Origin of the sequence: Streptomyces sp. NBC_00271 (assembly GCF_036178845.1) — a bacterium.
Lineage (GTDB): Bacteria > Actinomycetota > Actinomycetes > Streptomycetales > Streptomycetaceae > Streptomyces.
The window spans coordinates 11,235,057-11,291,409 of sequence record NZ_CP108070.1 but is presented as its reverse complement, the minus strand read 5'-3'; the positions used below and the strand labels follow the sequence as shown (position 1 = coordinate 11,291,409).

Annotated in this window: 54 protein-coding genes and 3 pseudogenes; 32 read left to right on the top strand and 25 right to left on the bottom strand. The window is 68.7% G+C overall.

Annotated features, from left to right (window positions below):
* Positions 1 to 200: 200 nt before the first annotated feature.
* Positions 201 to 1,220 (top strand): GlxA family transcriptional regulator, encoded by a 1,020-nt coding sequence (locus OG798_RS51560; protein ID WP_095850219.1) that lies wholly within the window; start codon positions 201 to 203, stop codon positions 1,218 to 1,220.
* A 247-nt stretch (positions 1,221 to 1,467) separates the two neighbouring features.
* A complete protein-coding gene (locus OG798_RS51555; protein WP_328759734.1) occupies positions 1,468 to 2,085 on the top strand; it encodes a TOPRIM nucleotidyl transferase/hydrolase domain-containing protein in 618 nt (205 codons plus the stop codon).
* A 113-nt stretch (positions 2,086 to 2,198) separates the two neighbouring features.
* Here the strand turns inward: OG798_RS51555 and OG798_RS51550 are convergent, their stop codons facing one another.
* Positions 2,199 to 3,137 carry an AraC family transcriptional regulator gene (locus OG798_RS51550; RefSeq protein ID WP_328759733.1) on the bottom strand — a complete coding sequence of 313 codons (939 nt, stop codon included), beginning with the start codon at positions 3,135 to 3,137 and terminating at the stop codon, positions 2,199 to 2,201.
* Between the two features lie 112 nt (positions 3,138 to 3,249).
* On the opposite strand from OG798_RS51550, the gene OG798_RS51545 reads away from it, so the two are divergent.
* Together OG798_RS51545 and OG798_RS51540 are read left to right on the top strand one after the other, a co-directional pair.
* Positions 3,250 to 4,104 carry an NmrA family NAD(P)-binding protein gene (locus OG798_RS51545; RefSeq protein ID WP_328759731.1) on the top strand — a complete coding sequence of 285 codons (855 nt, stop codon included), beginning with the start codon at positions 3,250 to 3,252 and terminating at the stop codon, positions 4,102 to 4,104.
* Positions 4,101 to 4,571, top strand: a complete 471-nt coding sequence (locus OG798_RS51540) for a nuclear transport factor 2 family protein (protein ID WP_328759729.1) — start codon at positions 4,101 to 4,103, stop codon at positions 4,569 to 4,571. Before OG798_RS51545 ends, OG798_RS51540 begins: the two co-directional genes overlap by 4 nt.
* A 178-nt stretch (positions 4,572 to 4,749) precedes the next feature.
* Here the strand turns inward: OG798_RS51540 and OG798_RS51535 are convergent, their stop codons facing one another.
* Positions 4,750 to 5,355: a TetR/AcrR family transcriptional regulator gene (locus OG798_RS51535; RefSeq protein ID WP_328759727.1), complete on the bottom strand. Its 606-nt coding sequence runs from the start codon at positions 5,353 to 5,355 to the stop codon at positions 4,750 to 4,752.
* A 104-nt stretch (positions 5,356 to 5,459) separates the two neighbouring features.
* Between OG798_RS51535 and OG798_RS51530 the strand changes: the two genes are divergently transcribed.
* Positions 5,460 to 5,954 carry a DUF4345 domain-containing protein gene (locus OG798_RS51530; protein ID WP_095850225.1) on the top strand — a complete coding sequence of 165 codons (495 nt, stop codon included), beginning with the start codon at positions 5,460 to 5,462 and terminating at the stop codon, positions 5,952 to 5,954.
* Between the two features lie 99 nt (positions 5,955 to 6,053).
* Here the strand turns inward: OG798_RS51530 and OG798_RS51525 are convergent, their stop codons facing one another.
* Complete coding sequence (locus tag OG798_RS51525) at positions 6,054 to 6,425, bottom strand: VOC family protein (protein ID WP_095850226.1); 372 nt, start codon at positions 6,423 to 6,425, stop codon at positions 6,054 to 6,056.
* An 832-nt stretch (positions 6,426 to 7,257) separates the two neighbouring features.
* Between OG798_RS51525 and OG798_RS51520 the strand changes: the two genes are divergently transcribed.
* Complete coding sequence (locus tag OG798_RS51520) at positions 7,258 to 8,175, top strand: NADP-dependent oxidoreductase (protein WP_328759724.1); 918 nt, start codon at positions 7,258 to 7,260, stop codon at positions 8,173 to 8,175.
* A gap of 147 nt (positions 8,176 to 8,322) precedes the next feature.
* Here OG798_RS51520 and OG798_RS56895 read toward each other — a convergent pair whose 3' ends face one another.
* Positions 8,323 to 8,529, bottom strand: coding sequence for a hypothetical protein (locus OG798_RS56895; protein ID WP_413253624.1), 207 nt, complete (start codon positions 8,527 to 8,529; stop codon positions 8,323 to 8,325).
* Positions 8,530 to 8,803: 274 nt separating this feature from the next.
* Here OG798_RS56895 and OG798_RS51510 point away from each other — a divergent pair, with 274 nt between their 5' ends.
* Positions 8,804 to 9,661 (top strand): alpha/beta fold hydrolase, encoded by an 858-nt coding sequence (locus OG798_RS51510; RefSeq protein ID WP_121413425.1) that lies wholly within the window; start codon positions 8,804 to 8,806, stop codon positions 9,659 to 9,661.
* Positions 9,662 to 9,691: 30 nt separating this feature from the next.
* Here the strand turns inward: OG798_RS51510 and OG798_RS51505 are convergent, their stop codons facing one another.
* On the bottom strand, positions 9,692 to 10,339 hold the full coding sequence (locus OG798_RS51505) for a YbhB/YbcL family Raf kinase inhibitor-like protein (protein ID WP_435864124.1): 648 nt from the start codon (positions 10,337 to 10,339) through the stop codon (positions 9,692 to 9,694).
* Between the two features lie 172 nt (positions 10,340 to 10,511).
* Between OG798_RS51505 and OG798_RS51500 the strand changes: the two genes are divergently transcribed.
* The gene (locus OG798_RS51500) at positions 10,512 to 11,207 is read left to right on the top strand and encodes a type 1 glutamine amidotransferase domain-containing protein (protein WP_095850230.1); all 696 of its coding nucleotides are present in this window, start codon (positions 10,512 to 10,514) and stop codon (positions 11,205 to 11,207) included.
* Between the two features lie 168 nt (positions 11,208 to 11,375).
* On the opposite strand, the gene OG798_RS51495 is transcribed toward OG798_RS51500, so the two are convergent.
* Positions 11,376 to 12,560, bottom strand: coding sequence for an NAD(P)-dependent alcohol dehydrogenase (locus OG798_RS51495; protein ID WP_328759722.1), 1,185 nt, complete (start codon positions 12,558 to 12,560; stop codon positions 11,376 to 11,378).
* A gap of 216 nt (positions 12,561 to 12,776) precedes the next feature.
* Here OG798_RS51495 and OG798_RS51490 point away from each other — a divergent pair, with 216 nt between their 5' ends.
* The 5 genes and pseudogenes from OG798_RS51490 (at position 12,777) to OG798_RS51470 (ending at position 17,306) form a co-directional block, all read left to right on the top strand.
* Positions 12,777 to 14,159, top strand: coding sequence for an NADP-dependent succinic semialdehyde dehydrogenase (locus tag OG798_RS51490; RefSeq protein WP_328759721.1), 1,383 nt, complete (start codon positions 12,777 to 12,779; stop codon positions 14,157 to 14,159).
* Between the two features lie 88 nt (positions 14,160 to 14,247).
* On the top strand, positions 14,248 to 14,901 hold the full coding sequence (locus OG798_RS51485) for an NAD(P)-dependent oxidoreductase (RefSeq protein WP_328759719.1): 654 nt from the start codon (positions 14,248 to 14,250) through the stop codon (positions 14,899 to 14,901).
* The gene (locus OG798_RS51480; RefSeq protein WP_095850233.1) at positions 14,882 to 15,157 is read left to right on the top strand and encodes an NAD-binding protein; all 276 of its coding nucleotides are present in this window, start codon (positions 14,882 to 14,884) and stop codon (positions 15,155 to 15,157) included. The genes OG798_RS51485 and OG798_RS51480 overlap by 20 nt, the downstream gene beginning before the upstream one ends.
* 36 nt (positions 15,158 to 15,193) lie before the next feature.
* Positions 15,194 to 15,991 (top strand): maleylpyruvate isomerase family mycothiol-dependent enzyme, encoded by a 798-nt coding sequence (locus tag OG798_RS51475; RefSeq protein ID WP_328759717.1) that lies wholly within the window; start codon positions 15,194 to 15,196, stop codon positions 15,989 to 15,991.
* A 347-nt stretch (positions 15,992 to 16,338) separates the two neighbouring features.
* Positions 16,339 to 17,306, top strand: a pseudogene (locus OG798_RS51470) (alpha/beta hydrolase).
* Positions 17,307 to 17,381: 75 nt separating this feature from the next.
* Here OG798_RS51470 and OG798_RS51465 read toward each other — a convergent pair.
* Positions 17,382 to 17,579: pseudogene (locus tag OG798_RS51465) on the bottom strand (hypothetical protein); the annotation flags it as partial.
* A 774-nt stretch (positions 17,580 to 18,353) separates the two neighbouring features.
* Between OG798_RS51465 and OG798_RS51460 the strand changes: the two are divergent.
* Both OG798_RS51460 and OG798_RS51455 read left to right on the top strand, forming a co-directional pair.
* The gene (locus OG798_RS51460; protein WP_120988128.1) at positions 18,354 to 19,190 is read left to right on the top strand and encodes an alpha/beta fold hydrolase; all 837 of its coding nucleotides are present in this window, start codon (positions 18,354 to 18,356) and stop codon (positions 19,188 to 19,190) included.
* 22 nt (positions 19,191 to 19,212) lie between these two features.
* Complete coding sequence (locus tag OG798_RS51455; protein WP_328760204.1) at positions 19,213 to 19,746, top strand: TetR/AcrR family transcriptional regulator; 534 nt, start codon at positions 19,213 to 19,215, stop codon at positions 19,744 to 19,746.
* Between the two features lie 379 nt (positions 19,747 to 20,125).
* Here OG798_RS51455 and OG798_RS51450 read toward each other — a convergent pair whose 3' ends face one another.
* Together OG798_RS51450 and OG798_RS51445 are read right to left on the bottom strand one after the other, a co-directional pair.
* Complete coding sequence (locus OG798_RS51450) at positions 20,126 to 20,527, bottom strand: tautomerase family protein (protein ID WP_328759714.1); 402 nt, start codon at positions 20,525 to 20,527, stop codon at positions 20,126 to 20,128.
* A 137-nt stretch (positions 20,528 to 20,664) separates the two neighbouring features.
* On the bottom strand, positions 20,665 to 21,462 hold the full coding sequence (locus tag OG798_RS51445) for an acetoacetate decarboxylase family protein (protein ID WP_121413432.1): 798 nt from the start codon (positions 21,460 to 21,462) through the stop codon (positions 20,665 to 20,667).
* Between the two features lie 81 nt (positions 21,463 to 21,543).
* On the opposite strand from OG798_RS51445, the gene OG798_RS51440 reads away from it, so the two are divergent.
* From OG798_RS51440 to OG798_RS51430, 3 genes are all read left to right on the top strand, one after another.
* Entirely contained in the window at positions 21,544 to 22,170 is a 627-nt protein-coding gene (locus tag OG798_RS51440; RefSeq protein ID WP_328759712.1) for a TetR/AcrR family transcriptional regulator, read from the top strand.
* Between the two features lie 245 nt (positions 22,171 to 22,415).
* Positions 22,416 to 22,673, top strand: a complete 258-nt coding sequence (locus OG798_RS51435; RefSeq protein WP_095850242.1) for a hypothetical protein — start codon at positions 22,416 to 22,418, stop codon at positions 22,671 to 22,673.
* 474 nt (positions 22,674 to 23,147) lie between these two features.
* The gene (locus OG798_RS51430; protein WP_328759710.1) at positions 23,148 to 24,092 is read left to right on the top strand and encodes an alpha/beta fold hydrolase; all 945 of its coding nucleotides are present in this window, start codon (positions 23,148 to 23,150) and stop codon (positions 24,090 to 24,092) included.
* Positions 24,093 to 24,384: 292 nt separating this feature from the next.
* Here the strand turns inward: OG798_RS51430 and OG798_RS51425 are convergent, their stop codons facing one another.
* A complete protein-coding gene (locus tag OG798_RS51425) occupies positions 24,385 to 24,873 on the bottom strand; it encodes a GNAT family N-acetyltransferase (protein WP_095850244.1) in 489 nt (162 codons plus the stop codon).
* A 419-nt stretch (positions 24,874 to 25,292) separates the two neighbouring features.
* Here OG798_RS51425 and OG798_RS51420 point away from each other — a divergent pair, with 419 nt between their 5' ends.
* On the top strand, positions 25,293 to 25,649 hold the full coding sequence (locus OG798_RS51420) for a hypothetical protein (protein WP_328759708.1): 357 nt from the start codon (positions 25,293 to 25,295) through the stop codon (positions 25,647 to 25,649).
* Positions 25,650 to 25,855: 206 nt separating this feature from the next.
* Here OG798_RS51420 and OG798_RS51415 read toward each other — a convergent pair whose 3' ends face one another.
* Positions 25,856 to 26,032, bottom strand: coding sequence for a hypothetical protein (locus OG798_RS51415; RefSeq protein WP_179436266.1), 177 nt, complete (start codon positions 26,030 to 26,032; stop codon positions 25,856 to 25,858).
* Positions 26,033 to 26,643: 611 nt separating this feature from the next.
* On the opposite strand from OG798_RS51415, the gene OG798_RS51410 reads away from it, so the two are divergent.
* On the top strand, positions 26,644 to 27,183 hold the full coding sequence (locus OG798_RS51410; RefSeq protein WP_097228554.1) for an FUSC family protein: 540 nt from the start codon (positions 26,644 to 26,646) through the stop codon (positions 27,181 to 27,183).
* Positions 27,184 to 27,635: 452 nt separating this feature from the next.
* Positions 27,636 to 28,820: an MFS transporter gene (locus OG798_RS51405; protein WP_328760203.1), complete on the top strand. Its 1,185-nt coding sequence runs from the start codon at positions 27,636 to 27,638 to the stop codon at positions 28,818 to 28,820.
* 770 nt (positions 28,821 to 29,590) lie between these two features.
* Here the strand turns inward: OG798_RS51405 and OG798_RS51400 are convergent.
* Positions 29,591 to 31,870, bottom strand: a complete 2,280-nt coding sequence (locus OG798_RS51400; RefSeq protein WP_328759704.1) for a hypothetical protein — start codon at positions 31,868 to 31,870, stop codon at positions 29,591 to 29,593.
* 208 nt (positions 31,871 to 32,078) lie between these two features.
* Between OG798_RS51400 and OG798_RS51395 the strand changes: the two genes are divergently transcribed.
* Positions 32,079 to 32,789 (top strand): DUF6333 family protein, encoded by a 711-nt coding sequence (locus OG798_RS51395; protein ID WP_328759702.1) that lies wholly within the window; start codon positions 32,079 to 32,081, stop codon positions 32,787 to 32,789.
* Here OG798_RS51395 and OG798_RS51390 read toward each other — a convergent pair.
* From OG798_RS51390 to OG798_RS51365, 6 genes are all read right to left on the bottom strand, one after another.
* Positions 32,699 to 33,982, bottom strand: coding sequence for an ATP-binding protein (locus OG798_RS51390; protein ID WP_328759700.1), 1,284 nt, complete (start codon positions 33,980 to 33,982; stop codon positions 32,699 to 32,701). The two genes, OG798_RS51395 and OG798_RS51390, sit on opposite strands and share 91 nt — an antisense overlap.
* Before the next feature lie 390 nt (positions 33,983 to 34,372).
* On the bottom strand, positions 34,373 to 35,149 hold the full coding sequence (locus OG798_RS51385; protein WP_328759698.1) for a phosphotriesterase family protein: 777 nt from the start codon (positions 35,147 to 35,149) through the stop codon (positions 34,373 to 34,375).
* 313 nt (positions 35,150 to 35,462) lie between these two features.
* Positions 35,463 to 35,804 (bottom strand): alpha/beta fold hydrolase, encoded by a 342-nt coding sequence (locus tag OG798_RS51380; protein ID WP_328760202.1) that lies wholly within the window; start codon positions 35,802 to 35,804, stop codon positions 35,463 to 35,465.
* Positions 35,805 to 35,844: 40 nt separating this feature from the next.
* A complete protein-coding gene (locus tag OG798_RS51375) occupies positions 35,845 to 36,105 on the bottom strand; it encodes an alpha/beta fold hydrolase (protein ID WP_306458680.1) in 261 nt (86 codons plus the stop codon).
* A gap of 114 nt (positions 36,106 to 36,219) precedes the next feature.
* Positions 36,220 to 36,915, bottom strand: a complete 696-nt coding sequence (locus OG798_RS51370; protein WP_328759695.1) for an alpha/beta fold hydrolase — start codon at positions 36,913 to 36,915, stop codon at positions 36,220 to 36,222.
* 297 nt (positions 36,916 to 37,212) lie between these two features.
* Complete coding sequence (locus OG798_RS51365) at positions 37,213 to 37,797, bottom strand: helix-turn-helix domain-containing protein (protein WP_095850265.1); 585 nt, start codon at positions 37,795 to 37,797, stop codon at positions 37,213 to 37,215.
* A gap of 118 nt (positions 37,798 to 37,915) precedes the next feature.
* Here OG798_RS51365 and OG798_RS51360 point away from each other — a divergent pair, with 118 nt between their 5' ends.
* The 4 genes from OG798_RS51360 (at position 37,916) to OG798_RS51345 (ending at position 42,159) form a co-directional block, all read left to right on the top strand.
* On the top strand, positions 37,916 to 38,752 hold the full coding sequence (locus tag OG798_RS51360) for an EamA family transporter (protein WP_121413443.1): 837 nt from the start codon (positions 37,916 to 37,918) through the stop codon (positions 38,750 to 38,752).
* Positions 38,753 to 38,809: 57 nt separating this feature from the next.
* On the top strand, positions 38,810 to 39,457 hold the full coding sequence (locus tag OG798_RS51355) for an FMN-binding negative transcriptional regulator (protein ID WP_121413444.1): 648 nt from the start codon (positions 38,810 to 38,812) through the stop codon (positions 39,455 to 39,457).
* A gap of 83 nt (positions 39,458 to 39,540) precedes the next feature.
* Positions 39,541 to 40,248 carry a B3/B4 domain-containing protein gene (locus OG798_RS51350; protein ID WP_095850268.1) on the top strand — a complete coding sequence of 236 codons (708 nt, stop codon included), beginning with the start codon at positions 39,541 to 39,543 and terminating at the stop codon, positions 40,246 to 40,248.
* A gap of 843 nt (positions 40,249 to 41,091) precedes the next feature.
* The gene (locus OG798_RS51345; RefSeq protein WP_328759692.1) at positions 41,092 to 42,159 is read left to right on the top strand and encodes a ScbA/BarX family gamma-butyrolactone biosynthesis protein; all 1,068 of its coding nucleotides are present in this window, start codon (positions 41,092 to 41,094) and stop codon (positions 42,157 to 42,159) included.
* 62 nt (positions 42,160 to 42,221) lie between these two features.
* Here OG798_RS51345 and OG798_RS51340 read toward each other — a convergent pair.
* A pseudogene (locus OG798_RS51340) lies at positions 42,222 to 42,529 on the bottom strand (transposase); the annotation flags it as partial.
* Positions 42,530 to 42,847: 318 nt separating this feature from the next.
* Between OG798_RS51340 and OG798_RS51335 the strand changes: the two are divergent.
* Positions 42,848 to 44,068, top strand: a complete 1,221-nt coding sequence (locus OG798_RS51335; RefSeq protein WP_328759690.1) for a GNAT family N-acetyltransferase — start codon at positions 42,848 to 42,850, stop codon at positions 44,066 to 44,068.
* A 386-nt stretch (positions 44,069 to 44,454) separates the two neighbouring features.
* On the opposite strand, the gene OG798_RS51330 is transcribed toward OG798_RS51335, so the two are convergent.
* A complete protein-coding gene (locus OG798_RS51330; RefSeq protein ID WP_121413446.1) occupies positions 44,455 to 45,558 on the bottom strand; it encodes a sensor histidine kinase in 1,104 nt (367 codons plus the stop codon).
* Complete coding sequence (locus OG798_RS51325; RefSeq protein ID WP_183126884.1) at positions 45,555 to 46,220, bottom strand: response regulator; 666 nt, start codon at positions 46,218 to 46,220, stop codon at positions 45,555 to 45,557. The genes OG798_RS51330 and OG798_RS51325 overlap by 4 nt, the downstream gene beginning before the upstream one ends.
* A gap of 176 nt (positions 46,221 to 46,396) precedes the next feature.
* Here OG798_RS51325 and OG798_RS51320 point away from each other — a divergent pair, with 176 nt between their 5' ends.
* The 4 genes from OG798_RS51320 (at position 46,397) to OG798_RS51305 (ending at position 50,168) form a co-directional block, all read left to right on the top strand.
* Positions 46,397 to 47,632, top strand: a complete 1,236-nt coding sequence (locus OG798_RS51320) for a DUF418 domain-containing protein (protein WP_413253623.1) — start codon at positions 46,397 to 46,399, stop codon at positions 47,630 to 47,632.
* Between the two features lie 118 nt (positions 47,633 to 47,750).
* A complete protein-coding gene (locus OG798_RS51315) occupies positions 47,751 to 48,431 on the top strand; it encodes a histidine phosphatase family protein (RefSeq protein ID WP_121413449.1) in 681 nt (226 codons plus the stop codon).
* A 15-nt stretch (positions 48,432 to 48,446) separates the two neighbouring features.
* Positions 48,447 to 49,010, top strand: a complete 564-nt coding sequence (locus OG798_RS51310) for an FAD-dependent monooxygenase (protein WP_413253622.1) — start codon at positions 48,447 to 48,449, stop codon at positions 49,008 to 49,010.
* 60 nt (positions 49,011 to 49,070) lie between these two features.
* On the top strand, positions 49,071 to 50,168 hold the full coding sequence (locus OG798_RS51305; protein WP_328759685.1) for a DUF4037 domain-containing protein: 1,098 nt from the start codon (positions 49,071 to 49,073) through the stop codon (positions 50,166 to 50,168).
* A gap of 638 nt (positions 50,169 to 50,806) precedes the next feature.
* On the opposite strand, the gene OG798_RS51300 is transcribed toward OG798_RS51305, so the two are convergent.
* The 3 genes from OG798_RS51300 to OG798_RS51290 all read right to left on the bottom strand — a co-directional run bounded on the left by OG798_RS51300 (position 50,807) and on the right by OG798_RS51290 (position 53,225).
* Positions 50,807 to 51,181, bottom strand: a complete 375-nt coding sequence (locus OG798_RS51300) for a zf-HC2 domain-containing protein (protein WP_121413452.1) — start codon at positions 51,179 to 51,181, stop codon at positions 50,807 to 50,809.
* 147 nt (positions 51,182 to 51,328) lie between these two features.
* The gene (locus OG798_RS51295) at positions 51,329 to 52,024 is read right to left on the bottom strand and encodes a response regulator transcription factor (RefSeq protein ID WP_121418078.1); all 696 of its coding nucleotides are present in this window, start codon (positions 52,022 to 52,024) and stop codon (positions 51,329 to 51,331) included.
* Positions 51,996 to 53,225: a sensor histidine kinase gene (locus OG798_RS51290; RefSeq protein WP_095850278.1), complete on the bottom strand. Its 1,230-nt coding sequence runs from the start codon at positions 53,223 to 53,225 to the stop codon at positions 51,996 to 51,998. The genes OG798_RS51295 and OG798_RS51290 overlap by 29 nt, the downstream gene beginning before the upstream one ends.
* Positions 53,226 to 53,851: 626 nt before the next feature.
* On the opposite strand from OG798_RS51290, the gene OG798_RS51285 reads away from it, so the two are divergent.
* On the top strand, positions 53,852 to 54,631 hold the full coding sequence (locus OG798_RS51285; protein ID WP_328759682.1) for a DUF1963 domain-containing protein: 780 nt from the start codon (positions 53,852 to 53,854) through the stop codon (positions 54,629 to 54,631).
* A 199-nt stretch (positions 54,632 to 54,830) separates the two neighbouring features.
* On the opposite strand, the gene OG798_RS51280 is transcribed toward OG798_RS51285, so the two are convergent.
* Positions 54,831 to 55,994: a serine hydrolase domain-containing protein gene (locus OG798_RS51280; protein WP_328759680.1), complete on the bottom strand. Its 1,164-nt coding sequence runs from the start codon at positions 55,992 to 55,994 to the stop codon at positions 54,831 to 54,833.
* Positions 55,995 to 56,353: the final 359 nt, after the last annotated feature.

Genomic DNA, 56,353 nt, shown 5'->3' with positions numbered 1-56,353 from the left:
CAGGACACGCCCTGCCGCATTCCCCAGGGCACGCAATGATGCGCACCTGGCAAGCGGGGTCGACTACGTCGGCGCCTGGGCCGTCTGCCAAGCTCTCGCCCCGATCCCGAGGCAATGCGGCGGCGGCATGCCAGCAGGCACGCCATCACCAACACCCTGTCGATCCAGTGTCCGCACCGCGCACAGCCCGGAGGCATCCGATGAACCACAAGCGCCCGGCAATGGATCCGCTCATCGTGACCGTGCTGGTCTTTCCGGGTGTGCGGCTGCTCGATGTGACCGGCCCCATCGAGGTGTTCACGACGGCGAACGAGTTCGGCGGGCGTTATCGGGTGCAGATCGCGTCCGAGGACGGGGCGGAGGTCATCACCTCCGCCGGGATCCGCCTCAGCGCCGACCTGTCCGCAGACGACGTACAAGAACCGTGCGACGTATTGGTGATCCCGGGCGGCCCGGAATGGGAGACGCTGATCAAGGACGACACTCTTCTGGATTCGGTCCGGCAACTGAACGACAAGAGCCGCTGCACGGCATCGGTGTGCACAGGGGCGTTCCTGCTGGCCGCAGCCGGACTTCTCAACGGCCGCCGCGCCGCGACGCACTGGCGACACTCACGGCAACTGGCCTCTCGCTTCCCGGCCGTGCGGGTCCAGCCGGACGCCATCTTCGTACGGGACGGGCAGATGATGACTTCGGCGGGTGTCAGCGCCGGTATCGACCTGTCCCTGGCGCTGGTCGAAGACCACTTCGGTGCGGAGGTCGCCCGGTCGGTCGCCAAGGACATGGTCGTCTTCATGCAACGGCCGGGCGGCCAGTCCCAGTTCAGCGTCCGCTCCCGAGCGCCGCACACCCGCCAGGAGATGCTCCGCCGGGTCCTGGACACCGTCGCCGAGAACCCCGGGGCCAACCACACACTCACAGCCATGGCCCGCAGAGCAGGCGTCAGCGTCCGGCACGTGACCCGGCTCTTCGACGAAGAGGTGGGAACCACTCCAGGCCGCTACGTCGAGCAGGTCAGACTGGAAGCCGCCCAGGCGCTGCTGGAGACAGGTGACGACTCCCTGCCGGTAGTGGCACGGCGCACCGGGTTCGGCTCACCCGAGTCGCTCCGCAGAGCGTTTGTACGACACCTGGGCGTGACACCTGGCGCATTCCGGACCAGCTTCCGCACGACCGGCGTGGGCACGAAGGATCCAGCACCCGCAGCGGTGTCCCCGTAGCCAAGCCACAACAGGGCACAACCAGCCGACGACGGCGAACTGCCGGCTCCCTGAAGCCGGATCAGCCGACGTAGCCCACCGAACCGACGTCGGCACCCCGAGCCTCCGCCGGCTCAGTGCCGCCTGCTCAGTGCCGCAAGCGATGGGGTGGATCACCAGGCCGAGGTCACCAGAATGCCGGGCATGTCGAGCGGGGCCGTCAAATATTCCCGTGCCGTGCCGGTCGAGGGAAGTGCAGACTCGCTTCATGGCGGACATGAACGCATTCCGGGACGCGGTCAGCCGCTGGGCGGCCGGCGGTCCCGGCGGACCGGCGAGTGATCTGGTTGTGCAACTGGGGCTGCGGACGGCGGTGCTGCTGGAAGGACCGAGTGACCTCGCGGCCGTCGAAGCGCTGGCCGCACGGCGTGGCCGCGACCTGGCCGCCGAAGGGGTGTGCGTCATATCGATGGGCGGGGCGATGAGCGTCGGCCACTACGCCGGTCTTCTCGGGCCACCCGGTGTTGGCCTGCACCTGAGGGGACTGTGCGACGAGGGCGAGCAGCGCTTCTACGACCGCGGCCTGAAGCGGGCCCGGGCGCCGCACCGGGGCTTCTTCGTGTGCGTGGCGGATCTGGAGGACGAACTCATCCGCGCGCTGGGCACGGCGCGCGTCGAGGAGATCATCCGGGCCGAGGGCGACCTGCGGGCCTGGCAGACCTTCCTGCACCAGCCCGCACACCACGGTCGGCCCCGGCAGCAGCAGTTGCGGCGCTTCCTCGGCACGAAGAAGGGCCGCAAGATCCGCTACGGGCATCTCCTGGTCGAGAACCTCGACCCCGGACAGGTACCGGCCCCGCTCGACGACCTCTTCACGAGTCTGTGACCGACGCGCGAAAGCGCTGCCAACGGTCATATGAGAACTCATCTCGGCAGGTCGCCCAACGGGGCCTTGGTTCTGGTGCGGGGACGGGCGGGCGGGTGTCAGGCCGACGGGTGTCAGTGGGTGTGGGGATCGTTCCCGGGGCCTGCCTGCGAGCGGAGTGACTCCCGTTGCCGCCAGGTCCCGGGCGGCTCGCCGTGGTGGCGCCGGAAGGCCGCCGCGAACGCGTAGGGCGAGCTGTAGCCGACAGTGCGGGCGATATGTGTCAAGCCGAGTTCGCCGGTGCGCAGGTGGTCGCGGGCGAGAGCCATCCGCCAGTCGGTCAGGTACTGCATGGGGGTCTGGCCGAGGGCGTCGCGGAAGGTCCGTGCGAAGGCCGCGCGGGACAGGCCGCTGATCGCGGCGAGTTCGGGGACCGACCAGGGATGGCCGGCGTTCTCGTGCATGGCCTGCAGTGCGGCGTTCAGCCGGGGATCCGCGGATGCCCGGTACCAGCGGGGTGCGGTCGGGCTGCGGCGGAAGTCATTGCGGATGGCGAGCACCAGAAGAACGTCGAGGAGCCGGTCCAGCACAGTGGGCTGACCGGGCTCGGAGGCGGTCAGCTCGTGCGACAGCAGCGCGATCACCTCTCGCAGCGGGTCGCCGACCGCCGCCGACAGGGTCAGCATCTGCGGCAGTGCCTCCAGCAGCCCGCTGCCGATGTCGCCCGAAAACCGGTAGGCGCCGCAGAGGAAGATCGTCGCCCGCGGGTCCTCGGGGCTCCCGTCGTAGGCGTGCCGGGCTCGGAAGTCCTCCGGTTCGAGGCACTCGGCGCCCGGCTCGTGCCCGATGTGGTGATCGGGGCCACCGCGGACGAGCGTCACCTCCCCCGGCACGAGTTCCACCGCGCTGCCGGGGTCGTCCAGCCACAGCCATCCCCTCCCCCGGACGACGGTGTGCACGGCCAGCTGGATCGAACCGGCCAGCCGCAGCCCCCACGGCGGCTCGGCCACCGTCCGGGCGAAGACGGCGCCGGAGGCGCGTGCCCGTGCAAGGCGATCGTGCAGTACGTCCACGCACATCAGTATCAGCGAGACAACCACATTGGACCAAGGCCTGAGCGTCTGACGTAAAAGAACGAGTCATGCGCGCATTGATTCGCTCGTAGCGCGCTCTCACGATTGATCCATGACTGGATCACCGAAGACCGCACTCGTCCTCGGCGGCACCGGCCGGACCGGCTCGCTCGTGGCGAAGACGCTCGCCGAGCGGGGGCTGAGCGCCCGCACCGCGGCGCGCCACGGCGCCGCCGTGCTGTTCGACTGGGACGACCCGACCACCCACGCCGCAGCCCTCGCCGGAGTCGACCGCCTCTACCTCGTGACACCCGTTCTGCGGGTCACCTATGTCGACCAGGTGGCCGCCTTCCTCGACCTCGCCGAAGCCGCCGGGGTACGCCATGTCACCTACCTCAGCACCTACCGGGCCGACCAGGCGCCGCCGGAGGTCGACGTCAGGGCCGTCGAGGCCGACCTCGCCGCCCGAGCTGCCATCACCCACTCCATCCTGCGCCCCGCCTGGGTGATGCAGAACTTCAGCGACGCCCACGTACCGGTCGTCGACGGGGTGATCACGGTCCCCGCAGGCGGTGGCAGGGAAGCCTTCGTCGACGCGGCCGACATCGCCGCGGTCGCCGTCGAGACGCTGCTCGCCCCCGACGCCCACGCCGGCGCGCAGTACGCGCCCACCGGCCCGCAGGCCCTCACCGTCGACGAAGTCGCCGACACCATCGCCGCCGTGACCGGCCGACCTGTCACGCACCACGACATCGACCCCGACGTATGGATCGACGGAGCGGTCGCTGCCGGACTCGTCCCGGCCGACTACGCGGTGATGCTTCGCTGGCTGACCGGCAGCGTCATCTCCGGCAACGGTTCGACGCCCAACGACGACGTCGAGAAGGTCACCGGGCGCCGCGCGGCCCCCTTCCACGACTTCGCCCGGCGCAGCGTCCACGCCTGGACCTCTCCGATGGCGGGATGACCATGTCCATCGACGACATCTCCGACTTCGCAGCGCTGGATCCGTTCTTCCGGATCATCCGGGAGGGGCTGGCGGGCCTCGTCGACGCTGAGCACTTCTTCGACCTCCTGGCCGAGGACGTGGTCTTCGAGTACGTGATCTCCGTACCCGGCTACCCGCGCCGGGTCCAGGGACGCCGCGCGGTTGCCGACCTGTACCGCGGATACGGCGATGGCATGGTCCTGCACAGCGCGGACGAGCTCGCTGTCCACCGGGATGCCGAGACGTCCGTGGTCGTCCTGGAGTACGCGGTGCACGGAATGGCAGTCCACACCGGGCGTGCCTACGACAACCACTTCGTCTCCGTGATCACCGTCAAGGACCGCAGGGTGACGCATTGGCGGGACTACCTGGACCCCGCCGCTGTCTTCCGCGCCATCGGATGGCCGACGGAGGATCGCCGGCCGAACAGGTGCTGTCGAAACTGAGGCTCTGGTCCACTTGTTGTGGAGCCGTACCGCTCGGTCAAGCCAGGAGACTCGTGTGCGCCGGGGCTTTGGGGCAACAAGTCCCGGACCGTGCTGCGCACCCGTACCGCGCCCAGGTCGGCGACATGGTCACGGACCGCTTTGAACCAGGTCACGCCCCGGCGCGACCCACCGTGAGCTAGGGCCAGTTCGGCACGAGGTGCGCGGGGAGCAGGGGGCGCAGGGCACCGAGGACGGCGCCGACGCAGATGTCGCGGAGCTCGGTGCGGGAGCAGGTCTGCTCGGTGAGCCAGTCGACGACGAGGATCTGGACGAAGACCAACCAGCTCTTCAGGACGGCCGAGACGGTTTGGCGCGCGCTCTCGTCCGCGAGTGGCAGCACGGCGAGCAGGCGGGCGCGGAGCGCGTCCAGCTCGTCGGTCATGATCGTCTGGATGACCGGGTCGCCCGCGAGCACCCGGTTCGCGGCGAGGACGGCGTGGCGGTTGGCGACGAAGTAGTCGAGGTGGATGTCCATCCCCTGGACCAGTTGCCCGACCAGCGAGTCGGCGGGGTCGAGCTTCGTCTCGGCGAGCAGCCGGTCGGCGGCCTGCTGGTAGACCGCTGCGAAGAGCGCGTGCTTGCTCGGGAAGTGACGGTAGAGCAGGGCCCGCGAGACGCCGCCCTGTTGGGCGATGTCGTCCATCAGCACGTCCTCGTAGGGGCGGGCCGCGAACATCCGCGCGCCGACGGCGAGGAGCTGAGCGCGACGGTCGGCGGGGCTGAGGCGCTGGCGGGGAGGCACGCCGAAAGCTTACTTGACACACGTCTACTTACCCGCTCACCCTGATACAGGGCTTAGTAGACACACGTCAACTACGGCGTCGGACCGAGACAGGGTGATGGATCATGGCCAGGACTCTGCGCGTACTCGTACAGGTCATGGGGTGGGCGTGTGTGGCGATCGGGCTGTTCCACGTCGCCCTCGGCAACGCGGCCATCCCGGGCGTAGGTTCTGCCGGGGCGACCGTCGACAGCTGGGGGCGGTTCATGGGGGCGAGCTTCGTCGGCTATGGACTGGCCTGGCTCTGGGCCGCCCGGCAGCGGCCGATCCCGGCGACGGCGGTGCGCGCCCTCTCCGCCGTCTTCCTGCTCGGTGGGCTCGGCCGGCTGATCTCCCTGGCTGTCCACGGCTGGCCCCAGTGGTTCCAGATCGCGCTCACGGTGATCGAGCTCGGCCTTCCGCCTGCCCTGTTCTGGCTCGCCCCGTCCGAGGAGCGTGAGCATGATATGGAGGAAGTCGCCGGCCCAGTGGACGAGTTGGCGGGCTCAGGCGGAGTTCGTCAGGTCCGCCGGAAGGCCGCACCGAAGCCCACCGCAGCACCGCCTGGGTTCAACGGATGACCGGCTGAACGGTTCCGCCTGACCGGGAATCAGCGGGCGGAGTACCGGCGCCGGACGTCTCAGGGTGTGGTTTCGGCGCCTGCCGGCGCGGGCCGATGCTCAGCTCAGGCGGGCTCGCAGGAGGCAGAATTCGTTGCCTTCGGGGTCGACCAGGCAGTGCCAGGACTCCTCGCCGGTCTGGCCGATGTCGGCCGGGCGCGCCCCGAGCTTCAGGAGGCGTTCGAGTTCGGCGTCCTGATCGCGGTCGGTGGCGTTGACGTCGATGTGCAGCGGCAGCTTGCCCGTCTTGGGCTCGGTAGTGGGGCTGAAGACCAGAGTCGGCTGCAATCCGCCGAACCCTTCCCGCGGTCCGATCTCCACCGCGCCGTCGTCGATGTCGAGCACGATGAAGCCCAACACCTCGCACCAGAACGCCGCCAGCCGTTGTGGGTCCCGGCAATCGATCACCAGCTCGGAAATGCGACAGGCCACAATCGGACCCTACAAGGCATCAACCGCATGCAGCCACTCCTTAAACAGCCCAGGGCCGCGAGGCAATGGGCATCCGGGAGCGGCGGGTCGGCTCGGTCCGCGCCCGGGCTTCAATGCCGCTCAGACCTTGATCACTTGGCCGTGGGAACGAACAGGACGCGGGGTTCCAGATCAAGCCGGGTGGGAGGGGCTTGATCGGATGAGGTGAGGTGGAGCCCGCGACCCCTATGTGCCGTATTCACCGTCTCCGACCTCCAGTCCACGTACTTGAAGGCGCACTTCCCGGCGTGTCTGTACGCAGGGTTGCTGGAGTACGACCGGGCATGTGGCCGCGCTGGTTTCCGCACTCGCTGTTTCCCGCGCTGGGCGTGTTTCGTTGTGACGAGATCACGCCGGAGGCCGTGTCCGGCGGTCCAGCCGACCGTGTCGCTCTGGTGCAGAAGAAGTTCGGGGGGCTTCCGACAAGCGTGTCCCTTCGTGACCCTGCACCCCTGCACCCCTGCACCCGGTGCGGGTCGGGTCGGGTCGGGTCGGGTCGAGGGTGCGTTGTCGACGAGGCTGACGGTGGCGCGGAAGTCATCGCTGTCGACCGCGCTGAGGGCGGCGTCCGGCAGGCAGGGGGCAGGTATCGAGGCCGTCGCGGTGCATCCCCGTGCCAGTTGCCAATTGCCAGCAGTGATATGACCGTTCGTCAAATACTTCCTCGGACCGTTGATCCTGGGAAGACAGCTCCGTTCCTGAACCGTTGAATGCGATGGCCCGGTCGATGTGTGGCCGTCCGGGGCGTGAGCGTCCAAGACCTGTCCGAACGAGGAAGAGCGGTGATCACGCGATGAAGGCGGTGCGGTTCAACGAGTACGGCGGGATCGATGTGCTGCGGGTGGAGGAGGTGGACCGGCCTGCACCCGGCCCCGGGCAGGTGCTGGTCGAGGTCCGCGCGGCCGGGATCCAGCCCGGCGAGACGATGATCCGCGAGGGCGCCCGGCATGGACGCTGGCCGGCGACGTTCCCTTCCGGGCAGGGCAGCGATCTGGCCGGCATCGTGGTGGAAGCCGGTCCGCAGGTGCGCGGCGTCGCGGTGGGCGACGAGGTCCTGGGCTTCACCCATCACAGGGCCAGCCACGCGGAGTTCGTCGTGGTCGACGACGTGAATCTGACCTCGCGCCCGGAGGGGCTGTCCTGGGACGTGGCCGGGTCGTTGTACGTGGCCGGCACGACCGCGTACGCCACCCTGTTCGCCGTGGACCCCCAACCGGCCGACACGGTTGTCGTGTCCGGTGCGGCGGGCGGCGTCGGGTCTCTTGCCGTGCAGCTCGCGCAGCGGCGCGGCGCCACGGTGATCGGGCTGGCGAGCGAGCAGAACCATGCCTGGTTGAAGGATCGCGGTGTCATCCCGGTCGAGTACGGGCAGGACGTGGCCGAACGGATCCGGCAGGCTTCCGGCGGGAATGTCGACGCGTTCATCGACACGTTCGGCGACGGCTACGTGGAACTGGCAGTGGAGTTGGGCGTGCCGCCCGAGCGGATCAACACGATCAGCGACTGGCAGGCCGCGGCGAGGGTGGGGGCACGAACCTACGGAGAAGGTGCGGCGGCGTGCGCGGTCGTGCTCGGCGAACTTGCCCGGCTGGCCGCGCGCGGAGAGCTGGAGGTGCCGATCGCCCGCACCTACCCGCTGGAACGGGTGCGAAACGCGTTCCGTGAACTGGAACGACGGCACACCCACGGCAAAATCGTGCTCCGGCCCTAGCCCGGCCGCCACGGCGAGCCACGCGAGGTCGCCACCATCCTGTGCCTGCACCGACCTCGCCACCGCCTGGCTCACGGGCCTGGTCCGCACCGTCGACGGCGGGAAATCACAACTGACCGTTGATCGGCACAGTGCGAGCTTCTTGAACTAGGTCAGGCCTCCGATGGTCGCGTCCCGGTCAGTGACGCGGTCCTTCAACTCGGCGTTCTGGGCCTTCAGACGCTCGATCCGGGCCTCTCTGGGATCTGGAACCTCCCCGACGCCTGTGGTGATCCCGCCCAGCGCGAGCAAGACCGCCGTGCGCGCCGTCACGGTGGTGCGGCGGGCGAGAGCGGCGTACAGAATGCGGCCCACGGTTTGTCCGGCACCGCCCAGCCCGAGCGCCCAGGAGGCCTGAGTGGCGGTGCAGCCGCGCTCGAGCGACAGAGGGCGGCGACGCGTGCGAGTCCGCGGGTGATTGGCCGATGGTCGCAGTGCGGGACCCGGGAGCGAAGTCATCGAGAGACGGGAGACTCCGCGCCTCCGGGGTGCGCTCACTCGGATGGCCCGTGCGCGGGGACATGGCGGCACGAGTCCTCGACGCTGGAATACCGGGCCTCGCTCGACGCCCTCGCACCGAAGGAATGACATGCGAATACCCTGCAAGTCGCGCCGCAACCTGAACATCGTCCGTTGGAGTGCGGCACTCCTGGCGGTATCGGGAATCACCTACGCCCTGACACCCGTTACAGCGCAGGCAGGTGGCCCGAGCGGTGATCCCGGCAGGGAGAAGCCCACTATCGTGCTCGTGCACGGCGCCTTCGCCGACTCGTCGAGCTGGAACGGTGTCGCGAAACGGCTCCAGCAGAACGGCTACACGGTGGCCGCACCGGCCAACCCCCTCCGCGGTATCCCCCAGGACTCGACCTACCTCGCGAGTTTCCTGAAGTCCGTCAAGGGACCGATCGTCCTGGTCGGTCATTCCTACGGCGGAGAGGTGATCTCGCAGGCTGCAGCCGGAAACGACAATGTCAAGGCTCTCGTGTACATCAACGCGATCATGCCCGATGTGGGAGAGTCGTTCTCCAGCCTCTCCGCGAAGTTCGCTCCCGTCCCACTCACCAAAGCTCTGAAGCAGGTGCCCTTCCGCAACGGCGACGGCACCACCGGCACGGACGTGTACGTACAGCCGAACAAACTGCACCAGGTCTTCGCCGCGGACCTGCCCACAAGTCAGACCGACATCATGGCTGTCACACAGCGTCCGATCGCGCTTTCGGCGTTCGCGGACAAACTCACCGGCGCCGCATGGCGCAACAAACCCGTCTACGTCCTTGTCGGCAAACAGGACCAGGCGATCAACCCGAGCCTGGAGCGGTACGAGGCGAAGCGGGCGAAGGCCCGAAAGACGGTGGAGATCGACTCCTCGCACGTGTCCCTGGTCTCGCATCCGCAGGCGGTCAAGAATCTGATCGTCGACGCCGCCGAGAACTACATGTGGAAATAGGGCGACCGGAAACAGGGCGACCGCGCAGTACTAGGCCCGCTCAAAAGTGCCGTACATGGTCGCCCTCGCAATCGCGTGGCTGAACAGGAGGAAGTCCAGGCAGGCAGGGGGCGTTTCCCCTGACACCTCCAGTTCTTCCACGTCGACGGCATGCACGACGAGAAAGTAACGGTCCGGGCCGTTGCCCGGAGGCGTCGCCGGGCCGAGGTACCTGCTGTAGCCGGCGTCGTTGGGCAGCGTCACCGCGCTGCCAGGCAGCTCCCTGCCGTCTCCCGCCCCGGCCGGTAGGTCGGTCACGGAGGCGGGCAGATTGGCTACGGCCCAGTGCCAGAAGCCCGAAGCCGTGGGCACATCCGGGTCGAACATCGCCACCGTGAAACTCCGCGTCTCCTCGGGAAAACCGGACCAGCTCAGCTGCGGTGAGATGTCCGATCCGCCTGCTCCCAGGATGCCGCTCACCTGCTCGCGGGCCAATGACTCGCCGTCGGCCACGGACGCCGAGGTCAACGAGAAGGTCCGTATCGCCGACAGGAAATCGTAGGGGCCATAGGGTTTGATCATGGCAGTCCTTCGGAACGCCGGATCCGTCAGTTTACTTACCCATACAGACCTCCGCACCCCAAGAAAACGCATCGCCGAAAATACCTCACCCAAAACGGTGATGTATTCGTGTCGCACATTTCCTGTATGGCGGTGTAGAAACCCTGTTGAAATTCCGCGAGGCCGATGTGTGTACGCCTCGGTCGGCCACAAGTTGCCGACCCCAGGATGCCCGCTCACACTTGATGGGCACGTGAAACCCGGTCACCTCATGCCCGTTCCAGGGCAACGTCTTACCGAGGAGCGTCTCATGGCCAAGATATTGTGTGTGCTGACCGGCGCGAGCTACTGGACCATGAAGGACGGGCACCGACATCCCACCGGGTACTGGGCCGAGGAGTTCGTGGCGCCTTACAGCGTGTTCACCGACGCCGGACACGAGGTCACCGTGGCAACTCCGGCTGGGGTCGTTCCCGTTGTGGACACGATGAGCCTGGAGCCCCGTATGGCGGGCGGCGAAGAGAACGCCCTCCAGGAGGAGGCCGTCATCGAGGCCGCGGATGAACTGAGGCATCCCATCTCTCTCCAGGAGGTTCGCCTGGAGGACTATGACGCGGTCTACTACCCCGGCGGTCACGGTCCGATGGAGGACCTCTCGGTCGACCCCGACTCCGGGGCACTGCTGCGGGAGGCACTCGCTTCCGGCAATCCGCTCGGCATCGTCTGCCATGCCCCCGCCGCTCTCCTCGCGACCCGTGATGCGAACGGCGAAACGCCGTTCGCGAACTACCGTTTGACGGGTTTCTGCAACGAGGAGGAGGCCGGTGTCGGTTTCGCCGACAAGGCCAAGTGGCTGCTGGAGGACGAGTTGAAGAAGCTGCCCACCCAGTATTCGCGGGGTCCCGCCTGGGAACCGTACACAGTCGTGGACCGCAACCTCTTCACGGGGCAGAACCCCGCCTCCTCGGGCCCTCTCGCCAAGGAGCTCGTCACGGCTCTGTCCTGACCGAGGGGAGCGGTTGTTCAGCGCCGAGCGATGTCCGGCCTGATGTCAACCTGATGTCCGCGGAGAGCACCCGGGCCGACCGCCTGGGTGCTCTGCGCGATCCAGCGTGATATCGGACGTGATCGTCATTCGGCGACCGTCATTTGAAGGCGATGAATTCGACGACCGTCATTCGAACACGATGACCTGGCGTCCGACGACGTCGCCACGACCCAGGGCTTCCAGGTTCTCGTTGATGTCTTCCAGTTCGACCTTGGTGACGTTGTGCTTGACGAGACCGGCTTCCGCGAGTGAGAGCACGTCGACGAGGTCCAGGTGGTTGCCCCAGAAGGAACCGAGATAGGACAGCTCCGTGCCCACGAAGGGGAACTGCCGGTGCTCGACGCGCTGGCTCATGAGACCGACGGCCGCCAGTGCGCCTTCGGGGCCGAGCAGGTCGAATCCCATGGAGATGGACGTCTCGCTGCCGACGCAGTCCAGGATGGCGTGGATCGTTCTCCGGCCGGTCAGACTTTCCAGTTCGTCCTGGATGGCCTCGGTGGACTTGTTCCTGACGTTGATCCCGTGGTCCGCGCCGTTCTCCTTCGCGACGTCCAGTTTGCTGTCCGTGCGCGCGAGGGCCACCACGGTGGCGCCGCCTCCGAGCAACTTCGCGTACTGGATCGCGTAGCTTCCGAGCCCGCCGATGCCCGTGACGGCGACGGTCCTGCCGGGGCCGAGCTTGCCCGCGTCCCGGAGCTTGCGCATCCCCCGGTACGGGGTCATGCCCGCGTCGGTCATGGGGGCGAGGAGCTCGGGTGCTTTCGCGGCGTCCTCCGAGACGGGGATCGCATGGCGGCACTCCACGGCCATGTACTCGGCGAAGCCTCCTGGAGGCCCGAATCCCACCCACCGACCGTTCCCGCTGCACAACTGTTCGTTGCCTTCGCGGCACTGCCGGCACGTGCCGTCTCCCCAGCTGGGATTGACCACGACCATGTCGCCCTCCGAATAGCCCACCGTCTTGGGCACGGCGCTGCCCAGTCCCGCTACTCGGCCCGTGACCTCGTGACCGGGGATGTAGGGCAGCTCCACCGGGAACGGGCCCTCGAAGTAGCCTTCGAGCTGCTGGTAGTCGCTTCGGCACATGCCTGTTGCGGCGACCTTCAGGAGTATCTCTTCCGGCCCGGGCTCGGGCATGGGGACCTCTTCGATCCGGAGGGGTTCCTTGTATCCGTGCATCCGGGCTGCCTGCATCTGCGTCATGAGTGCCTCGCTCTCGCGGACGAGCGGAAAGCGGCTCAGGCCGGGCGGCGCGGGTGGGAAGCAGGTTCCGGCGTCGGTCACCGCGGCCGCCACTGCGGACATCACCATGCTTGCGCACCTGCGGTTGCGACGCATCCGGTGCTGTGCTGGGCGGTCGACAGCGTGTGAGATGGCAGCCGTTTTGGCGGGTCGTCGCTGCTGGACGGCGGGGTCTGGCCGATCTGAAGGGCATGGCTCCCGGCGACCAGCATGCCGCTTCGCGAGGCCAATAAGGTGGCAAATGAGTGAGTTGCTCACCTTATCGGGCGGTAATAGCGTGGATTCATGGCTATCGCAACGACGAGTCCTTTGACAGGTGAGGTCCTCAGGAGGTTCGACGAACTGACTCCTGAGGAACTGGAGGACAAGCTCGCGCGGGCGGCGGCTGCGGCTGCCTCGTACCGGCTGACGAGCGTCGAGCAGCGGGCGGAGTGGCTGCACCATGCGGCCGACCGTCTGGAGAAGGAGGTCGAGAGCGTCAGCTCGATGATCACCACGGAAATGGGCAAGACCTTCCGGGCGGCGGAGGAGGAAGTGGCCAAGTGCGTGCGCGGGCTGCGCTTCTACGCCACTGAGGGCCCCGCGTTCCTGCGGGACCTAGAGGGTGACGGCGGGCGCGTGGGCGCGAAGCAGACGTTCGTGACGTACCAGCCGATCGGTGCGGTGCTCGCGGTGATGCCGTGGAATCTGCCGTTGTGGCAGGCCATGCGGTTCGCCGCGCCCGCGCTGATGGCGGGGAACGTGGGTCTGCTCAAGCACGCCTCGAACGTGCCGCAGTGCGCCCTGTATCTGGAAGAACTCTTCCGCGACGCGGGCTTCCCTGACGACGTCTTCCAGACCCTGCTGATCTCCGCGGGGAGGGTGGAGCAGGTGCTGCGCGACCCGCGGGTGGCGGCAGCGACGCTGACCGGCAGTGAACCGGCGGGGCGGTCGGTGGCCACCATCGCCGGCGACGAGATCAAGAAGGTGGTCCTCGAACTCGGCGGCTCCGACCCGTTCATCGTCATGCCCTCCACGAATCTGGAGCAAGCCACCGACGTCGCGGTCAAGGCGCGATGTCTGAACAACGGGCAGTCCTGCATCAACGGCAAGCGGTTCTTCGTGCACGAGGACATCGGTGACGCATTCATCGAGATGTTCGTGGCGAAGATGGGCGCGCTGGTGGTGGGCGACCCGATGGACGAGGGCACCGACGTCGGACCGCTCGCCACCGAGTCCGGCCGGCGGGACGTGGAGTCCTACGTCGACGACGCCGTCGCCAAGGGCGCGACGGTCCTCTTGGGCGGTGAACGCCCGGACGGGCCCGGCTGGTTCTACCCGCCCACGGTGCTGACCGGCATCACACCTGAGATGCGGATGTACCACGAGGAGGTCTTCGGCCCCGTGGCGCAGGTGTGGGCGGTCCCCTCCCTGGAGGAGGCCTTGCGGGAAGCCAACGGGCACCCCTACGGCCTCGGGTCGAACCTGTGGAGCGAGGACGAGGCCGAACGCGAACTCTTCGTCCGCGACGTGCAGTCGGGCATGGCCTTCATCAACGGCAACACGACCAGCTACCCCGAGATCCCCTTCGGTGGCGTCAAACGCAGCGGCTACGGACGCGAGCTGTCCGACCTCGGCATGCGGGAGTTCATGAACGCCAAGACCGTCTGGATCGGCCAAGACGCCTGAACTCCCCGATACGCGGCGGCAGTCGACACCACGGCATGCCCGCCGGCCGTCGCGGCGCGCGGCGCGTCGATCGTAGGGAGGCGCGACGATGCGCGGAACAAACCGGACCCCGCCGTCCGGGCAGGGAAGGCCCGTGGTCGCCGTGCTCGGCACGGGGACCATGGGGGAGGCCATGGCACGCAACATCGCGGCGGCGGGAGTGGGGCTGCGCGCGTGGAACCGCAACCGCGCCACCGCCGAACCGCTGGCCGACGTCGGCGCCGCGGTGTGCGACACGCCGGCCGAGGCCTGCCAAGGCGCCGACATCGTACTGACCGCGCTCGCGAACGAGAAGGTGGTCGCCGACGTGATGGACCAGGCCCGCGACGGCCTGGGCGGCCACACGGTGTGGGTGCAGACGTGCACGGTCTCCCCGGACGGGTCCCGCCGTCTCGCGGAACAGGCGACCCGCCTGAACGTCGCGTACGTCGAAGCCCCCCTCCTCGGCACCAAGGAACCGGCCGTGGCCGGCACCCTGACCATCCTGGCTGCCTCTCCCCGGCAGGAGGCACGGGAAGAGGTGCGACCGGTACTGGAGGCGGTGGGCAAACGCACCGTGTGGCTCGACGAGGTCGGCCAGCCGAGCAGCCTCAAACTCGCCTACAACGCCTGGGTCCTGACCACCGTCGAGGGCATCGCGGAGTCCCTCACCCTCGCCGGCACCCTGGGGGTGGACCCCCCGCCTGGTCATCGAGGTCATTGACGACAGCGGCCTCAACAGCCCGTACGTCCAGAGCAAGGGCCCGAAGATGATCGACGACGACCTCGACGCCCCTTCCTTCCCCCTCGAAGCAGCGGCCAAGGACGCCGGCCTGATCACCGACACCGCGCGCGCCGCCGGCCTGCACCTGGGCATCGCGGAAGTCGTACGTGAACGCCTCCGCCTCGCGGCCGACGACGGACTCGGCCGCGCGGACGTCGCCGCGACCTACCGCATGTCCCGCAAGGCCGCGTCCTGACCGGGCCGTCCAATCGAGAGAGGCGAGGGAGGAACGATGACCCGTGCCGGCATCGCCGCCGCACGTTCGAGCACGGCGCAACTGGCTGAGATCATCCCCCAGGTGGACGACGAGCAATGGGAGCTGCCGTCCGCGTGCGCCGGCTGGCGTGTCATCGACGTGGTGGCTCACCTCGCGGCCCTCGCCTCCGAGGCGGTGGACCCGCCGCCGCCCGACCCTTCCCTCCCGCAGAACCGCGAGCGGTATCACGACCTGCGCGTCGACGAACGACGCGGCTGGAACCATGCGGAAGTCCTCGACGAGTGGCGGCGCAGCACTCCCCGGCAGCTGGACCTCCTGGAAGCGGCCCAGGAACCGCCGGGGGCCGACGCGGCTGTCGAGGTGGCCGGGCTCGGTACGTATCCGCGCCACCTCCTGGCGAACACCATGGCGTTCAACGTCTTCTGCCACCTGCGCAACGACATGCTCGCCCCGGACGGCCCGCTCCCGTTCACCCTGCCGGAACCGACCGACGACCAAGTCGCCCCCGCCGTCGACTTCATGCTCGCCGGCCTCCCCCAGATGCAGGGACCCGAACTCACCGCCACCGTCGACAGGCCCCTCGTCCTCGACCTGACCGGACCAGGCGCCACCACCGTCACCGTCTTCCCTGCGTCCGGGCCGGACGGGGAGCTGACCGTGACACCCGGTGCGGACGCCACCACCCGCGTCCACAGCACGGCACTCGACTTCATCGCGTGGGCCACCACCCGCAAACCCTGGCGCGACCACTGCCGCATCACAGGAAACACCTCGGCCGCCACACCGTTCCTCGACTGCCTCAACATCATTTAATCAGGCGTCCTGTGCGCGGGGGCGGTGCGCGCCGCGCGATCGCGGGGTGAGTCGGCGGCTTCGCTGGTGCCACCGGATCCACGGTCGCTCTGCACGTCGCGATCCAGGTGCCGTGCGCTTTGTCGAACGGATCGATCCGTTCGGGTTGCAGTGCCCGGTGTGCAGAGGGGGCGTGCCGCGTTCATCAGCACGTCGCCGTTGCCCTTCCTCTGCCCACCCAGGGACGGACTGGTGCAATCGCGGGCGTGTCGCCGCCCCGCTACCCTTATCAAGGATGCATATATCTACGCAAAGAGTACGTCTCGCGTCATTGCTGCCCCCACCCCTGCAGGGAAAGGAAGATCAGCATGCCTTCAGTGCTTCCCACTCCGATCCTGGAGCCCGCGGCGCAAGACCTTGCCGAGTCGACCTCCCCGCACCCACGGATCTACGAGGTGCCGCCGGATCAGGGACGTGACATCCTCGCCGGCCTGCAGACCGGAGAAGGTGTCACGAAACCCGACGTCGAGGAGGAATGGGTGACCGTCGACGCCGGCAAGTGGGGGCAGGTACGCACCCGCATCGTGCGCCCGCGCGGCATCTCCGGGACGCTTCCGGTCATCCTCTACATCCACGGAGCCGGGTGGGTGTTCGGCGACGAGAACACCCACGACCGCCTCGTACGCGAACTCGCCGTCGGCGCCGGCGCGGCTGCGGTCTTCCCCGTCTACGACCGGGCCCCGAGGCCAAGTACCCCACCCAGATCGAGCAGAACTACGCCGTGGCCCAATGGTCCGCCCGCGAAGGCGCACAGCACGGCCTGGATGCCTCGCGCCTCGCCGTGTGCGGCGACTCCGTGGGCGGAAACATGTCCGCGGCCCTCGCCCTGATGGCCAAGGACAGGGGCGATGATGTCCAGGTCGGCTGCCAGGTCCTGCTCTACCCCGTCACCAACGCCGACTTCGACACCCCGTCCTACCTGCAGTTCGCGGACGGGGAGTACCTGACCCGGGACGGAATGATCTGGTTCTGGGACCAGTACACCCCCGATGCCGCCCAGCGCGCCGAGCCCTACGCCTCGCCGCTGCGGGCCAGCATCGACCAATTGCGCGGCCTGCCCCCGACCTTGGTCATCACCGACGAGGCCGACGTCCTGCGTGACGAGGGCGAGGCCTACGCGGCCAAGCTGCGTGAAGCCGGCGTCGACGTCACTGCGGTCCGCGTTCTGGGCATGGTCCACGACTTCCTGATGCTGGACCTCCTCCGTGACACCAACGCCACCAAGGTCGCTCGCCATCTCGCCATCGACGCGCTCAAGACCGCCCTGCACGACTGACACGGATGATGTCGGTGGTGACGCTTCGGCAGTTTCGACTCGGATGGCGGGAACTACGGCTGTCCGAACTGACTGCTTGGCGATCCAATGGCCCAGGTCATTTCCGCCGGCGTCTTCCGCTCGCCGCAGCGCCTCCGAGGAACCCACCAGCATGCTGTGCGGCAGATAGCCGGACCGGACTCCCAACTCCCACCCATGCACCTGGACCCCGAGGGCGGCCAGGGCAAGGGCGCTGAGCGGCAGCAGAGTACGGGGAGCGGGACTGGATCCCACCTACATGACAATGATTCAGGGCTCCGAGATGCAGGCCTCTGAGCTGCAGGCCCCTAAGTTGTGCGATTTGCATGGGCTGAGCCGGGTCATACGGTGACCGCATGGGCAATGCCCGGTCGCCCGGGCTGAGGCTGGTCGTGGTGGCCGGTCAGGCCGGGCACCGTGGCGGTCCCCTCAGGTACCAGTCACCCCGACGGCTCCCCGCACACTCCGGACACCCGGCAGCCAGCTCTGCCCATCCTCACCCTGAGCTGCACCTTCTTACACCTCAGGGAGGGACGTTCCGGCCGTGGTCGTCGTCGACGACGGTGAACGCGATGACCGAGAGCGGAGTTCCCTCCTCGCGCCAAGACACGACCCCGGGAAGGCCGTTGGCGAGCACCGCTCGCCCCCCGCGCGGCTGCGCGAGCGGACAGTCGCCGTGGCGAGCTGCCCTCGGGGGATGCCTGGACCACCTCTCGCTGCTCCGGTCCGCCAATCGTCGGCCGCTCGGTCGTCTGGACCCTTCTTCGGGCGCAGCACGAACGCCAGTCGCTCCCCCGGCCCGAGCGGCTCGAGGACGACGAGGCGCGCGAGCCCGGATCTGGAGGAGCAACTCGCCGACGGCACCTGGCACCTGGCATCTCGGCTCCTCCCCCTCGATCCCGATCGAGGTCTGCCCCCTTCCGCGACGCTTGGTCGTTCCTCCCGGCCGTGCCGGGGATTTCGTCGTTGACAGGTTTGGGTAATGAGATTAGCTTTTAGCTAACAGAGTTAGCCAGACAAGGGGATGTCATGACCGAGTACCTTGCCGTCGACGGCGGCACGATCGCATACGAGGTGGCGGGGTCAGGCCCGCTGATCGTCCTCGCGCACGGCATGGGCGACAGCCGCGCCGCGTACCGTGCCGTGATCCCGCCGCTGGTGGCGGCGGGCTATCGGGTCGCCGCGGTCGATCTGCGCGGCTGCGGCGAGTCCAGCGTCGACTGGCCGGCCTGGAGCCGCACCGCCATCGCCGGCGACCTGCTCGCCGTAGTCCGCCACCTGGGCGGCCCGGCCGTGCTGGTCGGCCACTCGATCTCCGGCGGCGCCGCCACCATCGCCGCGGCGCAAGAACCCTCGCTGATCACCGCGGTTGTCGAGTTGGCGCCGTTCACGCGCAAGCAGTCGATCCGCCTCGGCGACCTGCGGGTGAAACGCTTCCGGCAGGGCATGCTGCGGCTGCTCGGCACGGGCGCGTTCGGCAGCGTGCCGCTCTGGCGCTCGTACCTCGACGTGGCCTACCCCGGCGTGAAGCCGGCCGACTGGACCGAGCGGCTCGGCCGCATCGACTCCCTGCTGCGCGAGCCGGGCCGGATGAAGGCCATGCAGGGCATGGGCCGCAGCGCCCCGACCGACGCCGGCGCGCAGCTAGGCAACGTCCGCTGCCCGGTCCTGGTCGTGATGGGCACACTCGACCCCGACTGGGCCGACCCGCACGCCGAGGGTTCGGCCATCATTGACGCCCTGCCGTCCGGCCTCGGTCGCCTTGAGATGATCGAGGGCGCCGGGCACTACCCGCACGACCAGTTCCCCGATGAGGTGGTTTCGCTCATGCTCGCCTTCATCGGATCGGACGCCGCTCGTGCCTAGGGTCGGCCTGGACCCGGCGGCCGTGGTCGCGGCCGGTGCCGCCCTCGCCGACGAGGTGGGCCTCGCCAATCTGACGATGGGGTTGCTGGCCGAGCGGGTGGGCGTGCGTACCCCGTCCCTGTACAAGCACGTGGGCGGCCAGGAAGACCTCAACCGGCGCATCGCGGCCTTGGCGTTGAGCGAGGCCGCCGACGCCGTCGGCGGCGCGGTCCAGGGGTACGCGGGTCGCGACGCCCTGGCGGCCGCGGCGCGTGCCTTCCGCGGCTTCGTCCTGGAGCACCCCGGCCGATACGCGGCGACGATCGGTGTGGAACCGTCCGGCCCGGGCGATCCGCTGGCCATCGCGGGTCAGCGGCTGCTCGACGCGTTCATGGCGGTCCTGCGCGGCTACGAGGTCCCGGAGTCCGACGTGGACCATGCCCTGCGTATGCTCCGCAGCCTCTGCCACGGGTTCGCCACGTTGCAGGTGGCCAACGGCTTCCAGTGGAGCGCCGACATCGACGAGAGCTTCGAGTGGCTGATCGCCTTCGCCGACCGGGGCCTGCGCGCCGTGTGAGAATGCTGCCGCCGCCGATCGCCACATTTCTGGTGCCAGGCACACTGCCTCCAGCGCCGGAACAGCCGTACGTCGAAGAAGTCGCGAGCCCGCAGGGGGTCGTACTCGGCGATCGCGCCAGGGGCGAGGTCGTCGCCGGCGGTGCGACCCTCGTATCGGAGGGGCGCCGCGCGCCCTTGTCGCCGACTGCGCGCGGGTTGGTGTGCCGAGGATGCGTCCGCGCAGGCGGCATGAGCTGCACCGAGCTTTCAAGGGCCTACGGCGACGCGTAGTACAGGAGGACGGCTTCCCACTCTTCACCGCGTGATCGCACTGAACCGCCGAACGGCCGATCGAGATGACCTGCAAGGGCCCACGCGCCGTCACCCCGGCCCCGGCCTCACGCCTCGTGACGGCTCAGCCATTCCTTCTCCTGACCCGGGTCGGGCAGGACCTGGCCGCCTTCGACAGCGGAACGCGCGGGACTGTCCTGGATCACCACCAGGATGCGGCGCTCGGGGATCCCTGTGATGCGGGAAGCGGCCGCCGACAGTTCGAGTGCCAGGCGGGTCGTCTCCTCCTGCGGGTGGCCGCGGCGTGCCCAACCGCCGATCAGGAGCGGCGCCCCTGGTTCTCCACCGACGTAGACGCTGTCCTGAGGCAGTTCGGAGAAGACCACGTTGACGTAGGCGGGCGGGACGTGGTTGATCTCCGCGTGGATCCTGGTGATCTCGGTGACCAGTTCGCCCTTGGCGTCGGCCCTCAGCCCTCCCTGGGCGGTGGTGCAGGTATAGATGGGCACGTCGACTCCTGAAGTGTGAGAGCGGCGAGCATGCCCCCAGGAGATCGGGGGCACGGCCGCGTTGGGGATGGTTCGTTCTCAGGGACGGGCCACCGGGGTGATGGCGGGTGGCGGGGCCGTCGTGGTGTACGGGGTGATCAGTTGCTGTGGTCGATGAGGGTCTTGAGGTCGGTGACCGTGTAGGCGAGCTCGAAGTGGAATCCCCTACCCGTGCGTTGGACGGGCAGGTCGGCGAGTTCTTCGCCGTGGGCGGGGAGGAAGGCGAGCTCGGCGGTGCCCGCCCAGGCGTCGCTGATGGCACTGTTGTCCAGGACGGACATGACGAGTTCGTGGACGGCGGGCTTGTCGTGTTGTCCTGCGGCCAGGCGGGGGAAGTGTCGGAGGTTGACCACGGGGCGGCTCATCAGGGCGGCGGGGTCGGGGACGGGCTGTTCGAGGGTGATCTTGGCTTCGGCGATGCGCTGTCCGGCGGCGGAGGCGGTGGCGCCGAACTGTCCGCCCGGGCCGAGGACAGGGGTGCCGGGACCGCCGACGGAATAGGCGCGGGTCTGGTGGACGGCGCCGAGCTTCTTGGGGAAGCCCTGGACCCAGCCGCGGGCCATGGCGGAGTCGTTGTCGACGTAGATGGAGGGGCACCAGGCCACCGGCGTGCCGTTGTAGTGGGCGTCCAGAGTGATGAGGAACTCCCGGTACTGCGAGCGTGCGGGGTCCAGGTACTCCAGGCCCGTGGAGGAGTACTGCCAGTCGATGAACATCGCGACGCCGCGGCCGGCGGAGTCCGGGTCGGGGGCCAGGCCCTCGGGCAGAGTCGCTGCGGCGGCGGCCGGGTCGGTGAAGAACTCCACACCCACCACGGTGCCGGCGTAGTGCCATGGCGGGGCGGGCGCCAGGTTCGCGATGCCACGGGGAGACAGGGGGACGGTGTAACCCTTCATGCCACGTCCTTCGGGAAGAGACTGGAGTGAAACGATACGTAGCGTTTCATCGAGCACGAAACGATACGTATCGTTTAACTCATGGCACCCGTCTTCTCCTCAGGCCCGGCGGCCGGCGGGCCGCGTCCCCTTTCAAAGATCCTCGACGCGGCACGGGATGTCCTGTCGGCACAGGGATACCCGGCACTGACCATCGAGGCCGTCGCGGCGGCCGCGGGCGTCGGCAAATCGACCATCTACCGCTGGTGGCCCAGCAAGGAGGCACTCGTCGCCGACGCGCTCGCCGAGATCTTCCGCGCCGAGGAGATCCCCGATCTGGACGACACCCACGCCGAACTGCGCCACGCCGTCGACATGACCATCGACAACTACGCCAACGAAGACATGGCCACCTCACTGCCCGCACTCGCCGGCGGCCTCCTCCCCCACCCCGAACTCATGGCCCGGTTCCGGGAGGCTTTCCTGTACCGCGAGCGCGAGAACATCGCCGCAGCACTGCGCCGCGGAATCCAACGCGGCGACCTGCCCCACGACCTCGACATCGACCTCGTCCAGGACATCTGGGCCGGCACCATCCTCTACCGGCGACTCATGACCGGTGCCCCCCTCGACACCGACCTCGCCGAACACCTAGTCGGACTCGTGACCAACACTCCCCCGCTGCTCCCGCACCGAGAAACAGAGGTGCGCCCGATCACGAACCCGTGACATGGGTCCCCTCTTACCAAAGACCTGAAGCGTGCGTTGGAGCGCCGCCAGGGCCTCCTGCTGAGCCGCGGCGGCGGCCTCCTCGGCGTCGGCGAAGGAGTGGTGGAGCGAGGCGACGGACGGGTGTTTCGATTCCTGCCGTGCCTCCGCGACGGATGGGGAAACCTCGCCGACGGAGCCTGTTTGCGCAGACCTGTCGTGCGCCTTTCCCACCGTTGGTGGGACAGGCGATTAAATACCGGAGCATGACTACAGAGCCGCAGCGCTTCCGGATCTTGTTGGTACCTGAACACATCGAGGGCAGAGGCGGCGCCTCCGTGGAGGACTCGGCCGTGCGATCGGCAGTCGTCGAGGCGACGGGCGAGACCGGTGCCTCGGGCTACCCCCGCTACGCCGGGGACGGGATCGTGGCCGACATCGACCCCAGTACACGCACGGTCGAGGCCGTACTGGTCGATGGTGCAGAACTGGACTACGGGCTGAACGCCAGGGTCGCTTCCTGATCGTCCCTGTTCTCCCGGTGACGCCGCGTAGCGAGTGCCACCGCCTGTTCGATGGCCCGTTGGACGCAACGGGCCATCCAGTAGGGCGCCAGAACGTTCGGTAGCGCCGACCGACTTCGCAACTGACAGCCGACACCGCTTGTCGCCGAGTTCGGACTCCCCGAGTCGAACGGAAGTTCGCGCAGTGGCACGCTTTCTACGATGAAAAGCTGGTCGAGCCAGTGCTTTGCGCACGGCGCCGGACGGTCATCGGACTGCGCAATGGGGCACGACGTAGGTTCCGAACACCTTTTACCTCCGGCATTCACTCTCGGGGCGTACTTCTTTCACCCGTTTCACCCGGTTGGAGTGCTGGCCGAGCCTACCGGTGCGGACGCCTGAACAATCCGTGTCATAGATCTCACGGAAAGCGAGAACGGCATGCCAGCATTTCCGGTCCCGGGTTCACGGCGCCGAATACGTAGCGCACACGTCATGGCGGCCGGGTGCGCCGTGGCCATATGTACGGCCCTGGCGGCCCCTGTAGCCGCGGACGGCGGCACGACGACAACCACGACCACGACCACAACCACGACCAAACCCACCATCGTGCTGGTGCACGGGGCCTTCGCGGCCGCCTCCAGCTGGAATGGGGTAGTCGAACGGCTCGAACGCCGTGGCTACACGGTCATCGCTCCCGCCAACCCGCTGCGCGGGCTGTACACCGACTCCACCTACATCGCCTCCGTGCTGGACAGCATCAAGGGCCCGATCGTGCTGGCTGGTCACTCATACGGCGGCGCCGTGATCAGCACGGCCGCCGCGGCCAACCCCCGGGTGAAGTCCCTGGTGTACGTCTCGGCACTGATGCCCGACGTGGGCGAGAGCGGAATGTCCCTGGGTGCCAAGTTCCCCAGCGAACTCGGCACCGCCACGAAGTCCGTTCCCTACCGGGCCGGCGGCGTCAGCGGGACAGACCTGTACCTCAAGCCCGACAGGATCCATCCGGTCTTCGCCGCGGACCTGCCGGAAAACACCGCGAGGGTCATGGCGGTCACTCAGCGACCTGCGGCAACGACTGCGTTCTCGGAGAAGGCCAAGGTGGCCGCCTGGAAGCACATCCCGTCGTGGTTCCTCGTCGCGAAGCAGGACAAGACCATCAATCCCGACCAGGAACGCTTCGAGGCGAAACGCGCGGGTTCACACACAGTGGAGATCAACTCCTCCCACGTGGCCATGATCTCCCACCCCGACGCGGTCACTGCTCTCCTCCTCCAAGCCGCCACGGCGACCGATCCCGCCCGGCCCGCGCTGGCCGCCACCGGAACCACCCGTGGCGCCGGGGCCGAGACCGCGCTCACCGGCATCGCCGCCAGCACGTTGCTCGCAGGCACAGGCGCCGTCCTGCTGGGCCGCCGCCTGAGGCGCTCCCGGTCCTGACAATGCTCCGGTACGGCGTCATCCCGCGGCTGTTGGCGAGAGTGGCGAGCGGGGAGGGTGCGTGGGTCCGCCGACCGTCCGGTCGGTGGACCCGGTGATCAGCAGCCGTCAGTCAACGGTCACGGAGTCCTTCGCGGCGGAATGACGTCGAGGATGGCTGTGGAGACGGAGGGACATGCGGCTCCTGGGGGCGAGAGCAGCGCGATGGTGACGGGTTGCGGGCGGTGGGGACAGTGCCGGGTCGCGGTCGGTCCCAACGGGTTGCGCTCCAGGGTCGGTTGGCGGGGCGAGGCTAAATCTGGCACTCGTACCAGGTGCCTGGCTTACCGCCGACATCGGCTGGGTCGGCAGGGCCGACCGGGACGAACCCGGATTTGGTCAGCACCTTCTGTGACGCGGCATTCTCGCGGGCAGTAGCCGCCCTGAGTGTGCGCAGCCCGTGCCGCGTCGCCGCCAGCTGGCACAGATTCCGAACAGTCGCGGTCGCCACGCCGCGGCCGGCAACGTGTTGCGCGACCCGGTAGCCGAGTTCCGCGGTGCGATCCTCGATGTTGACCAGGTTGAACCGGCCGAGTACCGAGCCGTCCTCGGCGACGAGCACATAGAAGGCGCAGGTGTCGGCCTCCTGCTCAGCCAGCAAGGCCTTGTGCCGGTCGGCGAACTGGTCGAAGAAGTCGTCACCGCGGTCGGAGACCGCGGCAGCGAAATAGGCACGGTTCGCCAGCTCGAAGGCCAGGACCGCCGACGCATGGCCGGCCTGAAGTCGCTGCAACTCGGGCATGGCCCGACTCTACCCAGCTGGTGCGCTGAGGCCACCTGGATTTCCGCCGGGCCCCGCTGGCCTGCCTGGCGCTTGGCGAACGTTGTGTGGGCACAACCGGTGTGGGCACAACGGCCATGCGGCACGGTAGTGCCGTCAAAGCCGGATCTCCCCAGCTGATCTGTCGTAGGAGCGGCTCGGCTTGCGTGCGCAATGCTCATGAGCAGCTTCAACACGCACCAGAGACGGGTCTACGACGAGGGCCGGTCCGCGCGTGTCCGGCATACAAATCTGCGGTCTTGCCTCGTCCCCTTCGCGCCCTATGGCTTCCGAGCCACCTATCACCACCTCTGCCTCAGTGCGGGGATTCCCAGGAATCTGGAGAAGGATCCGAGCCCCCTGATAGCCGCCGAGCGGACAAAGCACGTGGCTTTCGGCAGGTGAAAGGAGACGAGTCCTGGCGGGGCTGGCAGCGGGGGTGGGGGAACATTGCCTACTGTCCCGAGCCGACGATCCATCCCGACGAGCCGCTGCCAGTGGTCGTCGAGAGGGTGCTCCGTTCGTCGGTCCCGCCCGATGAAGCTCCTGCGCTGACATGCCGTGTATGCGGAAACCGGAACCACACCAGCGCCTGGCACAACGGCATCTACCGGATCCATCAGCTGTGCAGGGAATGCGGGGTCAGCCTCGCGGTGCAGCGGGCCGACGCGCCCGACCCGCTGTTGGCGGCCGATCACGCCCGGCAGTGGAAGGAAATCTGGAGGCTGCGCAACGAAGCTCCTCGCAACCCGAGCTGAGTTTCGGCACGGGGATCGGTATCACGGTGGGGTGAGAATCCGCGCTCCGAGGAGTGTGAAGGATGCGAGGCCATGCATGCTCCGTTTGAGGAGCTTGATTCTGCAGTCGTGGCCCTCGACCACGCCGGAGCTGTAGGACAGGGTGAGTCCGGCGGTGACGGCATCGATGTCCTGGCGGAGGAAGCTGGCGAAGGAGCGGATCGACCTCAGGTCGCGGCCTCGGCCTGCCGGATCCACTCGCCCAGCAGGTGGCCGCGGCGGTGACGGACCAGGTCGGCGAAGGCGCGGGCCAGGTTGCGGGTGTTGGTGATGTCTGGGCAGGCCAGGCGGACTTGCTCCAGAGCATGGGTTTCTCGCGGTGGGAGGTTCTCACGTGGCCGCATGATCCACCCGGTGATCGTGCGGGGAGCCGGGATGGGCGCGGGGGCCGGGACGGCTGTGCCGTCACGCCGGGTCCCCACGTAGCGGGAGAGAGTTGAGTACCCGCCGCGGAAGCCCCGTTCGCGGATTGAGTGGATTGTGACGTCTTTCTCGGCCCATCCAGCCCCCACGAGGACGATCAACGCCTGCCCTCTGTGCGTATTAGGGCTACCTCGGCGCCGGGATCGGCAGCCCAGCCTCGGTCCGGTGCCCCAAGGGCTGCTCCAAGCAGGCTCTGTACAGGGCCACGCGTACCACCAACAGCCTGATCAGAGCCGTCCGCGCCCGCAGTGAACGTGCCGCATCCGAGCTCGAACAACGCTCGCGCACCCAGCACCATGTCCTCATCGGCCCCAGCCGGATCGGCGACATCGCCCGGGCAGCCCTCGTCCGCTGTGTTCATTCAGAACCGGATATCCTCCGAACACATTTTGATCCCCCGAGAGATTTGCGACGCAGAACACGCTCAAGGCTGATCAATCGGAGAAACGATGACCCCCTTCGACCGCATCGTCAATCCAGAAACCGTGGTCGGAGGGAGCCGGTGACAGCAGACCTACTGAAGGCGGCGCCTGTGAAGACGCTGAACTATGCCGTGACGGTCGGCTTGGCCAGTCTGCTCAGCTATTGGCTGACCACCACCATCATGTCGAGCGTCCATCTGTCGCACGAAGACGGCCAACTCGGTGGTATGTGTGCCGTGATCGCCACGATCTTTGTGCTGCGGACGAGTCGGCAGAAGAGCCTCCATGCGGCGTTCGCCCGCATGTCGGCGACGCTCGTGAGCTTCGCGCTGTGTCTGGCCTACTTGGCGATCTGGCCTTTCCACCCCTGGGGCCTCGCCCTGCTTGTGGCCATCAGCGTGCTGATCCCCGGACTGATCGGCCAGCCCGACGCCGAGGTGACCGCGGCCATCACCACCACGGTCATCATGGTCGTCGCGGGTCTCAGCCCGCAGGAGGCATGGAAGGAGCCGATCCTGCGTCTGGCGGACACCATCATCGGTGTGGCCGCCGGTATCGCTGCGGCGATCCTCCTGAACGAGATCGGCAGAGGGAGGCGCCGAGGCCGCAGTTCTCAGCACGACGGGCCGCAGGCAGATCCGCCAGGCTGACCCCCTGAACATCGCCTCGATCTCCGGGCTCCGCGCCACCCCCTGCGCCGGGCGGGCCGACCTGCTTCCCCAGGGCGGTCTTCTCTCCGCCCCCCGTCGCCACTAGTGTCTTCTTCTGCCCGATCCCGTCTTCGATCTCGATTCCTCGATCTCAGCACTCAACATTTCTGCCGGCGCTGGAGCCGACGCCGACGCGGACTTCGATTCCGCCCCGTCGACGTCATCATGGACGACTCCTGGCGGCGGGGGGCCGTGCCCACGACAGGGCGCCGTTCTCCCGGGCCGTCCCACCGCGCAGCGGAAGGTTCACCGTGACTCCGCGGCACTGGTTGCGTCGTACCGCACCGGATTTCCGCCGTACCGTACGGGGATTTCGCAGTCTCGTATCGGCTCGTACGGAAACCGTCTCCTACCGTTCAGCCCTCCAAACCCCCGGCGCGGCGGCCTTCTTCCTGGCCGCGGCTCCTGCCCGGGTCGGGGTGGCTATGGCCGGCCTCGGTATCGTCTGGCTGGTCCATGCCGAGACCGGATCCTTCGGGGTGGCCGGCCTGGTCACCGGTTCGTTCGCCGTGGCGGAGACCCTGGTGGGCCCGCAGACGGCCCGTCTCATGGACCGTTTCGGACAGCCGCGCGTCCTCGTCCCCCTCCTGTGCGCTCACGCCGGAGCGATCGCCGCCTTGGTCGCGCTGACCCTGACGGGGGCGCCCGTGGTCCCGCTGACGGCGGCCGGCCTCGCCGCCGGGGCGACCGTCCCGCAGTTCGGTGCGCTCTCCGCGGCCCGCTGGTCGGCCTTGTTGCACGGCAGGGCCGAACTCACCCCGGCTTTCGCACTCGAAACGATCAGCAACGAAGTCGCCTTCCTCCTCGGTCCCACCCTCGCGGTGCTGACAGCAACCCAGGTGCACCCGGCCGCGGGTACGGTGCTGGCCGGGGTGCTAGTCGTCGGCGCCGGACTGGCCTTCGCGGCGCTGCGTCGTACGGCCCCGGCGCCCGCCCCGGATCGTACGGCCACCCGGGGCCCGGAGCCTCTGTTGACCCGGAACTTCGCCACGCTACTGGCGGTCAACCTGGCCCTGGGCGTCTTCTTCGGCTCGATGCAGGTCTCGGTGAGCGCCTTCGCCGGCGTTCACCACGCCGCCGCGGCAGCCGGGTTCCTGTACGGACTGATGAGCGCGGCAAGCCTGCTGGCCGGTCTGGCCTACGGGCGACACCGCCGGCACACCCCGCCCGGGGCCCAGCTGCCCCTGATCCTGACCTTAGTCGCCTGCGCATCGCTGCTGCCGCTCCTGGCCAACTCCCCCTGGCAGCTCGGCCTTGCCCTCCTGCTCCCCGGTGCGGGCGTCGCTCCGTGCATCATCGTCTCCTCGACGCTCATCGAGTCGGTCATGGACCAGTCGATCCTGACCCAAGCCTTCACCTGGACGAACTCCGCGAGCGCGGCGGGCATCGCCGTCTCTGCCGCCACGGTCGGCCGACTCGTCGACGGTCCAGGCGGCACACGAGCCGGTTTCACCGTCCCCTTCCTCGCCCTGGCCGCAACCGCAGCCCTGACCTGGTCCAGCCGTCACGCCCTCACTGCCGATACCACGGCCTCCAGGCAGACGTCGTCGACCGGTGGTCGTCAGCTGCGGGGGTGATGTTGGTCCAGCCGGCGTGACGGCGTGGACCGTCTTCGCCCGGACCTTGCCCGTCTTGGTGTTGACGCGGCGTCGCTTGATCTCGGGGGCTTGGACGGCGTGAGCGAAGAGTGATCCAGCTTGGACGGTGCACACTTTCAGGCGTCGGGCCTCGCGTCGTCCATGCCCGGTCGTACGGGTGCGGTCCAGCGGCGACGTCTGCTGCCAGGGCAGGCGGCGCAGTTGTCCGCACGGCTCCTTCTGGTTGCCCTTGGACGACCAGGAGGTAATGCCCGTCGGCGCGCGAACCGCGCACCGCCTCCGATCGGGCACGGCGGCCGGCGCCTCGGATTGGGATACGCGGCTCAATGAAGTCTTCTCAACGTGATCCTTTCACCGATCGCCCTGGCGCAGCGCCCGCTGCGGCCGGCCCGGGACCTAGTCCGGGGGGACAACGAGGACACGGCCTGGATGGATCTCGTCCGATACTTCTGTGATCGGAGGGAACGCGGTGGGAGGCCAGGAGACTCGAGCGGCACTGGACCGGCGCTGAGCAGCGTCTGCTGCCGGGGGCCAAGACGCCGAGCACGAGCTTCGCGGGAATCGTCCACCGCCCCTTCACCGACCCGAGCCCCTACGCCGACCACCGCATCGTCTGGCGCCGCGACAACACGAACCCCGGCGGCAACGACTCGCCGGTCCCCAACATCCCCCAGGGCTGCGGAAAATGATGGGGCCGGTACGCGGGTTGCGAGTACCGGCCCCATCACGTGTGTTCATCCGCCGGGGGGCTACTCCTGGGCGGTCTTGCGGCGGCGTATCCACCACACGAGCGCCCCGCCGACCACGGCAAGGGCGGCGGCGATACCCGAGATCAGGCCGATCGGGGAGTCGTTGCCGGTGTGCGCGAGGTCACCGCCGGGCTCGCTGGGTGCGGGCGTGGCGGGTGCCGGGGTGTGCGTGCTTCCGCTACCTCCACCGCTGTGGGTCGGGGCGGGGGTCGGCTTGCCCGAGTGCGTCGGTGTCGGGGTTGGCGTGGGTGTAGGTGTGGAGGTGCCGGTGTCCTCGGCGGCTGTGTTTGCGCCGAGGAGTACCTGTCCTGTCATGTCGGTGTTGTCGGTGAGGGTCTTCACGCTGGTCTGCGCCTGTCGGGGCAGGTAGCGGTGCTGAGCGGTGAAGCGCGCCTTGCTGACGTTGTGCTTGGGCTGCTTGGACATGTCGACGCCGCCCACGAGGTAGACCTGGACGGTGCCGTTCGCAGGGATCTTGTACTCGAACTCGCCGTGGGTGTAGATGTACCGATACTTGTTGAACAGGGCCTCGCGGGTCCAGTTCTGGTTGGGCGCGCGCAGCGGCCAGCGGGAGACATCACCACTGTTGATGATCTTGTGGTAGTCGGTGGGCGCCTTGGCGTCCTGCTGGCGGATGTACTCGGCCGCGACGCGGGCGGTGTAGACGCGCCGCAGGTCGGCGTACTGGGGTGCGGTGTTGATGGTCTTCTCCACCGCGGGCACGATCATCTGATCGATGACGCGCTGTGCCGCCTTGGTCTCGGCCTCGTTCGGGGTGCAGATCGGCGTGCCGGGGCCGGGGGTGATCGTGGTCTGCGCGGTCGACTTCAGGCGCAGCGGGGTGTCGAGGATGTAGATGCCGCCGTCCTGCTCGCGGACCTGCGCGGTCTTCGGCTCGATCCAGTTACGCAGGCCGGGCATGCACGGGTAGCCGTTCTGCTTGGGCAGGGCCGCCCAATAGCGTTTGCCGAGGTCGGTATCGGGGTCCATGGCCTTGTAGAAGTCGTGCTTCATCTGGAGGTCGGCTTCCAGGAGCACGCGGCCGGCGTCGGTCTTGCCGAACTTGGCGTCCATGATGCGGTCCGGCTCATCCGGGTTGAGGTTGACCCAGAACTTGTCGGGACTCAGGGCGAGCCAGGTGAAGAACGCGTCCGAGATGAGCTGGGCCTTGGCTTTGCCGCCCCAACCGGAGTTCTCGGTGGGGTCTTCGTTCGCGTCGAACGCGAAGTCGACGCCCTTGCCCTTGACCGGCTTGCCGATGTACTTCAGGTCCAGGGTGGAGAAGTCGACGCCGCCGGGGCCACGGGGCAGACCACCCGGGTTGGCGACGTTCCTGCGGTTCAGGTATTCCGCCATGTCCTTCGGGGTGGGCCGCGACTCGCGGATCAGGTCGGTGGCGCCACCGCGGGTGGTGCCGGACTGGCCCGGGGGCTCCAGCAGACCGCTCGTGGCGCGCTGTCCGCCCTTGGGGGCGAGCTCCACACGGTCGGAGCGATAGTTGTACTCGGTGACCCGGTCCCCGGCGATCTGGCGCATGTCTCCCAGGAACTTCTTCGCGTCGGCCTTCTGGGGCTCGGCGAAGACGAACTTGGCCCGGCTGTCCTTCCAGTTGGGGTCCTTGGCCCATGCCAGGTCCTTGGGGATTTCTCTGCGGTCCGGACTGCCGTTGGACTTGATCTCCAGGATCTGCTTCGTGCGCGTGTTGTAGGCGTCGAGCTTGCGCCGATAGGTCTTGCCGGTGTCGGGGTCCTTGAACTCGACCTCCTTCTGGCAGATCCAGTCCGGTCCGACCAGCCCGTGATCCTTGATCACCTTTCGTTCGAAGGCCTTGCCTCGGGGGTCGTTACCGGAGTTCGTGATGAACTTCGCGTCCCGGTAGTCCTCGAACTTGGGGTACCTGTCCTTCTGTTGGAGCCACCTCCACCAGACCCTGTCAGGCTGTGTCGCCGGGGCCTTGGTCAGCTTGGCCAGTGCGGCTTCCTTGGCGGCGGACGGCGGCCCGAGGCCGTCCCACTCCTTGGCGGGGTTGACGTACTCGTATTCGTCCCACTGGGACTTCGCGCGGGAGGCGTCGAACTCCGGCAGGTCAACGGTCGGGCTGGTGCTGCTGGGCAGGCCGTACAACTCGTCACAGCGCTTGCCCGGGTCCAGCGGCTTCGGCGCAGCGGTCGCTAAGGTGATTCCGGGAAGCCCGGTGAGGGCCATGACCGAAGCACCCGCGAGTGCGACGACCGACCGGCGCAGCGCACGCAACCGCCGGTTGCGTATGGGTTTTGGCACGTGATGTCCCCGTGGGGGCCCCATAGGGCATGGGGTGTTCGTGGCGCCAGGGGCCCCCGTGGTCGATGTGGCGCCGACGAACGGACCTCACGCTAGACACACGTGTGTACCGGCCGTAGTCGATACACGGCTCGACTTACCGGGTCAACTCCCCTTCTCCACAGGACCGTTACATCCGGATCGCGGGCAGCGGCATACGCTCGGCGGCATGAGTCCCGTATCCCCCGGAACGCAGGTGAATCCCCGTCACAGCGGGCACGCGCATCTGGTCGTCGTCCATCCCCCCTTCACGACCCCGCTCCAGCCCAACGAGCGGCCGCCTGCCACTGCCCACGACCCTGGGGCGGCCAGGGCCGCGGTGCTGTCCCTGTCGACCGTCTCGGCGATCCGCCGTGAGTACGCTCCGTCCCGACTGGAACATCCGGGAAGCCCTACCAACCGGGAAGAGCTGGACGGCGTACGCGCGGCCGTGTGGGGCTCCACGGCGAAGATCAGCGACCCGGCGCTTGTCGAAGACGGGGTATTGGCCAGTGCTTTGGAGGACGAGTTCCAGGCGCAGCGGAAGAAGTATCCGGATGCCCGGATCGTCGCTGTCTGCGAACGCGACTTCGGCGCCTCGTACACGAAGATCCTTGTTGCTGTGCCCGGCACCCCCGATCTGATGGTCGAGGGCTTCGACGAGTTGGAGATCACCGGAGACCCGCGCGCCACTCTGGCCGCCGTGGGGATCGACCTCGACCCGTTGGGTGAGGGCTACGACATCAGTGATGAAGGGTTCTTCGACTACGAAGGCTTCCTCCATATGCTCACCGGCGGCGCCCTGTCCGTCTACGCGGATGAGGAGCGCTTCGAGTCGGCGTTCGATGTCGACCGGAGCGAGGCGGGCGAGGACGGCATCTGCGAGGTCTGGTTTCCATAGCCGGCGCCCCTGGTGCCACCGCCGGGGGTCTTACGACTGAAGGCACCGCTGGCGCGGTTTTTCTTTCTCGTACGTGTCTTCGCGGTGGATGAGGACGACGACATCTGCGTTGTCTTCGAGTGCTGCCGGAGCGGGCTCGCCTCTGAGCCCGGCGCGAGCTGATCACCAGGTCTCGGGCTGGGTCCGCCCGGAGGAGGTGGCCGCCTCCGTTCCCGCGGGCGAGAAAGCCGGTCAACGGGGTCGGCCACATGGCGGCTTGCCAACCACTGAAGTGGCGGGTGTCGCCCGACCGGTAGGTGACTCGGGCGTGACTGTACGGCGTACATGTTCGACGTGCAGGTGCAGGTGAGCATGTCACCGGTGGCGTCGAGCGCGGCGAGCAACAGGGCGCGCCGGGTCGGGGTCGGAAGCGGATCGACCCTGGCGGCGAACAGATGCTCCAGCCGCTGGCTCAACGGCAGTGCCGGAGCCGTCTGCCGTTCATGGCTGCGATCGGCCACTCGCGCGGGCAGTTCCAGCAGCGCCAGCGGATTCCCGGCCGCCTCGGCGAGCACTTGCTGGCGCACTCTTGGCGCAAGTGCCGGGTAGCGCCGGTCGATCAGGCTGGCGGCGGCGGTCTGGCCGAGTGGCATCACCTCGACGGCCGCCAGCCCACCGCCGTCGAAGAAGCTCGACTCACCCGTGCGGAAGGCGCCGAGAAACCCGATGCGGGCGCCGGCCAGCCGCCGCGCGACGAACGCCAGTACCGCCGCGCTCATACGGTCCAGCCACGGCAGATCGTCCACGATCACCAGGAGCGGACCGTCGCCCCTGGCCAGCCCGAGGAGCGACAGCGCCGCGTTCGATACGGCCAGGCGGTCGGGCGGCGGCCCCTCGTCGAGCCCGAGCGCTGTCGCCAGCGTGCGACGCTGCTGCCCGCTCAACTCGTCGAGCTGCGACAGGAACGGCGTCAGCAGCCGGTACAGAGCGGCGTACGCCAGATCCGTTTCGACCTCGACGCCGACGGTCCGAATGACGGGAACCCCGCTCGCGGCAGCCGCCTCTTCGGCGGCGTCGAGCAAGACCGTCTTACCGACGCCGGCTTCCCCGTAGAGCACCAGGGCATCCTCGTCACTCGCTGCCCGAAGCACGAACTCCTCAACGGCCTTCAGCTCGTGCTCCCGCCCGACCAACATGCCATCCGTGGCCGGCAATTGGCCGTCGTGCGGTCTCTGTCTCGGGCTGGCAGCCCCATCGTCAGGAGTCACAACCCGCACGCTACCTGCGGTCCTACCGCCACACCACGGCCAAGGGCAGCGGCACTCGGCTCGGTGCGAAGCCGGGCAGGGCGAGAGGCGCGCATCACCGTGCCGAGCGCGCCGCGCGGCCTCCGGACGGCCCACGTTGCCGCCCGCCAGGACGATACGCACAGCCACAGCGTGATCGTGGCCGGGCACATCGTGATGGTGTCGGGCACATCGTGATCGTGGCAGGGGTGGTCATGGGAGGCCAACACCCGCCAGCGGGCTGTCTGCGGCCTCGGCCACGAGGTCGGACCGCGCCGCCTGGACACGCTCCGGTCGACTGCGCCGTGTGGCGTGCCGCTAGGAATTGGCCGGGCTGAAGTAGCGGCGTGGGTTGTCGACGAGCATGGTGTCCAATTGCGCCTGGGTGACCCCGGCTTGCAGCAGCGCTGGAAGGACGTGGTCGTGCAGGTGCGTGTAGTGCCAGTTCGGTGCGATCTGTTCGCCGAAGCGGTCCATGCCGAGGTAGGAGCCGTTGTCGATGAGCCGGTGCAGGTAGTCCGGATCGGAGGTGTAACCACTGTGCCCGATGACAACGGCGCCGAGGTCGACGCCCTCGCTGCGCAGGATCTCCTGAGCGGTCAGGCCGGTCTGGGCATGAGCGCTGGTGTGTACGGTAATCGGGGCTCCGGTGCGGAGGTGGGCCTGAGCCACGGCGCGCATGACCCGCTCGACGCCGGGGGTGAGCTCGTCCTCGATCGCGCATTTGAGGAAGGCCGCCTTGATGCCGGTGCCGGCGAAGCCCTCGGTGAGCTCGCGGACGAACAGGTCGGTCATGCTCTCGGGGCCGCCGAGCAGGGTGCCGGGCCCGTGGTAGCGGAAGTAGTCCGGCACTTCCGCCAGTGTGTAGAGGCCGGTCGCGACGATGATGTTGAGGTCGACGCGCGCGTTGACCGCTGCGACGCGTCGAACGTCACGGCCGAGGCCGATGACGGTCGGATCGACGATCGTGGACACTCCCGTCTCTGCCAGCGCGGTCAGCCGGGTGACCGCGCCGTCTATGCGCAGCTGCTCGTCCCAGTTCTCCGGGATGCTCTGGCGCAGTTCCTCGCTGAGGACGAGGACGTGTTCGTGCATCAGGACGGTGCCCAGATCACCACGGCCACCGGGCCGCGAACGGTCGGCACCTGCGGGAGCGAGGTCACAAGATCTCCGAGAGGTGGTTGGTCATGGCGGACCGGCCCCAGGTTCTTCGCATTCCTGGAGCAGCGGTACGCCGGTGTCATCTCGCGCCGGTACGGCGCGGGTGTGCAGTCGTCGATCGACCAGGTCAACAGCCCAGACACCGTGGCGGTGTCGGCTCAGGGTTCCGCCGTCCCGGATCCGCGGAGGAGGGAGCGGTGCGCGGTGAGCCCCTCTGCTGCCCGTGCGTGGCGCCGGACCCGGAACGTCAGGCGGCCGCCTGGTGGGGTGGGGTGCGTGGAGCCGCTGAGCGTGAGGATGCCCCGCGCTCAGCGGCCTGCTCTCCGAGGTGGCGCAGCTCGGCTGCGAAGGCGGCCCGGAACTTGTCGGCCTGCATATAGAGGTCGGTGCCGGTGGTGCCGTCCGGGTTGGGGTAGGGCACTCCCTGTACGGAGGAGCCGATCAGGCTGCCGGGGTACTTGTTGAGCAGGACGCCGAGCTGCTCGCCCTTGTCGGGTGCGAACGCCGCGACGTAGACCAGTGCCTTGACGTTGCGGTTGCCCGCGGCGGCGTTGGTGATTACGGCGCCGCCGTAGGAGTGGCCGACCAGGACGATCGGTCCCTCGATCGATGCGAGGACGCTCGCGATGTTAGGCGGCGTCGGTGGGGATGCCGCGCAGCGGGTTGGCGGGCGCGATGGTCTTGTAGCCGTCGTGCTGGAGCCGTTCGATGACGCCGTTCCAGCCGGAGGCGTCGGCGAACCCGCCGTGCACCAGAACGATGGTCGGCTTGGCCTTCGACTGGGCCTTGGTGTGGTCGGCGGCCGCGGCGGTGGAACCGGCCGGGCCGACCATCGCGGCCGTCGCGGCGACGGCGACTCCGCTCACGAGCGCCCGACGACGGGTGATCATTCGGCGGACGTGCAGGGCGAAACCTCTTTGGGAGAAGGCGGGAAGTGAAGTCCCGCCCGGTCGGAGGAACCGGGCGAGACGGACTGGACGGCGACGCGGGATGTGACGCCTCCGCTAACGGGCGGAGACCGCGTGCGCCGCCTGGTTGATGACGGCCGCCACGGCCGCGGGGTTGGAGACGTAGACGGCGTGGCTGCCCGGGGTCTCGGTGACGGTCGACCCCGCCCGCTCGGACATCACGCGCTGGGCGGGCGGCGGGATCATGCGGTCATCGGTGGCGACCAGGTACCACGAGGGCTTGGTCCGCCAGGCCGGTTCCGACACCGTCCCGCCGAGCGCGTCCACGCCCCAAGGCACCTGCGAGTCGGCCATGAAGGCCGCCACGACCGCGGGCACGTCGGCGGCGAACGAGGCCGCGAACTTGCCCCTGTCCAGGAACAGGAACCCGTCCTTGGGCGGCAGGATCGGCGGAACCGGCGCACCGGGCGGCGGGTCGGCGATCAGGGAGCTGACGGACTCGCCCTTGTCGGGCGCGAACGCCGCGACGTAGGCAAGCCCGGCGACGTTCGGGTGGTTGCCCGCTTCGGTGATGACGACGCCACCGTAGGAGTGGCCGACCAGCACGGCAGGGCCGTCGAGGTCGTCGAGGATCTGGTGCGTCGCGGCGACGTCGCCGGCCAGTGACAGGGTCGGATTCTGCACGACGGTGACCCGGTACCCGTCGGCGGTCAGATGATCGTAGACGCCCTGCCAGCCCGAGCCATCGACGAAACCACCGTGGACCAACACGATGTTCTTCACTTCGCTCACGGCACTGCCTCCTTCGCCCGGAATTCCGGTCCGGACTCGATCGGGATGATGACCCGAACGCTAGAAGGGCGGCAACGGCCTCCGATTGAGCCAAATGACGTAGTTCGTACGGCGGCTGCCACGGCTACGTCATCTGAACTACGCGCGAGCGCGGGGATTGACCATGCATCAACACGTGGCCGCGGAGGGGCAGTGTCCCCGGGCCTCACCCGTGGCCCAGCAAGAACGGGGCCGTCCGTAGCTGACGGCCGGGACGAAGGGGACGGCGCCACCGCGGCCTTCCCGGGTGTCGTCGGCTCAGGATGTGGAAACGGGACCGGGCGGCAGGTGGACCGTCATGATCAGGTGGCAGGGTTCGGTGCCGGCACCGCGGTAGGTGTGGGGGGCGTCGCCGTCGAAAGTGGCGGTCTGTCCGACTTCAACGGTGTGCTCGGCGCCGTCGACGATCAGGGTCATCCGGCCGGCGGTGACGCTGACGGTTTCCACGACTCCGGCCTGGTGGGGGTGGCTGGGGTACTCCTCGCCCGGCTCCAGTTTCCAGCGCCAGACCTCGACCGGGGCCGGGCCCGAGGTCGTCAGCATGAGCCGGGCCTCGCTGCCCTGCGCTCCGGTCCACAACGGCATCACGGCATCGGCGGCCACGACACGGACGCGACCTTCGGACGACCCCTCCAGCAGAGCGGACACCGAGACGCCGAGGGTGTCGGCCAGCCGGACCAGGGTGGCGAAGTTCGGGTTGCCCTGCGCTTTCTCCAACCCGACGAGAGCCCCCTTGCTGACCTTGGCGCGACGGCCGAGCTCGTCCAGGGACAGGCCCGCGCGGGTGCGGGCCGTCCTGACGTTGTGCGCGAGCGTCCGCAGGGCTGCCTCTGCCTCGGCCATCCGATCACCATCCTCGCCGGTGGATCACTTTAATGCACCGCCTGGTCGTTTGGTTGACACACGCCAGTCGGTTCGTTGTACCGTTCAGTCGTTCCATCGACATAGTAAGGGATGTACCGTGATCACTCTGCTGCTGGCCCTGGGCAGCTCACTCGCCTACGGATGCGCCGATTTCTTCGGCGGCCTGGGGGCCCGTAAGGCTCATGTGCTTCGTACGGTGATGATCGCGGCCCCGGCCTCTCTCGCAGTGGAGCTGCTGCTGTGGCCGTTCCTCGGTGCCTCGTTCAGCACCGGCGCCCTCGGCTGGGGCGCCGCGTCCGGCCTCGCATCGGCCGCCGCATTCGCCCTGCTCTACCGCACCCTGGCGATAGGCCCGATGAACGTACTCTCGCCCGTCACCGCCCTCGTGTCCGCCGTGCTGCCCGTCGGCGTGGGCCTGCTGGAGGGCGAGCACCTGGGCGCTGCCGGGCTGGTGGGCCTGCCGCTCGCGCTGGTCGCGGTGGTCCTGGTCAGCGCCGGACATGGCGGCGGGTCGGCACGCCCGTCGCGCACCGCGCTGCTGTTGGCCTTCGGCGCGGGCGGTGCCATCGCCCTCCAGCTGATCTTCCTGCACCAGGCGCCCTCCGACAGCGGCGTGGCCCCGCTGATCATCGGCCGGGCTGTCTCCTCTGCCGTCACCCTGGCCGCGGCCGGCCTCATGTACCGCAAGCTCGGCTCCGAGCGCCCCGCGTATGCGATGTCGACAGCCGCCGGCGTGCTGGACTCCATGGCGAACCTGCTGTTCCTTCTCGCCGCCCGCAGCGGGGACCTCACCGTCGTCGCCGTGATCACCGCTCTCTACCCGGCCGGTACCCTCCTGCTCGCCCGCAGCGTGCTCGCGGAACGCATCCGTCGCGGCCAGCTCGTCGGGCTGGGCACCGCCGCCGTCGCCGTCAGCCTCCTCGCTCTCGCCTGAACCCCCGCTCCCCTCCCCCACCTCCCCCACCTCCGCCAACTACGCAAGGAGCACAGCATGTTCATCCAGCCCTGGGACACCGGCCTGGACGAAGCCGAATGGCAGAGTTGGATCGCCGAAGGGCACGACTTCGGAATCCTGAGCGTCAACGGCCTGCCCAGCCACCCGCCCGTCGCCGTCCCCACCCACTTCACCAGCGACGGCGACCACCTCCTGGTCCACCTCGCCCGTCCCAACCCGGCCTGGAAGGCGATCGACCACGACCCGAACGTCCTGCTCACCGTCTTCGGCGACTACGCGTTCATCCCCGGCCCATGGCGCGCCACAGCCGGCACCCCGCCCACCGACGGCGTCCCCACCAGCTACTACACGGCCGTCCAGTTCACCTGCCGCGCCCACATCATCGACGACCCCGAGGCCAAGGCCGAGCTGCTGCGCCGCCAACTCGCCCACTTCCAGCCCGACGGCGACCACGCCCCCGTCGCCGTCGACCAGCCGCCCTACGGCCGGATGCTGCCCGGCATCCGCGGCCTGCGCCTCGAAGTCACGGACGTGGCGGCCAAGTTCAAGTACGACGACCACAAGCCCGTCGAGCACCGCACCGCCGTCGCCGACCACCTCACCGCGCGCGGCCAGGGCCTCGACGTGCCCACCGCCCTCCAGCAGCGCCGCCGCCTGGACCGCATCGGCCCCTGGAAGCCCTGACCCGCGCCCTTCCGCACGCACACGCACACGCACACGCACACGCACACGCACACGCACACGCACACAGGAACGGAACCCCGCCCATGACCGTCTTCCGCCTCAGCCCCGCCGTCGCCGACGCCTTCCCCGACACCCTTGTCGCCCTGGTCACCGCGACCGGCCTGCGGAGCCATGAATCCTGGCCCCACACCACCGCCGCCTTGGAGGACCTGGAGCAGCAACTTGCCGACGGCGCCTGGCAGCCGGCCAACGAGAACGACCCCCGTATCGAGGCGTGGCACACCGCCTACCGCGCTTTCGGCACCAACCCCCGCCGCATGCGCCCCAGCGTCGACGCGCTCGGTCGCCGCCTCGCGAAGAAGGGGGCCCTGCCGCGTATCAATCCGGCCGTCGACTCCTACAACGCCGTCTCCGTCCGCCACGGCTTGCCCGCCGGCGCCTTCGACCTCGACCACGTCACCGGCGATGTCGACATCCGCCACGCAGACGGCACCGAGACCTTCACCCCGCTCGGCGAACCCGACACCACTGAGAACCCCAAGCCGGGCGAGATCATCTACGCCGACACCACCGGCGTCCTGACCCGCCACTGGAACCACCGCGACGCCCACCGCACCCGCGTCACCAAGGATTCCACCCACGTCACCTTCGTCCTCGAAACCCTCCACGCCACCCGTGACGGCGACCTTCTCAAGGTCGCAGCCGAGGAGTTGCAGGGCCTGCTCATCCCGCACGCCGAACAGACCGCCGTGCACTACCTCAGCCCGGCACACGACCAGGCCACCGCCTGAGGCCTCCAAGCGAGTCCTTGCCCAGCGCCGCGGGCCCCTCGCCGCGGGCCCCTCCCCAGGCAGGGTTGACGGGTTCTCATGACACCAACGTGATGGGCCGGCCTGGGGAGTTGGGTCGATCGGGTCGTCCACTCACCAGATAGTCGATTTTGCTGACGTTCCATGGTTCTTTCGGCCCCAGCGCTGCTTCTCCACAGCGGCCACCCGCAAGCTGACGGCATGGCGCCGCCTCTTCACACCAGCACTGCCACCAGGCCAAACCCCTTTTCAGGGGCACGAAGCCAGCAGCGGGTCAGCGTCAGTCGCCTCGATCAGACGTCAGCTATCGGTTCGTCTCAAGCTCCGCAACCAGTCGGTCCACGGCCGCCGCGCTGACGCGGTAGTTGATCGCGACCGTCGCTCGGTCCTGCGCGAGGCATTCGATAACGCCTTGCCGATGACGCGACCGGCTCCGGAGACGAACTCAGCATCACTGATGAGGTTTCCCAGAGAACCACTCGCAAAACAAAACCGCTCGGCCGGTTTCACTATAGCCTCACCCGAGACCCACACAAGAGACCCCAGCACACCCCCACAACCACCCGACCCCGAGCCTCGCACACCACCCCCAACCCCCGGAAGACACCCGCAGAACGGAATCAAAACCCCCGCTTGTCCAGCGAAGATCCCCACAACGGAACAGTGAATATGCACCCCGCACACCCCCGCCGAACTCCCCGCCCCAACCCCCGGTCCGCCCCCGCGAAATTCCCCGCCCACCCTTGAAAAGAAAACCGGTAGGTTCGTATCTTATGACCCTGCACGGTCCATCCCGGCACCTCCCACAGCACCACGGAGACCCACATGACCCTGCTCACCGTCCACCAGGACAACCACCCCACCCCCGCCACCACAGCAACGACCACGGCAACGGGAACGGCAACAGGCCCCCACCCAGCAGCACAAACAGACCCCACCATGCCCCGCCTCACCACCACCGTCCCCCGCGAATACGTCCACCGCTCCACCCTCGCCGAGGTCTTCCTCACCGGCTGCGAACAAACCGGCGACACCCACTACACCCTCACCGCCCAATGGCCCCGCGCCCACACCTTCTTCACCACCCCCGACGGCACCCACCACCACCCCCTCCAAGCCGCAGAAACCATCCGCCAAACCGGCCTCTACCTCGCCCACGCCGAACTCGGCATCCCCCTCGGCCACCACTTCCTCATGCGCAACCTCCACCTCACCACCCACCCCCAACACCTCACCATCGGCCCCACCCCCACCGACCTCACCCTCACCGCCACCTACACCCCCCACCACCCCCACACCAAACGCCCCACCGACTTCACCATGCACATCACCATCACCCGCAACGGCCACCCCACCGCCACCGGCACCGGCCGCTTCACCTGCCTCACCCCCACCACCTACCAACGCCTCCGCCACCCCCACACCACCACAGCAGACACCACCACCAACAGCACCGCCACCCACCACCAACCACCCAACCCCCCACCCACCCACTACGGACGCACCCTCCCCCACGACATCGTCCTCACCCCCACCCCCCACCCCCACACCTGGCAACTCACCCCCAACCCCCACCACCCCATCCTCTTCGACCACACCACCGACCACATCCCCGGCATGGTCCTCCTCGAAGCCGCCCACCAAGCCGCCACCGCCCACACCCACCCCACCCCCACCACCCACCCCAACCACCCCACCACCCTCCACGCCACCTTCCACCACTACACCGAACACCACACCCCCACCTACATCACCACCCACACCAACGACGACCCCGACAGCAGCCAAACCCCCACCACCCACATCACCGCACACCAAAACAACACCACCGTCTTCACCGCCCAACTCACCACCCACACACCCGTCCCCCAAAGGACCGTTTCACCCCGGTGAGGTTGTTGGCTTCGAGGTTCAGGTGTCGCGCCAGTTCGGGGTGAAGCGGGACATCACATGCTGTGGCACTTGCGGCCCGCGACTTTCGTGCCGGCACCGACGCCCCGGTCGGCCGCGGGCCCGTTCGCGGAGGTCTTCTCGCTCTGCGCTTCCAGCTCGCAGTCACTCGGCTCGCAATCGCGGTCTTCGGCCTTCCGCTCGCTCTCTCACGATGCAAAGTCATGGGGCAGGTATCGCCGGGGAAGGCCGGTGCGGGCGACGTAGAGGAGGCGTCCATGATGCGGCGCAGGTCGTGTTCGGGCGGGCGGCCGATGTCCAGGCCGCTGCCTCTCAGCTCGGCCCGCCAGGTGGTGAACGTAAGCCCGGTCAGTCGCCACCATGCATCGGAAGGGGCACGGGGATACGCGCAAGTAGGGTCAAGCGGGGGCGCCTTGCGATCAGACGGGAGCGAACCGACGGAAACGGGCCAACCAGCGATGCCCCCGTCGCATCCCCCGCATCGGACGCGTCTGCCTCAGTGGCTGGACCTCGCCGAGCCCGACCACCGCAACTCACCCCCCGCGGCCGGGCTGGGACCGAGCCTTGCTGTGATCGGCCGTAATCCGCTTGACCTGGCCACGGGTCAACGCTGCACTGTGGCGGGACACCACGAGTCGTGGTGCCGTACCCCAGGGAGGCAGCGGCAGCCATGGAGATTCGTCCCACGACCGACCAGGACCTCGACGTCTTCGTCGACACACTCCATGCCGCGTTCGGGCGCTTCCCTGAAACCCCGACCGAGGGCAGCGGGGTCTGGTGGTCGGCGCTCGAAATGGACCGCAACCTGCTCGCCCTGACGGCGGACGGGCGGCCCGTCGGCACCGCCGGTGCGTACTCCTTCGAGCTCACCCTGCCCGGTGAGATCCTCGTCCCGGCCGCCGGGGTGACCGCCGTCGGCGTCCTGCCCTCGCACCGACGCCAGGGCGTGCTCAGCGCGATGATGCGGCATCAGCTCACTGAGCTGCGGGCCCGAGGGGAGTTCCTCTCCGTGCTGCTGGCCTCCGAGGCCCTGATCTACCGCAGGTTCGGCTACGGACCCGCGACCTACACACAGCGGTTGACGGTGCCGCGCCACCAGGCCGCCCTCGCCCTCCCCCGGGGGCGCGGAACAGCCGAGGCCCCAGAGACCGGCTCGGTCGAGGTGCTGCGGCGTGCCGAGTGCGGCGAGATCCTGGAAGAGGTCTACGACCGTTACCGCCGCGCACAGCCCGGCGCGCTGTCCCGGCCGCATCGCTGGTGGGCCTTGGGCGCGGGGCAGCCCCCGGTCGCTTCGGCGCCGCGCTACGTCGCCGTCCACCGGGACGCCGACGGCGTCCCGAACGGGTACGCCAGCTACTCGACCGGCGAGCCCAGCACCTTGACGGTGGACGAGACCATCGCCGCCGACGACGCCGTCTTCGCGGCCCTGGCCCGGTTCGTGCTGGGACACGACCTGGTCAATCAGGTCGTGTTCAAGCACTTCCCGCCCGAACACCCGCTGCGCTGGCAGCTCGCGGACTTCCGCGCCGGCCAGGTGAGCCATGACACCGACTGGCTCTGGGTACGGCTGCTGGACGTCCCGCGTGCGCTGACAGCGCGCGGCTGGTTCATGGACGGCGAGCTCGTCCTCGACGTCGACGACCCGTTCCTGGGCGAGCACGGCCGCTACCTGCTGACCGTCCGGGACAGCAAGGCCGACTGCGTCCCGACGGACCGGGGGCCCGACCTGTCATTGGACGTGAGCGACCTGGGCTCGATCTACCTCGGCGGCACCGTCCCGAGCACGCTCGTGCGTGCCGGACACATCCGGGCCCACCGCCCGGGCGCGGCCACCCTCGCTGACGCACTCTTCCGCGGCGAGCGCTCCCCGCACTGCCTGCACTGGTTCTGACCCCACGCTCGCCGACCCTGCACACGCGATGAACGGTGGGACCTGCTCAGGCGGGCGGTTCCGTGGCCACGTCGGGCTGCACCTGGCGACGGTTGCGGCCGGGCTTCAGGCCGTGCCGGCGGACCGTGTACTGCCGCTCCACCGCGTGATCCTGGATGCGCTCGCTAGCCGTGGAGGGCTGAACGGATGCCGGTGTGCGATCGGCTCGGTGGGCATCCGCGCGATCGACCCCTCCGGCCGCCTGGGCTGCCACCGGCGGGGAGTCGAGCGAACCGCCTCCTTGCCGGCGAGCTGCCGGTCGCCTCCACCGAGGCTACGAACGCAAAACGGAACACTTCCTCGGCTTCCTCGGCTTCGTGGGACTCGCCGCGGCGACCAGTTGTCCGTCACGACTCGCCCTCGGCCGGAAGCTCGAGGTCCAGTTCGTAGCCCCCGTCGGCCGTTGGACCGGAGGTGACGGTACCTCCAAGGAGTGCGGCGCGCTGCCCCAGTCCGACCAGACCGTGGTGCGCACTGGGCAGAGGGAGAGGAGGCCGGGTCGGTGGGGTATTGGTGATCGTGGCACGGATGGCGCCGCCCTCGTTGCGGATGCGAACCGTCGCGCTGGTCCCGGGTGCGTGCTTGCGTACGTTGGTCAGCGCTTCCTGGACGGTGCGGTAGATGGCGCGCTGAACGGTGGGCGGAAGGTCGTCGGACACGTCGGTCTGCAGCTCGACCTGGATGCCGCTGTTGTCGACCAGCCGCTCAAGGTCGGCCAGGGACGGCTGCGGTGTCAGCTCCGTGGGGCGGCCCCCGGAGGCACGCAGGACGCTGACCATGTGCCGTAGTTCGTCCAGGGTCTGCACGCTCAGCCGCCGGATCGTGGCGGCGGCTTCCTTGACTTCGGCGTCCCGGGCGCCGATCTGAAGGGCTCCGGCCCGCACCGCGATCAGACTGACCTGATGGGAGACCACGTCATGCATCTCCCGGGCGAGCTGCGCACGTTCCCTGGCCAGCACGGCCTGGGCGGTCAGCAGCCGCTTGTGGTCGCGCGCCTCGGAGATCTCGGCAAGCCGCTGCGACAGATCGCGCCGGGTCTGGACGAGTTGCCCCAGGAAGACAGGAGCGGCCGCCGTCGCCGCGGTGTAGCCCAGAGTGACGAGGGTCGAGGTGGCCGCGAAATTCCAGTGCAGTGACGGCCATGAGGTCATGTCGCAGATCGTGAATGTCGCCACGCAGACGGCCAGCAGGGCGCGGTGTCGGGTGAATGAGGCAAGGGTGTACAGCGCGGCCAGCGCGGCGAAGACCGCGTCGGAGACCAGGACGGCGGGCAGCGTGAGCAGGAACGTAAGCAGCGGCCGGCGACGGCGCAAGAGCAGAGAGAAGGCGGCAACCAGGGCGCATCCCAGGCGCAGCGACTCGTCGATGTGGACCTTGACCCAGACATCGACCAGAGAGGCTCCGACGAGGATGGCGTCCAACAGCAGGGGGGACGGGCGGCGAGGGGTCATCCCCCCTCCTGGTCCCGCGGCGGTTTGAGAAGGCAAGCCCATTCGGCGAGCCGGGAGGCCTGGATGTGGCCGCCCACCTTGAGTTCCGTGAGGATGGCGCTCACGTCGTCCTTGACCGTGCTCGTGCTCAGCTGCATGCGTGTGGCGATGTCGCTGTTGGACAGCCCCTTGCCGATGAGGACGAGTACGGCGCGCTCGCGGTCAGTGAGTCGGGCGAGGTCGCGGGCAGCGGGTTCCTGGGGGCCGACGTTGGGACAGACGTCCACGACCGTCCGGGTGACCTTGGACGACAGTACGGTGCCGCCGGCGGCCAGGGTCCGCACCAAGGACGGAAGCTGCTCGGGGTCGGTGTCCTTGAGCAGGAAGCCCGCGGCGCCCGAGCGAAGTGCGGTTGCGACGTGTTCGTCCATGCCGATTGTCGCGAGCATGGCCACCACCGGAGGGTGGGACAACCGGCGGAGGCCGGCCAGGACGGTGAGGCCGTCGACGTCCGGCATCCGGATGTCGAGAAGCACGACGTCAGGACATATCTCCTGCGCCACCTGAAGCGCCTGGCTGCCGGGAACCGCCGCCGCGACCTCGATGTCCTGCGCCGCGTCGAGGATGTACTGAAAACCCTTGCGAATCAGGGCCTCGTCGTCGACCACCATTACTCGGATCACGGGTGCTCCACTCACCATGGGGCCACTGTCCGATTCGTACCATGTCGTGACACTCCCGGCTGGTTCACAGCATCGAATCCAGCCAGTCGGCGGGGGCTGCGTCGGCCAGTCGGCGGGGGCGGTTCCGGACACCTGCCGGATGGTTGTGACGCACACCGTCCAGGACCCTGGATCACATGTTGCACGCCGTATCAGAGGTCGCACCGTCCGGGGCGGCATCCGCCATGGGGGCAGATCCCGCCCCCTCCCTTACGGCGTCAACAGGACGGCTGATCGGACTCGACCTGGCCCGCGGCCTGGCGGTGTTCGGCATGTACGCGGCCCACGTCGGCCCCGACCCGTCGGTGGGCGGCCCGCTGGGCTGGGTGATGGAGGTGGCACGCGGCCGGTCCTCTGCCCTGTTCGCCCTGCTTGCCGGGTTCACCCTGGTCCTTCTCACTGGTCGGCCACAGCCACGGACGGGGCGAGCCGGACGGCAGGCCATGGGCAGGGTATTGATCCGCTCCGCGGCCCTGGTTGCCCTGGGATATGCCCTGACCTGCATGGACACCTCGGTCGACGTGATCCTCGCCGCTTACGGAATGGTCTTCCTCCTCGCCCTTCCGCTGTACCGGCTGCGAGCCGACACCCTGGCCGTCATCGCCGCGGCGACCGCGCTCGTACTGCCCCAAGTCCTGTATGTGCTTCGGGCCGCGGTCGAGGGCGGAAGCTGGGCCGACGCCGTCATCGCCCACGACCCGCTGGCCCGGATCACCGATTCGGACGGGATCGTTGAATTGTTCATCACCGGCGCATACCCGGTACTGACCTGGCTGCCCTTCGTCATCGCCGGAATGGCAGTGGGCCGACTCGACCTCGCCAGGCCCGGCGTACGCGCCACGGTCGCCCTCGTCGGCAGCGGACTGGCCCTGCTCGGCTACGGCGGCTCTTGGCTGGCCCTGAACCTGGTCCCCGGCGCGCAGGCAGCCGTGAGCGCGACGACGGGCGGCGGGTCGGCCGCATCAGCCTGGTGGTCCGACGCCGTGGGCGACCCCACCACCAGTACCCCGGACTGGCTGCTGGTGGCCGCGCCACACAGCCAGACGACATGGTCGATCCTGGGTAACACCGGCGTCGGCCTCGTGATCATCGCCGCCTGTCTCTTCGCCACGGACCGGTCGGCCCGCCTACGGCGGCTTGCCGCGCCCGTCATCGCGGTCGGCTCGGTCTCCCTGACCGCCTACGTCGGCCACATCATCGCCATCAAGACCCTGGGCATCGACGACCTGCCGACGTCCGCCGCCCTGCCGACCCTGGCCTGCTTGGCCGCGGCCAGCATGCTGCTGGCCGTCGCCTGGACGCAGGTGTGCCGGCGAGGACCAGTGGAGTACATGCTGCACGCCGCCACCGCACCCGCTCGCCTGATCAACTAGCCGACTTGGTAGAAGCCCCTGCCAGGACACAAACTCCATCGCCGATTCCGCGGCGCCCACCGTTTCCGAAGGTCTCACACCATCCGGCGTCACGCCGGGCCAGGAAAGAGGTAAGCCGATGTCGGTCCGCCTGACATTCATGTGCGCGACAGCCGGGGACACCAGCAGGAACGCAGTCTTCGGCGACGGTCTCCTCAGCGAGCACGGCCTGCGCGAGGCTCGCGCCGTCGGAGCCGCACTCCCTCCGTACTCGCTGGCCATCCGGGCACCGTCGACCCGCTGCGGGCAGATCGCCGACGCTCTCGGCCTGAACGCCACGCTCGAACCCGCGCTGCACGACTTCGACTACGGCACGTGGCGTGGGCGCACAGTCGGCGAAGTCACCGCGCACGACCCCTACGGGTACGGCGCCTGGCTTACAGACCCGGATGCCGCGCCGCACGGAGGCGAGTCGGTACGTCAGCTCTGTCGCAGAACCGCCGGCTGGCTGAGCAGGGTGCCGCCTGGCACGGGTGACGCACTGGCCATCACCGAGCCGGCGATCATCCGGGCCGCGCTCGTCCATGCTCTGTCCGCACCACCGACAGCCTTCTGGCATTTCGATGTGCCGCCCCTGTCCGCGGTCTCCCTCACATTGCGTGGCGACCACTGGAACGTCCGGCCCGGGCCCGTCACCCCTGGAGGAGTCGGCGCCAGTCGCACTGTTCCCGTGCCGTGTGTCGCTGCACGGAATCACACGACGCTCCTGTGGAACGAGACGGCGAACGACGAGCGGTACGACCTCGTCGCCTGGGTGTGACCCGCGAGCACGCTCATGTGCTGCCGTCGGATCGACGGCAGCACTCGGGCCCTCCGCGGACCGCCCCCCGCCTGCGGCAACTCGTCGTCCTGTTCAATTCACGTTGGGCACAAGCCGGTTCCCGGCACCGACCCCGGTGAACCGCGGCGTTCGCTCGACAAGCGGGACCTCGCAACGCGATGGAACATCGGGCGGGTGACCCTGCTGGGCGACAGCGCGCACGCGATGGTGCCGTTCCAGGCCAAGGGCGCGGCGCAGGCGATTGGGGACGCGGCCGTGCTCGACAACGCCCTCGAGAATGCCACGTCGCCCGAGGTTCGCGACGCGCTCGACCAGAACGCGAGCCGACGGCTCTCGACCGCCACGAGCGTGCAGGCCAGTTGCGCGCGGGCGGGCGAGGACCACCACCTGCCGCACCTGCCACGCGATTTCCTGCCGATACGGTACCGAGCGGCAGCCACGCGCTCCGGGCACCGGAGCACGGCCCGAAGTGACGTCGAGGAACTCGACGCCGCCTTGCAAGAGTCGGCCCGCCACTCCTCAAGCCCACGGCTTCCTCACGAGTGGAAGACGGCGTGAAGGCACCACGCATGCCCCGCCATAAAATGGGCACGGCTTGCTGGCATGAGCGTCACGAATATGCCAGCTTTCATTCCCGGCCTGGAACTCTCCCGCCGCTTCTACACCGAAGCAGTACGCCCCCTGCTGGAGGAAGCCTCCCCCGCCATCCCTCACTCCGCAGCACGCCTGGGCAGCGGCTCAGAGGTGCTCGGCTTCGACACCCCGCGCTCCGCCGACCACGAATGGGGCCCCCGTCTCCAGCTCTTCCTCCGCCGCCAGGACGTCTCCCGGCACGCGGGACGCATCAGACACGTACTCGCCGAGCACCTCCCGAAGACCTTCCACGGCTACCCCACCCACTTCGCCCTCACCGGCGACCGCGACATCCGCGTCATGCGGGCCACCGACGGCCCCGTCCACCACCGCGTCGAAGTCACCCACCTCTCAGCGTGGTTCACCGACGCACTCGGCTTCGACCCCTCCCCCGGCATCACCCCGCGGGACTGGCTCGCCACCCCCACCCAGCTCCTCGCCGAAGTCACCGGCGGAGCCGTCTTCCACGACGGCCTCGGTGAACTCGCCCCCTTACGAACGGCCCTCCGCTGGTACCCGCACGACCTCTGGCTCCATGTCCTGTCCTGCCAGTGGCAACGCATATCCCAGGAGGAGGCCTTCGTCGGCCGCTGCGGCGAGGTCGGCGACGAGCTCGGATCCGCCGTGGTCGCCGGCCGCCTCGTGCGCGACCTGATGCGTCTGTGCCTCCTGATGGACCGCCGCTATCCGCCCTACAGCAAGTGGCTCGGCAGCGCGTTCGCTCGCACCCCCATGGGCCCTCGCCTCACCCCCGACCTCACCGCCGCCCTCGCCGCCACCGACTGGCGCGACCGCGAGCAGCATCTGGCGCACGCCTACGAGACGGTCGCGGGCCTGCACAACCAACTGGGCCTGACCGACCGCGTCGACCCCTCCACTCGCCCCTACCACTCCCGCCCCTTCCAGGTCCTGCGCGCCGACCGTTTCTCCAAGGCCCTCACGGCCCGCATCACGGACCCGAAGCTTCGCGATCTGCTGCCCGTCGGCTCCGTGGACCAGTTCCTCGACAACACCGACGTCCTGAGCCGCCCGAAACTGACCCGCGCGGCAGGCCACGCCGTACGAAAATCCAGGTCAGAGTGATCCTGACCTGGCCTTCCGAGCCAGCTCCGAGCCAGCAGCGTGCCACCGCCACCGGCCCAGGAGTTGACGAGGAAGTTCTCGAGCATGATCCGGCCGGCGCTCGGACCCCCAGCTGTGGCGTGCCGACGTGTCCTCGCGGACTCCGGGCTCCCGGACTTCGACGTGCCCGTGGGCACCGTATCCGTACGGCCCGCGGCACAGGGCCGCGCGGTGGCCGGGCGCTGCGTGACGAGCGAAGCCCTCGTTCTCTACCGCGCCGGAACTGGTCCTCCTGGAAAGACAGGCGTCTGGCATGACGTCGATGCCGCGCCTGCGCAAGGAGTACCGAGCCGGGGACGATCGGCCGGCCGGAGGTCTGGGGCCGGCACCCCTCTCTCGGCTGTCGGTCCGACCACCGCCGAACGAGGCGTTCCGCAGCTCGGAACGGTGGGAGTCCGGGCTGCCGTTCCGTGGCACGCTAGCAGCTTCGGAATGCACCCTGTGTCGTCCAACTCCAACGATCGCGGGGCGGTGGACCCCTCCGCCGTCCGTCTCCGCATCAACCGTACGAGTGCTCTTCGCCGGTCGCCGGTGAGACGCCGCAGAAGGGTCCCCTTGCCGTTCCGCCCCAGGCACGTCGTCGCTTCCGCGAGGTCTGCTCACCGGATGTACGACGTGGTCCTGCTGACCCATTGGGACAGCGTGAGCTGCATGGTCAGGTTCGCTCGGTGTGGCCTGCGGTGACGGGGCGACGCGTGGCCGCGATCGGGCCGGGTGGCCGCGTGCGTCCGCGTGCTTCGGCCTTTGCCGCAGGCCAGAGCGTCACGCAGAAGAGAGAGGTGAGCGGGCACGGCCACGAGACTGTCGTACTCGCCCCGGCATGTGTGGCAGGTCGCCAGGTGAGCCCGCACCGCGCCTGCCTCATCGGGGGCGAGGCTCTTGCGTTCGCTTCCGGCCAGAAGCTCACGGATCGTGCGGCACTCCTCGAGGGCCGTCTTCTCGTCGGGCTTCGTCAGGCACTGGGTTGCGGTCATGGTGAAACCTCCGTTCAGGGTTTCACCTTGGCTCAGGAGCGGCCCTCAGCGCGTCGTCCCCACGCAGCGACTTCCGGCTACCACGGCTGCAGTACGCGGTACGTCGGCCTGCCGCTGGGGCAGAAGGTGGACGCACTGTGTCGGCGACTATGCGGGTTGCTGGGATTGATCTGGTTCCGAAGCCGGACTGACCAGCCCGCACTGGTAGGCGATGACGACGAGCTGGGCGCGGTCACGAGCTGCCAGCTTGGTCATGGCCCGGTTGATGTGGGTCTTGGCGGTCAGGGGGCTGACGAACAGGCGCTCGGCGATCTCGTCGTTGGACAGGCCCAGCGCGGCGAGGCTCGTGACGTCGCGTTCCCGCGGTGTCAAGCTCTCCAGCCGCTCGTGTACGGCCGCCGGGCATGGATCCGGCTGGGCCAGAAACCGAGTGATCAATGCTCGCGTCGCTGAGGGGGACAACAGCGCCTCGCCGTCTGCGACCGTTCGGACGGCATCGAGAAGTTCCTCGGGTCTCGCGCCCTTGCCGAGAAAGCCACTCGCACCCGCACGCAGTGCGTCGGCGACGTGCTCGTCGTCCTCGAAGGTGGTCAGGATGAGCACCTTCACACTTGCGAGATCCTCGGACTCGGTGATGAGCCGCGTCGCCTCGAGGCCGTCCATCTCCGGCATGCGGATGTCCATCAGGACCACGTCCGGGCGCTGTGAGCCGGCCAGCTCGACCGCCTCACGGCCATTGGACGCCTCGGCCACGGTCTCCATGTCATCCGTGGCGTCGAACAGCATGCGAAAGGTGCCCCGCAGCAGGGCCTGATCATCGGCAAGCAGTACGCGAATCGTCATGCCCATGTCTCCGATTCCCTGCCGGACCGGGGCGCAGCGGCAGTTCCGCGGTCACGGTGAACCCGCCTTCGGGGCGCGGTCCCGCATACAGCGTGCCCCCTATCGTGGTAGCCCGCTCACGCATCCCGATCAGCCCGTGACCGGCCCCCGGGTGAGGATGGTGCGGTCCGGCGCACCCGTCGTCCTCGACGGTGATCGTCAGCCGTTCGCCGTGGTAGTGGAGGAACAGCCGGGCATGGTCGGCCCCGGCGTGCTTGCGCACATTGGTCAAGGACTCCTGCACGATGCGGTACGCGGCCAGGTCAACCGCCGGTTCCAGCGGTTCGGTGATGCCCCGCCACGTGTCACTCACGGCCAGCCCGGCGCGTTCGAACGACGCCAGAAGTGCTGGTACTTGCGCGAGACCCGGCATCGGATCGCGGAGCGCCACCGGCTCGTCGGACTGCCGCAGCAGGCCTACGGTCACCCGCAATTCGTCCAGCGCGGAGCGGCTGGTGTCCCGGATGTTCTCCAGAGCCGTCAGGATTTGTTCCGGGCGATGGTCCACCAGGTGGACGGCGACGCCTGCCTGAGCGTTGATCAAGGCGATGTGGTGCGCGACGATGTCATGCAGCTCGCGTGCGATCCGAACGCGTTCGGCCGCCACGCGCTGCTGTGCCTCTTGCTCGCGGGTGCGCTCGGCGTGCTCCGCTCTTTCCTCCACGGCCGCCACGTAGGCGCGCCGTGAGCGCAGCCCGTCCCCGACGGCGGCCGGCAGGGCCGTCCAGGCCACCATCGCGGCCTTGTCCGGGTCCAGCCACGAATTCGAGGTCCATATCGCGTCGGCGCCCACCAGGATGGCAGCCGAGACAGCTGCCGCGGTCCAGGCGGTACGCCGGTCGGTCCGCAGCGCCACGTTGTAGACGGACGCGAGAACCGGGCTTGTCACCAGAGGGCTCTCCCGAAAGCCGAGCATCTGGAAGAGCACCCCGCAGCCAATGGTGACCGCCAGTACTCCGAACGGGTGACGACGCCGCCAGAGCAACGCGGAGCAGCCGACGGCAGCCAGCACCACGGCGGACCAGCGCAGCACGAACTCGTGCTCGTGCGGGTCGACCGAGGCAGCCACCACCGACAGCACGCACAGCACAGCCACGCCCAAGACGTCGAGCGTGCGGCTCGGGGCTCGCCCGCGCCGCCTCCAACCGTTGAGCACCGTCATGCCCTCACCGTAGGGTCGGCGGCCGGGTCGGGCATCGTTTCACCGCGGCCCGATGCGGGAGCGAGAACGCATCGACGCCCGCCGACACTGCCACGGTGCTCGTTCTGAGTGCGGTGCAGTTTTACGGGCTGTGCCCGCGTCGTTCGTAGTGGCTGATGCGGGCTTGATATCGGCATCGTCGCCGCCACCCGTGCGACCAGTGCAGGATGCAGTCGACCCGGGTGGGGCGGCGGTCGGTGAGTCGGCTGATCAGTCGTCGGATCTCGGCGACGTTCAGGGGGCTGAGCTCGGAGGATCCGTTTGGCTGTCGGCGCTGCAGACCAGCTCGGCGTTCCGTGGTGGCACCTGCCCGCACACCTGTGCGGGCGATGCGGTACCGGGTTGCCGGGCTGCCGTAGGCATCGGCGCGAGCGGATGGGCGGGATCCCCGCACCAGTGACTGCAGAGCCTGGCTGCCATGAAGGTTCGCGCCGGAGAGGCCGATGCGATGGGGCAACCCGGTGCGTCCAGGGTCGCTTTCCGTACGGCGCTGTCGCGTGGGCGCTGGCCGACGGCGAAGACCGTGGCCGCGTTCGTCGTATGCGACGATCCGCGACATGTCAGTGGCCCATGGCACGATCGCGCGCATGACATCGATCGACGAGCGCCTCGTTCACGAGACAGCCGCCGAGTACGGCGTTCCCGGACCTGTCGCGCAGGAGTTCATGTCCCGTTTCCGGCCATGCCTCTATCTGGTGCCGCACAAGGAAGTGCCTCCGTCCCGTCGGGAAAACGTCCGCTCCGCCGCACGAACGGGCGGGCTCCCCGCACTGCCGGACGGGGTGGACTGGCCTGAAGGGAGAGCGCCGCTCGTGCTGAGCGTCGACTGCGCGGCCCTGCCCCACGACGTACTGGACATCGAACTGCCCGCCGATGGGCACCTGTTGTTCTTCACCGAGATCGAGTACCCGCCAGAGTCGTCCGTGGTGCTCCACATCCCTGCCGGAGCACGCACCACGGAGCGCGCCGCGACGTATGAATTCAACGGTGAGGCCATGCAGATCAAGGTCTACGAACCACGCACCTTGTATCCCGTGCCCGGACTGACCCTCGACAGCGACTGGCAAGGGGGCCCGCAGACCCGTGCGTTCTTGGACGGCGACGGAGACGAGGACGCGCTGGACAGTTTCGAGGAGGCCATCCTCGACGCGGCCTTCGGCGGACATCGCCCCGGCGTCCGCGTGCAGATCGGCGGGTTCTCCGACCCGTGGGACATGGCACCGGACCAGGGCGATCTCGTGCTCTTCGCGCAAATGGCCGGGCAGGCGATCGACTACAACGTATTCACCATGAACCTGATCGTGGGCACACGGGAGGACATCGCCGCCGCAGAGTATGTCGACCTCCGGTACGAGCAGCAGTGCTGAGCCGGCCCTCGTCGTAGGTGTGGGTTGACAGTGGGTAGTGGTTCACAGCCAGAACCTGGATGAGCGCACCGCCCGCGGCCACACCGGCGAGTGCGGCGCCAGCACTTCACGGTCTCCGTACCGGCGCCGACCGCCGCCTCGCGGCCTGGTCGGCGCCTCCGGCACCACCCGCTGACACCGTCCCCACGGCCCGTCGGGGTCAGCGGCACAGGGCCGTGTCCACGACACCGTCCATGCGCTCCTTGACTGCCTGGCTCGGCTGCATGGTCACGGCGACGTTGGCCGCGCGACCGTCCTCGGTGACGCCGCCTCGGGTCTCGTATCCCGTCATGCTGCCGCCGTGGCCCCAGTACACCCCGCCGCACGACAGCGGCGTGCTCACGAGTCCCAGCCCGTAGCGGGCACCGGCGGGAAAGGGGTAACTGGCCGGGACGGTGGTGCGCATCTGCTCGAGCTGAGCCTTCGGGAGAAGGCGGCCGGCCAACAGCGCGGAGAAGAACCGGTTCAGGTCGGAGTTGGTGGACACCATCTGGCCCGCAGCCCAGGCCCAGGAAGGGTCCCATTCCGTGGCGTCGACCAGAGGCGCGCCTGCCGAATCCTGGTAATAACCCCTGGGATGGCGCTCCCGGATCATCTCCTCTCCTGGGGCGGGGAAGTAGGTGTGGCGCAATCCGATGCGTTGGATGACTCGCTGGTCGATCTCCTCGGCGAGGGAACGGCCGGTGACCTTCTGCACGATCAGGCCGGCCACCAGGTAGTTCGTGTTGCTGTAGGCCCAGTTCGTGCCGGGGGCGAAGTCGGCCTTGTGCTGGAGAGCGAGGTCGAGGAGCTCGCGAGGGTCGTAGTAGCGGATGTCGTCGCTGAGGTACTTGCTGTAGTTGGGAAGTCCGCTGGTGTGCTGGAGCAGTTGACGGACGGTGATCTGACGTCCGTCGATCCCGTCCCCGCCGACGAGACCGCGCAGGTAGGCGTCGACCGGGGCGTCAAGGCCGATCTTTCCTTCACCGACCAGTTGCAGCACGACCACCGCCGTGAACGTCTTGGTGTTGCTGCCCACGCGCACCTGACCGTCCCGGGGCACCTTCGCTCCGGTGGCCAGGTCACCGACCCCTGCGGTGTAGGCGCGGGTGCGGCCGCCACGGTCTTTGACGCTCGCCAGCGCGGCGGGCACGCCGTCGGTGTGCACCAGCGCGTTCAGGCCCCTTTGGACGGTGTGCGGCCTCGTGGCGGCAGACGCCGCGGGCGGGGCCAGGGCACCCATCGTCATGACGCCGACGGCCACCGCGGCCGCGGCCGGCACGGCTCTGCGCCGACCACTCGGCCGCCCGGACGAACGAAACCTCTGCCATGCCTGCTCACGCACGAGCCAACTCCCATGGAATCATTGGGTAACCACCGGCTGATGGGCCCAGCATCTCGGAAGCGATCACGCGGGACGATCCTGGTACCCGCCCACCTCCAGGTAGGGCTAACCCCCGGCCGCTTGGTTGGCGGGGCACGGGGGCCGGTGGACACCCTTGGCGCGGTGGCAGCGTCAGGAGATGCAGACGCGACGTCGAGCCGAGCCAGCAGTTCATCCGGGCGAAGGTGGTGAACCTCCGATGGAAAGGCTGTGCCGTGGCGTTGTGACGGTCTCCGAACGCCCGGAGCCGATCCCGAACCTCGCTGAGGTCCGTGAAGTCGTTCGCGAGAGGACCTTGCGCTGGACGATCGAGAAGACGG

Coding starts and splice junctions, on each gene's coding strand:
- OG798_RS51560 (WP_095850219.1), top strand. CDS start 201: ATGAACCACAAGCGCCCGGCAATGGATCCGCTCATCGTGACCGTGCTG.
- OG798_RS51555 (WP_328759734.1), top strand. CDS start 1,468: ATGGCGGACATGAACGCATTCCGGGACGCGGTCAGCCGCTGGGCGGCC.
- OG798_RS51545 (WP_328759731.1), top strand. CDS start 3,250: ATGACTGGATCACCGAAGACCGCACTCGTCCTCGGCGGCACCGGCCGG.
- OG798_RS51540 (WP_328759729.1), top strand. CDS start 4,101: ATGACCATGTCCATCGACGACATCTCCGACTTCGCAGCGCTGGATCCG.
- OG798_RS51530 (WP_095850225.1), top strand. CDS start 5,460: ATGGCCAGGACTCTGCGCGTACTCGTACAGGTCATGGGGTGGGCGTGT.
- OG798_RS51520 (WP_328759724.1), top strand. CDS start 7,258: ATGAAGGCGGTGCGGTTCAACGAGTACGGCGGGATCGATGTGCTGCGG.
- OG798_RS51510 (WP_121413425.1), top strand. CDS start 8,804: ATGCGAATACCCTGCAAGTCGCGCCGCAACCTGAACATCGTCCGTTGG.
- OG798_RS51500 (WP_095850230.1), top strand. CDS start 10,512: ATGGCCAAGATATTGTGTGTGCTGACCGGCGCGAGCTACTGGACCATG.
- OG798_RS51495 (WP_328759722.1), bottom strand. CDS start 12,560: ATGGTGATGTCCGCAGTGGCGGCCGCGGTGACCGACGCCGGAACCTGC.
- OG798_RS51490 (WP_328759721.1), top strand. CDS start 12,777: ATGGCTATCGCAACGACGAGTCCTTTGACAGGTGAGGTCCTCAGGAGG.
- OG798_RS51485 (WP_328759719.1), top strand. CDS start 14,248: ATGCGCGGAACAAACCGGACCCCGCCGTCCGGGCAGGGAAGGCCCGTG.
- OG798_RS51475 (WP_328759717.1), top strand. CDS start 15,194: ATGACCCGTGCCGGCATCGCCGCCGCACGTTCGAGCACGGCGCAACTG.
- OG798_RS51460 (WP_120988128.1), top strand. CDS start 18,354: ATGACCGAGTACCTTGCCGTCGACGGCGGCACGATCGCATACGAGGTG.
- OG798_RS51445 (WP_121413432.1), bottom strand. CDS start 21,462: ATGAAGGGTTACACCGTCCCCCTGTCTCCCCGTGGCATCGCGAACCTG.
- OG798_RS51440 (WP_328759712.1), top strand. CDS start 21,544: ATGGCACCCGTCTTCTCCTCAGGCCCGGCGGCCGGCGGGCCGCGTCCC.
- OG798_RS51435 (WP_095850242.1), top strand. CDS start 22,416: ATGACTACAGAGCCGCAGCGCTTCCGGATCTTGTTGGTACCTGAACAC.
- OG798_RS51430 (WP_328759710.1), top strand. CDS start 23,148: ATGGCGGCCGGGTGCGCCGTGGCCATATGTACGGCCCTGGCGGCCCCT.
- OG798_RS51425 (WP_095850244.1), bottom strand. CDS start 24,873: ATGCCCGAGTTGCAGCGACTTCAGGCCGGCCATGCGTCGGCGGTCCTG.
- OG798_RS51415 (WP_179436266.1), bottom strand. CDS start 26,032: ATGCGGCCACGTGAGAACCTCCCACCGCGAGAAACCCATGCTCTGGAG.
- OG798_RS51395 (WP_328759702.1), top strand. CDS start 32,079: ATGAGTCCCGTATCCCCCGGAACGCAGGTGAATCCCCGTCACAGCGGG.
- OG798_RS51385 (WP_328759698.1), bottom strand. CDS start 35,149: ATGCACGAACACGTCCTCGTCCTCAGCGAGGAACTGCGCCAGAGCATC.
- OG798_RS51375 (WP_306458680.1), bottom strand. CDS start 36,105: ATGATCACCCGTCGTCGGGCGCTCGTGAGCGGAGTCGCCGTCGCCGCG.
- OG798_RS51365 (WP_095850265.1), bottom strand. CDS start 37,797: ATGGCCGAGGCAGAGGCAGCCCTGCGGACGCTCGCGCACAACGTCAGG.
- OG798_RS51355 (WP_121413444.1), top strand. CDS start 38,810: ATGTTCATCCAGCCCTGGGACACCGGCCTGGACGAAGCCGAATGGCAG.
- OG798_RS51350 (WP_095850268.1), top strand. CDS start 39,541: ATGACCGTCTTCCGCCTCAGCCCCGCCGTCGCCGACGCCTTCCCCGAC.
- OG798_RS51345 (WP_328759692.1), top strand. CDS start 41,092: ATGACCCTGCTCACCGTCCACCAGGACAACCACCCCACCCCCGCCACC.
- OG798_RS51335 (WP_328759690.1), top strand. CDS start 42,848: ATGGAGATTCGTCCCACGACCGACCAGGACCTCGACGTCTTCGTCGAC.
- OG798_RS51330 (WP_121413446.1), bottom strand. CDS start 45,558: ATGACCCCTCGCCGCCCGTCCCCCCTGCTGTTGGACGCCATCCTCGTC.
- OG798_RS51320 (WP_413253623.1), top strand. CDS start 46,397: ATGTTGCACGCCGTATCAGAGGTCGCACCGTCCGGGGCGGCATCCGCC.
- OG798_RS51315 (WP_121413449.1), top strand. CDS start 47,751: ATGTCGGTCCGCCTGACATTCATGTGCGCGACAGCCGGGGACACCAGC.
- OG798_RS51310 (WP_413253622.1), top strand. CDS start 48,447: ATGTGCTGCCGTCGGATCGACGGCAGCACTCGGGCCCTCCGCGGACCG.
- OG798_RS51305 (WP_328759685.1), top strand. CDS start 49,071: ATGCCAGCTTTCATTCCCGGCCTGGAACTCTCCCGCCGCTTCTACACC.
- OG798_RS51300 (WP_121413452.1), bottom strand. CDS start 51,181: ATGACCGCAACCCAGTGCCTGACGAAGCCCGACGAGAAGACGGCCCTC.
- OG798_RS51295 (WP_121418078.1), bottom strand. CDS start 52,024: ATGACGATTCGCGTACTGCTTGCCGATGATCAGGCCCTGCTGCGGGGC.
- OG798_RS51290 (WP_095850278.1), bottom strand. CDS start 53,225: ATGACGGTGCTCAACGGTTGGAGGCGGCGCGGGCGAGCCCCGAGCCGC.
- OG798_RS51285 (WP_328759682.1), top strand. CDS start 53,852: ATGACATCGATCGACGAGCGCCTCGTTCACGAGACAGCCGCCGAGTAC.